General features: G+C 32.7%; 58 protein-coding genes and 1 pseudogene (1 of these 59 running past the window's edge). 4 read left to right on the top strand and 55 right to left on the bottom strand.

What is annotated here, in order from left to right:
- Positions 1–33, bottom strand: the 5' portion of a protein-coding gene (locus tag BUB36_RS03150; RefSeq protein WP_165613015.1) for a hypothetical protein. 444 nt of this gene lie to the left of the window's left edge; the window shows 33 of its 477 coding nt (coding positions 1–33); its start codon is at positions 31–33; its stop codon lies beyond the left edge, outside the window.
- 378 nt (positions 34–411) lie between these two features.
- Between BUB36_RS03150 and BUB36_RS03145 the strand changes: the two genes are divergently transcribed.
- Together BUB36_RS03145 and yyaC are read left to right on the top strand one after the other, a co-directional pair.
- A complete protein-coding gene (locus BUB36_RS03145) occupies positions 412–585 on the top strand; it encodes an aspartyl-phosphate phosphatase Spo0E family protein (protein ID WP_084111636.1) in 174 nt (57 codons plus the stop codon).
- A gap of 127 nt (positions 586–712) precedes the next feature.
- Positions 713–1,252: a spore protease YyaC gene (yyaC, locus tag BUB36_RS03140; protein ID WP_242655708.1), complete on the top strand. Its 540-nt coding sequence runs from the start codon at positions 713–715 to the stop codon at positions 1,250–1,252.
- Between the two features lie 69 nt (positions 1,253–1,321).
- Here yyaC and BUB36_RS03135 read toward each other — a convergent pair whose 3' ends face one another.
- The 24 genes from BUB36_RS03135 to BUB36_RS03020 all read right to left on the bottom strand — a co-directional run bounded on the left by BUB36_RS03135 (position 1,322) and on the right by BUB36_RS03020 (position 24,170).
- A complete protein-coding gene (locus BUB36_RS03135) occupies positions 1,322–2,488 on the bottom strand; it encodes a hypothetical protein (RefSeq protein WP_073146935.1) in 1,167 nt (388 codons plus the stop codon).
- Positions 2,489–2,585: 97 nt separating this feature from the next.
- Entirely contained in the window at positions 2,586–4,310 is a 1,725-nt protein-coding gene (locus tag BUB36_RS03130) for a phospho-sugar mutase (protein ID WP_106406466.1), read from the bottom strand.
- A gap of 27 nt (positions 4,311–4,337) precedes the next feature.
- Positions 4,338–5,558, bottom strand: coding sequence for a patatin-like phospholipase family protein (locus BUB36_RS03125; protein WP_073146934.1), 1,221 nt, complete (start codon positions 5,556–5,558; stop codon positions 4,338–4,340).
- A 233-nt stretch (positions 5,559–5,791) separates the two neighbouring features.
- Entirely contained in the window at positions 5,792–6,217 is a 426-nt protein-coding gene (fabZ, locus tag BUB36_RS03120; RefSeq protein ID WP_073146933.1) for a 3-hydroxyacyl-ACP dehydratase FabZ, read from the bottom strand.
- Positions 6,218–6,454: 237 nt separating this feature from the next.
- Entirely contained in the window at positions 6,455–6,817 is a 363-nt protein-coding gene (locus tag BUB36_RS03115) for a rod-binding protein (protein ID WP_084111634.1), read from the bottom strand.
- Positions 6,818–6,861: 44 nt separating this feature from the next.
- Complete coding sequence (flgG, locus tag BUB36_RS03110; protein WP_073146932.1) at positions 6,862–7,653, bottom strand: flagellar basal-body rod protein FlgG; 792 nt, start codon at positions 7,651–7,653, stop codon at positions 6,862–6,864.
- An 86-nt stretch (positions 7,654–7,739) separates the two neighbouring features.
- The gene (locus tag BUB36_RS03105) at positions 7,740–8,813 is read right to left on the bottom strand and encodes a flagellar hook-basal body protein (protein WP_073146931.1); all 1,074 of its coding nucleotides are present in this window, start codon (positions 8,811–8,813) and stop codon (positions 7,740–7,742) included.
- Positions 8,814–9,188: 375 nt separating this feature from the next.
- Entirely contained in the window at positions 9,189–10,217 is a 1,029-nt protein-coding gene (mreB, locus tag BUB36_RS03100) for a rod shape-determining protein (RefSeq protein WP_073146930.1), read from the bottom strand.
- Between the two features lie 502 nt (positions 10,218–10,719).
- Positions 10,720–10,974 carry a sporulation transcriptional regulator SpoIIID gene (gene spoIIID / locus BUB36_RS03095; RefSeq protein WP_073146929.1) on the bottom strand — a complete coding sequence of 85 codons (255 nt, stop codon included), beginning with the start codon at positions 10,972–10,974 and terminating at the stop codon, positions 10,720–10,722.
- 104 nt (positions 10,975–11,078) lie between these two features.
- The gene (locus tag BUB36_RS03090; protein WP_073146928.1) at positions 11,079–11,966 is read right to left on the bottom strand and encodes a M23 family metallopeptidase; all 888 of its coding nucleotides are present in this window, start codon (positions 11,964–11,966) and stop codon (positions 11,079–11,081) included.
- A gap of 197 nt (positions 11,967–12,163) precedes the next feature.
- Positions 12,164–13,144, bottom strand: a complete 981-nt coding sequence (spoIID, locus tag BUB36_RS03085; RefSeq protein WP_073147056.1) for a stage II sporulation protein D — start codon at positions 13,142–13,144, stop codon at positions 12,164–12,166.
- A gap of 299 nt (positions 13,145–13,443) precedes the next feature.
- Positions 13,444–14,697: a UDP-N-acetylglucosamine 1-carboxyvinyltransferase gene (gene murA / locus BUB36_RS03080; RefSeq protein WP_073146927.1), complete on the bottom strand. Its 1,254-nt coding sequence runs from the start codon at positions 14,695–14,697 to the stop codon at positions 13,444–13,446.
- Between the two features lie 441 nt (positions 14,698–15,138).
- On the bottom strand, positions 15,139–15,876 hold the full coding sequence (locus BUB36_RS03075; protein ID WP_073146926.1) for a YwmB family TATA-box binding protein: 738 nt from the start codon (positions 15,874–15,876) through the stop codon (positions 15,139–15,141).
- 219 nt (positions 15,877–16,095) lie between these two features.
- On the bottom strand, positions 16,096–16,500 hold the full coding sequence (locus tag BUB36_RS03070) for a F0F1 ATP synthase subunit epsilon (protein ID WP_073146925.1): 405 nt from the start codon (positions 16,498–16,500) through the stop codon (positions 16,096–16,098).
- 105 nt (positions 16,501–16,605) lie between these two features.
- On the bottom strand, positions 16,606–17,997 hold the full coding sequence (gene atpD / locus BUB36_RS03065; protein ID WP_073146924.1) for a F0F1 ATP synthase subunit beta: 1,392 nt from the start codon (positions 17,995–17,997) through the stop codon (positions 16,606–16,608).
- Positions 17,998–18,107: 110 nt separating this feature from the next.
- Complete coding sequence (atpG, locus tag BUB36_RS03060) at positions 18,108–18,971, bottom strand: ATP synthase F1 subunit gamma (protein ID WP_073146923.1); 864 nt, start codon at positions 18,969–18,971, stop codon at positions 18,108–18,110.
- A gap of 169 nt (positions 18,972–19,140) precedes the next feature.
- Positions 19,141–20,667, bottom strand: a complete 1,527-nt coding sequence (gene atpA / locus BUB36_RS03055) for a F0F1 ATP synthase subunit alpha (protein ID WP_073146922.1) — start codon at positions 20,665–20,667, stop codon at positions 19,141–19,143.
- 20 nt (positions 20,668–20,687) lie between these two features.
- Entirely contained in the window at positions 20,688–21,230 is a 543-nt protein-coding gene (locus BUB36_RS03050) for a F0F1 ATP synthase subunit delta (RefSeq protein WP_073146921.1), read from the bottom strand.
- A complete protein-coding gene (gene atpF, locus BUB36_RS03045; protein ID WP_073146920.1) occupies positions 21,218–21,730 on the bottom strand; it encodes a F0F1 ATP synthase subunit B in 513 nt (170 codons plus the stop codon). Before atpF ends, BUB36_RS03050 begins: the two co-directional genes overlap by 13 nt.
- 85 nt (positions 21,731–21,815) lie before the next feature.
- The gene (gene atpE / locus BUB36_RS03040) at positions 21,816–22,064 is read right to left on the bottom strand and encodes an ATP synthase F0 subunit C (RefSeq protein WP_073146919.1); all 249 of its coding nucleotides are present in this window, start codon (positions 22,062–22,064) and stop codon (positions 21,816–21,818) included.
- Between the two features lie 117 nt (positions 22,065–22,181).
- The gene (gene atpE / locus BUB36_RS03035; protein ID WP_073146918.1) at positions 22,182–22,721 is read right to left on the bottom strand and encodes an ATP synthase F0 subunit C; all 540 of its coding nucleotides are present in this window, start codon (positions 22,719–22,721) and stop codon (positions 22,182–22,184) included.
- A gap of 111 nt (positions 22,722–22,832) precedes the next feature.
- Positions 22,833–23,531, bottom strand: coding sequence for a F0F1 ATP synthase subunit A (atpB, locus tag BUB36_RS03030; protein WP_073146917.1), 699 nt, complete (start codon positions 23,529–23,531; stop codon positions 22,833–22,835).
- Complete coding sequence (locus BUB36_RS03025; protein ID WP_084111628.1) at positions 23,528–23,938, bottom strand: ATP synthase subunit I; 411 nt, start codon at positions 23,936–23,938, stop codon at positions 23,528–23,530. The genes atpB and BUB36_RS03025 overlap by 4 nt, the downstream gene beginning before the upstream one ends.
- Before the next feature lie 7 nt (positions 23,939–23,945).
- A complete protein-coding gene (locus tag BUB36_RS03020) occupies positions 23,946–24,170 on the bottom strand; it encodes an AtpZ/AtpI family protein (protein ID WP_073146916.1) in 225 nt (74 codons plus the stop codon).
- Between the two features lie 444 nt (positions 24,171–24,614).
- Here BUB36_RS03020 and BUB36_RS03015 point away from each other — a divergent pair.
- Positions 24,615–25,350, top strand: a pseudogene (locus BUB36_RS03015) (hypothetical protein); the annotation flags it as partial.
- Positions 25,351–25,692: 342 nt separating this feature from the next.
- Here the strand turns inward: BUB36_RS03015 and wecB are convergent.
- The 16 genes from wecB to glpX all read right to left on the bottom strand — a co-directional run bounded on the left by wecB (position 25,693) and on the right by glpX (position 41,313).
- Positions 25,693–26,805 carry a non-hydrolyzing UDP-N-acetylglucosamine 2-epimerase gene (wecB, locus tag BUB36_RS03010; protein WP_334292990.1) on the bottom strand — a complete coding sequence of 371 codons (1,113 nt, stop codon included), beginning with the start codon at positions 26,803–26,805 and terminating at the stop codon, positions 25,693–25,695.
- 167 nt (positions 26,806–26,972) lie between these two features.
- Entirely contained in the window at positions 26,973–28,073 is a 1,101-nt protein-coding gene (locus BUB36_RS03005) for an MraY family glycosyltransferase (protein ID WP_073146914.1), read from the bottom strand.
- 311 nt (positions 28,074–28,384) lie between these two features.
- Positions 28,385–28,873, bottom strand: coding sequence for a deoxycytidylate deaminase (locus tag BUB36_RS03000; protein WP_073146913.1), 489 nt, complete (start codon positions 28,871–28,873; stop codon positions 28,385–28,387).
- Between the two features lie 320 nt (positions 28,874–29,193).
- Positions 29,194–29,823, bottom strand: coding sequence for a uracil phosphoribosyltransferase (upp, locus tag BUB36_RS02995; protein ID WP_073146912.1), 630 nt, complete (start codon positions 29,821–29,823; stop codon positions 29,194–29,196).
- A gap of 19 nt (positions 29,824–29,842) precedes the next feature.
- Positions 29,843–30,292, bottom strand: coding sequence for a ribose 5-phosphate isomerase B (gene rpiB / locus BUB36_RS02990; RefSeq protein ID WP_073147052.1), 450 nt, complete (start codon positions 30,290–30,292; stop codon positions 29,843–29,845).
- A 73-nt stretch (positions 30,293–30,365) separates the two neighbouring features.
- On the bottom strand, positions 30,366–30,827 hold the full coding sequence (locus BUB36_RS02985; RefSeq protein ID WP_073146911.1) for a low molecular weight protein arginine phosphatase: 462 nt from the start codon (positions 30,825–30,827) through the stop codon (positions 30,366–30,368).
- Between the two features lie 280 nt (positions 30,828–31,107).
- Positions 31,108–32,163 carry an L-threonylcarbamoyladenylate synthase gene (locus BUB36_RS02980; protein ID WP_073146910.1) on the bottom strand — a complete coding sequence of 352 codons (1,056 nt, stop codon included), beginning with the start codon at positions 32,161–32,163 and terminating at the stop codon, positions 31,108–31,110.
- 201 nt (positions 32,164–32,364) lie between these two features.
- The gene (locus BUB36_RS02975) at positions 32,365–33,099 is read right to left on the bottom strand and encodes a ZIP family metal transporter (protein WP_242655707.1); all 735 of its coding nucleotides are present in this window, start codon (positions 33,097–33,099) and stop codon (positions 32,365–32,367) included.
- A 180-nt stretch (positions 33,100–33,279) separates the two neighbouring features.
- Positions 33,280–34,416 (bottom strand): cation:proton antiporter, encoded by a 1,137-nt coding sequence (locus BUB36_RS02970; RefSeq protein WP_073146908.1) that lies wholly within the window; start codon positions 34,414–34,416, stop codon positions 33,280–33,282.
- A gap of 300 nt (positions 34,417–34,716) precedes the next feature.
- On the bottom strand, positions 34,717–35,784 hold the full coding sequence (prfA, locus tag BUB36_RS02965; RefSeq protein WP_073146907.1) for a peptide chain release factor 1: 1,068 nt from the start codon (positions 35,782–35,784) through the stop codon (positions 34,717–34,719).
- 99 nt (positions 35,785–35,883) lie between these two features.
- A complete protein-coding gene (gene prmC / locus BUB36_RS02960) occupies positions 35,884–36,747 on the bottom strand; it encodes a peptide chain release factor N(5)-glutamine methyltransferase (protein ID WP_084111626.1) in 864 nt (287 codons plus the stop codon).
- Positions 36,744–37,700 (bottom strand): DUF1385 domain-containing protein, encoded by a 957-nt coding sequence (locus BUB36_RS02955; protein WP_073146906.1) that lies wholly within the window; start codon positions 37,698–37,700, stop codon positions 36,744–36,746. The genes prmC and BUB36_RS02955 overlap by 4 nt, the downstream gene beginning before the upstream one ends.
- 158 nt (positions 37,701–37,858) lie before the next feature.
- Entirely contained in the window at positions 37,859–38,437 is a 579-nt protein-coding gene (locus tag BUB36_RS02950) for a thymidine kinase (RefSeq protein WP_073146905.1), read from the bottom strand.
- 117 nt (positions 38,438–38,554) lie between these two features.
- Positions 38,555–38,755 (bottom strand): 50S ribosomal protein L31, encoded by a 201-nt coding sequence (gene rpmE, locus BUB36_RS02945; protein ID WP_073146904.1) that lies wholly within the window; start codon positions 38,753–38,755, stop codon positions 38,555–38,557.
- Between the two features lie 159 nt (positions 38,756–38,914).
- Positions 38,915–40,264 carry a transcription termination factor Rho gene (rho, locus tag BUB36_RS02940; RefSeq protein ID WP_073146903.1) on the bottom strand — a complete coding sequence of 450 codons (1,350 nt, stop codon included), beginning with the start codon at positions 40,262–40,264 and terminating at the stop codon, positions 38,915–38,917.
- Positions 40,265–40,344: 80 nt separating this feature from the next.
- Positions 40,345–41,313 (bottom strand): class II fructose-bisphosphatase, encoded by a 969-nt coding sequence (gene glpX / locus BUB36_RS02935; protein ID WP_073146902.1) that lies wholly within the window; start codon positions 41,311–41,313, stop codon positions 40,345–40,347.
- Positions 41,314–42,118: 805 nt separating this feature from the next.
- On the opposite strand from glpX, the gene BUB36_RS02930 reads away from it, so the two are divergent.
- Positions 42,119–43,882: a stalk domain-containing protein gene (locus BUB36_RS02930; RefSeq protein ID WP_073146901.1), complete on the top strand. Its 1,764-nt coding sequence runs from the start codon at positions 42,119–42,121 to the stop codon at positions 43,880–43,882.
- A 66-nt stretch (positions 43,883–43,948) separates the two neighbouring features.
- Here the strand turns inward: BUB36_RS02930 and fsa are convergent, their stop codons facing one another.
- The 14 genes from fsa to BUB36_RS02860 all read right to left on the bottom strand — a co-directional run.
- Positions 43,949–44,593, bottom strand: coding sequence for a fructose-6-phosphate aldolase (fsa, locus tag BUB36_RS02925; RefSeq protein WP_073146900.1), 645 nt, complete (start codon positions 44,591–44,593; stop codon positions 43,949–43,951).
- A gap of 27 nt (positions 44,594–44,620) precedes the next feature.
- Positions 44,621–45,439, bottom strand: a complete 819-nt coding sequence (kce, locus tag BUB36_RS02920; RefSeq protein WP_073146899.1) for a 3-keto-5-aminohexanoate cleavage enzyme — start codon at positions 45,437–45,439, stop codon at positions 44,621–44,623.
- A gap of 83 nt (positions 45,440–45,522) precedes the next feature.
- The gene (gene kal / locus BUB36_RS02915) at positions 45,523–45,906 is read right to left on the bottom strand and encodes a 3-aminobutyryl-CoA ammonia lyase (protein WP_073146898.1); all 384 of its coding nucleotides are present in this window, start codon (positions 45,904–45,906) and stop codon (positions 45,523–45,525) included.
- Positions 45,907–46,009: 103 nt separating this feature from the next.
- On the bottom strand, positions 46,010–47,881 hold the full coding sequence (locus BUB36_RS02910; RefSeq protein ID WP_073146897.1) for an S-layer homology domain-containing protein: 1,872 nt from the start codon (positions 47,879–47,881) through the stop codon (positions 46,010–46,012).
- A 155-nt stretch (positions 47,882–48,036) separates the two neighbouring features.
- Positions 48,037–48,645, bottom strand: a complete 609-nt coding sequence (locus tag BUB36_RS02905) for a V-type ATP synthase subunit D (protein WP_073146896.1) — start codon at positions 48,643–48,645, stop codon at positions 48,037–48,039.
- Positions 48,646–48,660: 15 nt separating this feature from the next.
- Complete coding sequence (locus BUB36_RS02900) at positions 48,661–50,031, bottom strand: V-type ATP synthase subunit B (protein ID WP_073147047.1); 1,371 nt, start codon at positions 50,029–50,031, stop codon at positions 48,661–48,663.
- 75 nt (positions 50,032–50,106) lie between these two features.
- The gene (locus BUB36_RS02895) at positions 50,107–51,876 is read right to left on the bottom strand and encodes a V-type ATP synthase subunit A (RefSeq protein WP_073146895.1); all 1,770 of its coding nucleotides are present in this window, start codon (positions 51,874–51,876) and stop codon (positions 50,107–50,109) included.
- A 76-nt stretch (positions 51,877–51,952) separates the two neighbouring features.
- Positions 51,953–52,576 (bottom strand): V-type ATP synthase subunit E, encoded by a 624-nt coding sequence (locus BUB36_RS02890; protein ID WP_073146894.1) that lies wholly within the window; start codon positions 52,574–52,576, stop codon positions 51,953–51,955.
- A 10-nt stretch (positions 52,577–52,586) separates the two neighbouring features.
- A complete protein-coding gene (locus BUB36_RS02885; RefSeq protein ID WP_073146893.1) occupies positions 52,587–52,892 on the bottom strand; it encodes a V-type ATP synthase subunit F in 306 nt (101 codons plus the stop codon).
- 9 nt (positions 52,893–52,901) lie between these two features.
- Positions 52,902–53,324: an ATP synthase subunit C gene (locus BUB36_RS02880; RefSeq protein WP_073146892.1), complete on the bottom strand. Its 423-nt coding sequence runs from the start codon at positions 53,322–53,324 to the stop codon at positions 52,902–52,904.
- Positions 53,325–53,471: 147 nt separating this feature from the next.
- The gene (locus BUB36_RS02875) at positions 53,472–55,442 is read right to left on the bottom strand and encodes a V-type ATP synthase subunit I (protein ID WP_073146891.1); all 1,971 of its coding nucleotides are present in this window, start codon (positions 55,440–55,442) and stop codon (positions 53,472–53,474) included.
- Between the two features lie 14 nt (positions 55,443–55,456).
- A complete protein-coding gene (locus BUB36_RS02870; RefSeq protein WP_073146890.1) occupies positions 55,457–56,503 on the bottom strand; it encodes a V-type ATPase subunit in 1,047 nt (348 codons plus the stop codon).
- 216 nt (positions 56,504–56,719) lie between these two features.
- Positions 56,720–57,034 (bottom strand): hypothetical protein, encoded by a 315-nt coding sequence (locus BUB36_RS02865; RefSeq protein ID WP_073146889.1) that lies wholly within the window; start codon positions 57,032–57,034, stop codon positions 56,720–56,722.
- 234 nt (positions 57,035–57,268) lie between these two features.
- Positions 57,269–57,671: ABC transporter permease (locus tag BUB36_RS02860; RefSeq protein ID WP_131821203.1), on the bottom strand; the 403-nt coding region annotated here is incomplete at its 5' end.

The following is a 57,671-nucleotide window of genomic DNA, read 5'->3' as shown; positions in this document are numbered from 1 at the left end:
TACTTTAATAATTTCACCTCCATCTATATACATATTTAAGTATATAATCCATGCTTTTAATATTGTTTTCAAAAATAAATATTTTTATTCCTTAAAAAAAGCTTAACTTGTATTGAATTTTGTTGAATTTTGCAATATATTGTCATATAATTTAATTAATGATCTTATTCTTAACAATTATAGATATAGATATTCCAATAAAACAGTTAATTTATACACATCAAAAATCCTTAAAAACTCTGGATATTTTGATATGTATAAATTAAGTTTTACTATGGGAAATCTATAGATATTCCAGTAAAACAGTTAATTTATACACATCAAAAATCCTTAAAAACTCTGGATATTTTGATATGTATAAATTAAGTTTTACTATGGGAAATCTATATAAGCAAGAAAAGAGGTCTTTTTATGAAAGATACAAATAACTTAAGCGATAAAATTGAAAAACTTAGGAAAGAAATTTCAGAAACAATAGAGAATAATTTACATAACATTACCATTGATGAGATTATTGATAAGAGCAATGAACTCAATAGGTTAATTGTTGAATATCATAAACAAGCCTATAAAACAAAACCTTAAATACTATTTTAAATCGAGTATAAACTTTAAAATCTAAGGTTTAATACTTTATTTTATATTTTTTGAAATCATAATAATTAAAAATATAACCTCTTCATATATATCATATGAGGGGGTGTTTTTTCTTTTGATAATTGGAAAAATTAATCCAATAAGGGAAATTAAAATTAACTTTCAAGATAAATATGCAGTTAAACTCCTATCAGAAAATTTATCCAAGAGATTTAAACACAATACTATAATAGTATGTATTGGTACCGACAGATGTATTGGTGATGCTTTAGGTCCTTTGGTAGGAACATTTTTAACAAAAGCCAACTTTATATATCCCGTTTATGGCACATTAAAAAATCCCATTCATGCAGTCAATCTAAATGAGGAAATCACAAAAATTAATAATATACATAGGAATTCAAATATCATTGCCATCGATGCCTGCCTAGGAGATAAAAAATACATAGGTAGCATACAAATAAGACATAGTCCAATTTCTCCTGGAAGGGGTGTAGGCAAGAATCTTCCCTCGGTAGGAGATATTTCCATAGTAGGTATTGTAGATAAATTTAGTATTGATGATTTCTTTCCAATTCATAATATTAGGCTTAGCTTAGTAATGGAAATGGCTGAGGTTATCGTTAAAAGTCTTATACAAGCTACTAATCTTTAGCTAGTAGCTTGTATGCTCCTTTAGTCATAGAAGATAAAGGCATGTGATGACGTTTTTTAGTTCCAAGTACTACACATTATTTAAAAAATCAAAAAAATCTTCATATCCACTGTGGACAAATTCATATAGCAGGGGATTATCTGTCTTAAACTCACCTTCTATTTCAAGTAATCCTTGAAAAACTCTGCCACTAAAATATTTTTTTAGCTTTACTAAATTTTCCTTTGAAAAAGTACTTACAGCTAATTGGTTTTCAGTGGTAACAAAATATACTGCAAATATATCTCCATTTAAATAATATACGGGATTCTTAACATGGTCATTATTTGGATTAAATTCAGTATATAAAAACCCAGTTTGATGGATATTTTGTGTAGCTTTAGGCTTATCTGCATCTAAAATCTCTACAAGCTCAATAAACTCCTTAGTTGAATATATAAGAATATATTCTGGCTTTTTAAGCTGGAAAGCAGCTTCTATAGGTGATATTTTCATCTTATCATTTATTTCTGCATAGGCAACCTTAAGACCATCCTGTGTTTGCTTTACTCCAATATTACAGATTATCAACTGATATCCTTTATCTAAATCTATTAATGCTTTTACACTATAGTAGTTTATACTACCATTACTATAGGATTTCTTGATAATATTTTTAATTAATGTGAGGGATTTATCAGTTGGATTAAACTTCTTTGCATTATCATCTAAGCACAGAAATTTTTGTCCCTTTTTATCTGCTCCTACAGCCCTCATCATAAAATAATTAATTAACTGATAATCATTTACTATTTTTTCACACATCTTGTTCCATAATTTTTCTTCATCAATATTGGGCTGAGACTTTAATAGGAATTCAAACTCTTCTACACCTTGACATAGGCTTTCGTTATTTTTAACATTCACCTTAAAACTCTCAATTAACAAATATATACTCTCTTTCTTCGAAATTCTTACAAATTTTCCTCCAAGCCCACCCATCATTTTTGATGTAATAATATCTATATCTTCTTGAGTTCCATCTACAAGACTTTCAAATCCATCAATCCCATATTCTTCAAAGTCTAAATGAAAGAACTGAGTATAGCTTTTTCCATCTTCAGTCTCCCAAAAAATCTTCATACCTACTACACCCATAAGTCTAGTATTTGTAACAAAGCTCCTTTTAAATCTATATCTAGGTATGGCGGGTTTTCCTCCGCCCCCTTTTATAACCTTAAATCTATCCCTTTTCATTTGATTACTCCTTATTTTTCATTATCTACTTCACTATATTCTAACATAAATCCTCTAGAATATGTAAAGTATTTTAGGGTAATATTTGCAAGGATAATCACTCTATCTCATCTATTCGCCTAAGTATATGTTTTTTTATTTTATTTAGCTTTTTTTCAGCCTGTTCCTTATTTTCTCCTATCGCAGAAAAATATATCTTTATCTTTGGTTCAGTACCTGAAGGTCTAATGGCTATCCATGAACCGTCTTCTAGTGTAAAATGTAATACGTTTGATTTTGGTAAATCCAGTGCTTCTTCTCTACCATTATCTACAAACTTAGCCCTTCCTATTAAGTAATCTCTTATAATATGAATCTTTATTTCTCCTATTTGCAGTTGTTGATTGTTCCTTAGGTTATCCATTATCCTGCCTATTTTTTCTAACCCTTCTTTACCCTTTAAAACCATGGATTTCAAGTCTTCTCTATAATATCCAAATTTTTCATATAAATGTTCAAGTCCATCTAATAAGGTCATCCCCTTTAGTTTATAATATGCCGCCATTTCAGCAATCAATAGAGAAGAAATAACTGCATCCTTATCCCTTACAGAAGTTCCTGTCAGATATCCATAGCTTTCTTCATATCCAAATAGGAAATTCCTATCTCCATTTTCCTCAAACTCTTTAATTTTTTCTCCTATAAATTTAAAACCTGTTAGGGTATTTATAGTCTCTACACCATAGCTCTCAGCTATTCTGCTTCCAAGCTCTGAAGTCACTATAGTCTTTATAATAACACTATTTTTAGGAATACTTTCCATAGAAGATAGTATATAATCCGTAAGCAATGCCCCAGTTTGGTTACCAGTTAAAACTTCATATTTGCCTTCTTTATTCTTAACAACTACTCCTACTCTATCACAATCGGGATCTGTCCCTATAATAATATCTGCATGAACCTTTTCTGCAAGTTCAATAGCCATATTAAAAGCATCATGCTGCTCTGGATTTGGTGACTCTACAGTTGAAAAATTACTATCGGGCACTTCTTGTTCCTTAACAGGAAAGAAATTCTTAAATCCTGCTTCAGTAAGAACCTTCTTTACAATCATGGCTCCTGTTCCATGTAGAGGAGTATAAACTATCTTAAAGTCCTTCGTTTTTTCTATAACATCTTTTCTTAAAGCTAAAGATTTAACCATATCTATATATTTCCTATCTATCTCTTCTCCAATAATATATAATAAGTCCTTATCCTTGGCTTCTTGCTCATTTATATAATTTACTTGGCTATAATCCTGAATTTTTCTAATTTCTTCTATAACCTTCTTTGCATATTTAGGAACAAGTTGTCCTCCGTCTTCACCATATACCTTATATCCATTATATTCTGGAGGATTATGGCTGGCAGTAATGACTATCCCCCCTGCCGCTTTAAGCTCTCTCACTGAAAATGACAGCTCAGGAGTAGTCCTTAGGGATTCAAAAACATATGCTTTTATACCATTGCCCCCTAACACAAGGGCAGCTTCCCTTGCAAACTCAGGTGACTTATATCTAGAATCAAATGCAATAACTACACCTTTTTTCTTAGCATTATCTATTTCCTTCAATAAATAATTAGATAACCCTTGGGTAGCCTTTCTAACGATATATTTATTGATTCTATTTGTTCCAGCACCAATAATGCCTCTAAGACCACCCGTTCCAAATTCTAACTCTTTATAAAATCTTTCTTCTATCTCCTTTTCATTATCATATATACACCAGAGTTCTTTTTTTGTTTCCTCATCAAAATATGGATTGTTAAGCCATTCCTCATATTTCTTCATGTATTCCACATTTATTCCTCCCGCATCTATTCTATCTTATAAACTTTCTTTAGCAACTAAATTGTTAAATAGTACATCTGTAATCTCATCTAATATATCATCTTTTACAGTTTTCATTAACAAGTCACTTTGTTTAAAGAGTCTAGGAATCATTTTAGACACATTTCCTCTATAGGGCCTATACTTACTTAAAACTTCATCTTCAAAATTTTCAAAATTATATAATCTGAACTTCTCTATCCTATATCTTTCAGCTATTCTTTCATAGATGGCTAAAATAATATCTTCATATCCGCCATCTCTGCCTATGTTTAAAAGCTCACCCAGCCTTGGAATTATGGCTTCAAACAACATTCTCCTATAGGGCATATGCTCAATGCCTAAGATTTTCCCTAGCTTTAATACCTTGCTTTCTTCAAGATTCATAAAATAATTTATAAAATAATCCTCGTCATTTTTAGGCTCAATATAGTATTTATTACCCTTTAATTTATTAAAGGTCTTTAAGGTATCAAAATACCCAAGCTTCAAATTTTTTCTTGCCCTCTCTGTCGTAAAATCTAAAGTCATACCAAGGTCATCGGAGGGAGTTATATATGTAATATTAATATCCCTTTTTCTAACCCTTCTTGTTCTTCCAATACCATAAAGTCTAACAGCTATCAAATCCCTATAACCTTTAGAAACCAACAACCTAATAGGCAAATTATCATAAAATCCTCCATCTAAATAGAGCTTTCCACCTAACTTTTCCATTTTAAAGATTGGGAGATAAGCACTTGCAATCAAATAATCTATCAATTTTCCATTAGGAATATCTTCAATATAAAGCTCTAAAGGTCTTAACTCTGTTAAAGAAACCGTTACTATACCAAAATCCTTTTTAGAAGCCCTAATAATGTCTTCCTTTATAAATTCCTTTAAAAGTTTCCTAAGGGGAGTTATATCCAGTCCCTTTTCATTTAATATGTTTTTCAACTCACCTAATATATAGTGTAAATTATCTGGAGTTATATCAAATTTCAAAAGCTTTTCTAAGACCTTCTCATCTATATTTATTACCCTTGAAGGTGACATGTTATACCAAATATCATAACATCTTTCAAATTCATCTTGGGCAATTATTGCACCATTTAATGCTCCAACCGATGTACCAGATATTCCTTTTATATCTACTCCAAGCTCCTTTAATGCCTTCCAAGCTCCTATTTGAAATGCACCCTTTGCCCCTCCACCTTCCAATACCAGCCCGTACATAGGCTCACCTCTTTCTCCTATCTCCTTTTGTTCTCTGTATCATTATATGCTTTTTTCAAATTAAATGCTAAAACATTCCTATAGAATACTAATGAAAAAGCTAGTTCTTTCATTTAGCTTATAGGATATAATAGGGACAAACACATAAGCACACTTAAACTGCGATGTGCTATATATATCAGTCCCCAAGTACCATTTGTTTAGTAATTTCTCCCTATGCCTTTATACATCCCTTAATCTACCAATGCAAATTTAATCGTCCCCTTACAAGCTACTTCATCATCCACATAGGCCACAGCTTCTCCTTTACCTATACCTCTTCTTAAGGTTACCATTTCTACTTCCATTCTAAGGGTATCACCAGGGACTACTTGCCTTCTAAATTTTACATTATCTATACCAGTAAACATTGCTATCTTTCCTTTATATTCTTCCATGGATAATACTGCTACTGCTCCTACCTGTGCCATTGCTTCTACCATAAGCACACCAGGCATTACAGGTTTTCCTGGAAAGTGTCCTTGAAAAAATGGTTCATTTGCAGTTACATTTTTTATTCCTACTGCTCTTTTTCCTGGTTCCATTTCCATAATTTTATCTACCAATAAAAATGGATATCTATGGGGAATTATTTCTTGAATCTTTACATTATCTAGCATTGTCTTCACTCCTTTTTTATTACACACAATTTATTTTATCCTACACATAAAATTATATCAAGGATAAAGGCATCTGACGACGCATTTTAGTTGCAAATTCCATGTTACAAGTACTAGAATCTTTCTAGTAGATTTTAAAAAAATAGAGTTAAGTACCTCTTAGTTTTGGTATTAACTCTATTTTTTTAGACCTTCAAATTTAAGTTTTAATTATACAGCTCCACATTTAGATATGCTCTAACTATTATCTTCTTCATCACCAAAATTTTTAGATAATTGTTCATACATTATTTGAGCCAATCCTATACCTTGACCCTTAGATACTTCCTTCGCTATCTCTTCATCAAGCATTCCCTCAAAGGTTTCTCTTGCATGACTTTTTTCTACCAATCCACCATCTATTACTGTTTTACGCATATTTTCCATAAGTATTTTAATATATATTGACTCAAACTGCTTACACGCCGATGATAATTTTTCATTGTCACCAGAATTTTTAGCGTTTTCTAGGATTTGTTTGAAGGCTTCAGTATCATCTTGAATTCTTTTAGTTTTTACATGATTCATATTGTTAGTCAACATGTTATTAGTTATTTTCACTGGTTTATCCTCCTTATTAATAAGGCTGTCAGCTAGCAGTTACTTTACCGTCTCAAATTATTGGCCATTTGCAACATTTCATCGGATGTTTGTATTGATTTGGAATTAACTTCATAGGCTCTTTGAGCTGTAATTAATTTTATCATTTCTTCTACAACTTGGACATTTGAGGTTTCCAGAAAGCCTTGCAAAACTTCACCTGCATCTCCTTGGAAGGATTCCACATACTGTCCAGAAGCTGTTGTCTCCTTAAATAAATTTTTACCTATACTCTCAAGCCCTGCAGGATTAGGAAATTTTACAATCTGAAGCACTGCTATTTCTTCTATCTCTTCTGTATCCGTTCTTTTTACGCTCACAACACCATCTGGGCTAACAAATATATCTGATATATCTCTACCCAACTCTATATCCCCTATGTCGGATTGAACAAAATATCCATCAGCAGTGGCTATTCGTGCTTCTCCATCCTCTATACTAAGCTTAAAACTACCATCCCTTGTAAAAAACAGATTATCATTATTGTCACGGACTACAAAGAATCCCTGACCATTTATAGCAAGGTCTAAGTTATTATTAGTCTGCTCAAAGCTTCCTTCTGTAAATGAGCGTACTGAAGCAGCAGGCATTACTCCATGTCCTACTTCTAGATTGACGGGCTTTCCTTCTCCTTCATTAAAATCTGTTCTCCTTAATTTTTCATACATAAGATCCTTAAATTCTATTCTCTGCTTTTTATATCCAGTTGTATTTACATTTGAAAGATTGTTTGAAATAGTATCAATATTAAGCTGTTGAGCTTTCATACCCGATGCCGCCGTCCAAAGTGCTCTCATACTTATTCCTCCCACATGATTTGGTTATTTATGCTGAATTGGCATATAGTCCTAATGTCATGATCTTTTTCTAATTCTTAATTTTTTTAGACTTTCCCTACTTCATTTACTGCTTTTCCTATGGTTTCATCGTATGCCTTTATTATTTTTTGGCTAGATTCATAGCCTCTGTATAGGGTCATCATTTCAATCATTTCTTTTATTGAATCTACGTTTGATTTTTCCAACTGCCCTTGAAATACTTGCCCATCAAATATCCCATTTTCGACTTCTATACCATCTTCTATTTTATAAAGCCCTCCTTCTATTTTCCTTAAATCCCTAATATTTTTTATATTTACAATATCTAATCTATCTACTACTTCTCCATCCACCATAATCTCACCTTGTGGTGTTATGGATATTTCTTCCCCATCTATTATAATATCACCATATGATCCTTGAACCTTATGTCCTTCAGAAGTGATTAATTCTTTATTTGCATTAAGCTTAAAGGACCCATCTCTAGTATATCTAGTTCCTTCATCTGTTTCTATCTTAAAAAAACCACTTCCTTTAATAGCCAAATCCAATGGATTACCAGTTCTAATCATATGCCCCTGCGTAAAATCTGTCTCTACTCTTTCAAGCTTAACACCAGAATTCATTGTCCCTATCACAGATGGATGTGTAAAGGTTATTAGGCTATCCCTAAGCTCTCCATCAACAAAAACTCTTCCCCCCTCATCTATGTTTACCTGTCCATTCCCAATATATATAGGTCCATTATTTCCTAATATTTGATACCCATATCCACTTTCTATCTTCCCTTCACCATTTCTATAGAAGGTTCTTAAAAAGCCATCCTCTCCAACAGTAAATCTAGCCTTATTATGAAAGCTTATTCCAGTAGGAGTCTGCACCCTCATATATCCAGTTTTAGACTTTACTTCAAAGTAATTATCTTCATTTTTTACTTCTACTTTATGTTGTTTTCTTAAATTTCCAGGTGTTATAGATCCGTCCATCTTACTTATTAATGCATCTTCAAAGGATTCTATAATTACCAAATCCTTTTTAAATGCCGTTGTATTTATATTTGAAATATTGTTACTTACAATATCTATTTTTTTGTTATTTGTTATAAGAGATGATGATGCCATATATAATCCACGAAACATAGCCTTCCTCCTCATGATTAGTTGCTAGCTATTAATCCTTATCTATTTATCGGCAAATCTTTATGATTTCTTTAATTTATATGCCAAGATAGCAAATAAAAATTTCTATTCCCCAATATACATTAGAAAGTATTAATATTTCATTGAACAAAGGCGCCCGTAGGGTGCGTTTTGAGTTCCAAGTTGCAAGTATTAGGGTATTTCTAATAAGTTTTAAAAGGAAACAATTCGCACCAATATTTTACTGGTAATAGTTTGTATTTCATCTCTGTTACTTGAATTTACTTAAATTTAAACATGCAATTTTTTGCAAAAAAGCTTAAGTTCATATGCAATGAAAAAGCCACCAATCCAAGGATTAGCAGCTCTTAATATTTATCTTCTAGTTCTTTTATTTCTCCTATTTGTCATCATACTTTTTTCAAGGATATCAAGATGATTTAATGACATCCCTGTACCAGTTGCAACGCATGATACTGGATCTTCTGCTATATATGTGGGAATACCTGTTCTATGTTCTATAAGCTTATTAAGTCCATTTAGCAATGCTCCTCCACCTGTCATTACTATACCTCTTGTACTAATGTCCGATGCTAATTCTGGAGGGGTTCTCTCTAACACAGAATGAACTGCATCTGCTATAGCATTTACAGGCTCGTTAAGGGCTTCTAGCATATCCTCAGTAGTAACTGTTATTGTTCTAGGAAGCCCAGTAATCAAGTCTCTACCTCTACAATCCATTTTTATTGCTTCTGTTTTTCGATAAGCACTGCCAATATTTATTTTCAATTCTTCAGCAGTTCTCTCACCTATAAGAATATTCTTAGTTTTTCTCATATATTTAATAATAGACTCATCGAATTTATCTCCAGCCATTTTTATTGACTCACTAACAACTATCCCTCCCAAGGATATCACAGCTATATCAGAGGTTCCTCCCCCTATATCTAAGACCATATTCCCGTCAGGCTTAGTTATATCTAGCCCTGCACCTATAGCAGCTGCAATTGGTTCTTCAATAAGATAGGTTTTACCTCCTCCAGCTTCAGTTGTGGCATCTATAACCGCTCTCTTTTCTACTTCTGTGACACCACTTGGAACGCAAACTATAATTTTAGGTTTAATAAAAAACTTTCTTCCACAAGTTTTATTTATAAAATATCTAAGCATTCTTTCAGTAACTTCATAATCTGAAATAACTCCGTCTCTAAGGGGTCTTATAGCTACTATATTTCCAGGTGTTCTTCCAAGCATCTGTCTTGCTTCTGACCCCACAGCAAGAATTTCATCTGTATTCCTATCTATAGCTACCACTGATGGCTCTTGAAGAACTATTCCCTTGCCCTTGATATAAACTAATACACTGGCTGTTCCTAAATCAATACCTATTTCTGTCCCAAACATTTTTTCACACCTTTCATTTCTATATGGCTATTATCTACTGGTTGCCGTTCTCGTTAAAGCAAAATCAACATGGGCTTAATTTTATAGCTTGTCCAATAGATACAATATAATAAATCTATTACATAGATTAATAGTTTGTTTAATTTCAAGACATAATTATGGTTTAGTATGCTCAAATTTGTTTAAAAATGTCAAATTATCTACATAAAAATAAAATTCTATATTTTTATGTAAAATCCTTTATATTTTTTATAATACATATGAAATTATATTAGAATTTATTATTATTTTTTATGAGTTAGTTTCTGTATTCTATACCTATTTATAACATAATGCAAGCATATTTACAATGGTAAAATGCAATAATAAAAATTATTAATAATAAAATAATAAATTTGTAAGTTTTTGTAAAATATACTGGTGATATTTGACTTTGAAAATTTCACAAAAATAGTAATAAAACAGGGTCACAACCCTGTTCTTATCTTATTGTTGCTTTATGTTATTTTATAATTCCACTGTATTTCATCTTAGTTGCTTTGCCACCTCTAATATGTCTTTCAGCTTTATTCTGTTCAAGTATTATTTTTACTCTTCTAGCCAAAAGAGGGTTTATCTTAGGGAGTCGTTCGGTGACATCCTTATGTACTGTACTTTTGCTTACTCCAAAGACTTTAGCTGTTTGTCTAACTGTAGATTTTTGGCTGATTATATGCTCAGCTATTTCAACAGCCCTTTCCTCAATATAGTCCTTCACTGATGTACCCCCTTTAAAAAATAGTTTGTTACATAATATGCAGTGAAAGAGCTATATAGAACAACAAACGATAAACTTATTGCTCAATTCTTATTTACCTATATTTATTCCTCTGCCAGATATTTCATTGGGTCCACGTTTTCTCCATTAAGCAATACTTCAAAATGAAGATGCGGACCTTCTGCCGATTCGAATATTGATGATGTTCCTACTCCACTTATTGTTTGCCCCTTAGTAACCTTATCTCCTAAATTCACCATTAAATCGGTGCATAAATTACTATATCTAGTTAGCAATCCATTTCCATGGTCGATTGAGATAGTCATTCCTAATCTTGAATCCGTTAATACTTCTACCACCTCACCAGCCAATACTGCTTTTACAGGTGTATTCATCTCTGCTAGTATATCTATTCCATGATGAGTAGTATAATGGTCTAAAGTTGCAGAATATGTCAATGTCTCAACGGCATAACCCATTCCCAATTCTCCTTGAGCTGGCCAAATCATCCTTATGGCTTCAGCATTTGATGGCACTATGGTTTCTTTTACATCATTAGCTTTAGCTTCTAATTTAGGTGTTTGTTTCTCAACTAGAATTTTCCCCTTATTTTTTTCAGTCTTTTCATCTAGATCAATTTCTTCTTGATTAATATTTTCTTTGATATCTTCATTTTTAGATATTGATGCTCTATCTGGTTCACTTTCTTCGTCTATTATAATAATGTCATTAGTCTGATTTTCTATTTCTTTTTGGGTTATATCCCCTGTTTCCGATTCTACTATATTCATTTTATAATTGGGCGGTGTTTCATCCTCTGCTATTCTATCAACATTGGACTTTGCTACCCAAACTGCTACAGTACCAACTATACAAACACATAAAAACATAATAATATAAAAGCCTTCTTTATCTAGTAATACTTTAAGTCCTTTATTCTTTGATTCTCTATTGCTGTTATTATTTTTCTTAAACATTTTTCTAAAATTCATAACGTCCACCTCCATTTTGTATTATTACCAAAATGTTGATGGACGATACACAAAAATTACTTCGTTTTTTAAGTTAGATTTAAAATCTTAAATATAGAATTTACATAGTCAAACTTAATTTATACATGTACAAATACGCAACGTTTCTAGGCGTTTTGGACATGTACAACTCAAATTCCTATACTATCTCCCTTTAATCACCTATATTCCTTTATCTCCACCCCCTGATAATAATGCTTTAATATATCTTCAAATGTATATCCTTTCTTTGCCATTCCATTTGCACCATATTGACTCATCCCAACACCATGCCCATATCCCTTTGTTTTAAATATCATCTTGTCTCCCAATATGGTTATCTTAAAATTTGCAGATTTTAATCCAAAAAGTTCTCTAATATTTCTTCCTGATAAAATATCATTTCCTATCCTTATTTTCAATATCCTTCCACCTTCACTTCTTTCCAATACTTTTAAAGAATCCAAAATATTATCCTTATTTAAATTGCATTTTTTGTATGAATTATTTATTTTTGTTATAAATTCGTTGACAGAGATTACAACTTCATCTTCTAAATGTCTAGAGTTTTCTTCATAGGGACTTTCTACACTCCTTAGATATGGTGCCATTGTTGTAAATACATCTTCTGAATTTTCCGTTCTTCCTCCACTTGTAGAATGATATAGGGGGTCAATGAGCTTATCATCATAGGTTATTACTAATCCTCTTGTCTCTTCTACCGCCTGTTCAATCTTTGGCCAGTAATTTTTTATCCAATCCTTTGACTTTATTTTTTCAAGCTGCTGTAGGCTTTTATATACTTGACAATGAACATCATTACAAACCTCAGCTCCTAGGTGTGCAGGATTTCCTTTGTCTCCATATTTTATTTTTTGATGGATTGCCTTTGTTCTTGCTGCTACTGCTTGAGCTTTTAAAGCATCTATTTCAAAAGATCCTGGCATTTCACCAGCAACAACTCCCTTTACATACTCCTCTAGCTCAATTTCTTCAATTCTCTTTGTTTCCTTTACATAAACTCGTATCATCATCTCTTTAGCCATAGGTTCTTCTTTTTGTCTATTGGGTGGAGCTATGTCACAACTAAATATCAACACCATTGGTAATATGATTGTTACTACTATTATTCCAATTATCAAATACAAAATTCTCCTCATGCCTTCTCCCCCTTTGTCCATATAACGCTCCTTACATTTTATGTTGTTAGAGGATAAAATATGATAAAAATTTAATGGTGTAAATTGTAAAACTAAGGAAAATATCAGCACATATAATTTTTTTAATAATTAAAACCAGTCGAATTACAATAAGGAAAATAATATCATTTTGTCATATTTCCAGGGAAATATGAGAATTGTTTTTCAAAAAAATAATAAAGTGTCAAAATTCATTAATGAATCGTGACACCTTATGTGCTATTTTTTGTTTATATTAGCTACTAAACATTAACTATATATTATTCCATTCTTATAATATTTGCCCCTAAATTTCTTAATTTACTTTCTATTCCTACATATCCTCTATCAATATGATGTATATCACTTATTTCTGTTGTACCTTCAGCAACTAATCCAGCCAATATAAGAGCTGCTCCCGCTCTAAGGTCAGTAGCCCTTACTTGAGCTCCTTCAAGGGATTTAACACCTTGAACTACTGCACTATGACCTTCTATTTTAATATTGGCACCCATTCTATTTAATTCACTAACATGCATAAATCTATTTTCAAATACTGTTTCAATAATAACACTGGTACCATTTGCAATACTTAAAAGTGCCATAAACTGAGACTGCATATCCGTTGGAAATCCAGGATAAGGTAGGGTTTTTAAATCTACAGCCTTAATTCCATTTGAAGCATTTACTCTTATTTGATCACCAGTTTCATGAATCTCAACTCCACATTCCTTAAGCTTAGCTATCATAGGCTTTAAATGGTCTGATAATACATTTTTTATTGTAATGTCGCCACCCGTTATGGCTGCAGCTACCATATATGTACCTGTTTCAATTCTATCAGGTATTACAGTGTGCCTAGCTCCTCCTAATTCTTTAACTCCTTGTATCTTTATAGTATCAGTTCCTGCTCCCTTTACTTTTGCTCCCATACCATTTAGAAAGTTTGCTAGGTCTACTATTTCTGGTTCCTCTGCTGCATTTTGTATTATAGTCTGACCCTCTGCCATGGTAGCAGCCATCATTATATTTTCAGTAGCTCCTACACTAGGAAAATCTAGATATATTTTATCTCCAACTAATTTATCAGCCTGAGCTTCAACATATCCATGTCCCAATTCTATTTTAGCACCCATAGCACTTAGTCCCTTTAAATGCAAATCTATTGGTCTTGCTCCTATAGCACAACCGCCAGGAAGGGATACTCTAGCTTTTCCCATACGTGCTAAAAGTGGTCCTATTACTAAAAATGATGCCCTCATCTTCTTAATCAAGTCGTATGGAGCTTCTGAATTATTTATGAAGCTTGAATTTATCTCTAACGTCCCATCTGGTTGCTTATTAATGCTAGAACCAAGGGATGTCAATACTTCACTTATAACTTCTACATCCTTTAGTGATGGAATATCTTCTAATATAACTTTATCTTGAGCTAACAAGGATGCTGCCATTATAGGCAATACAGAGTTTTTTGCACCACTTATCTTTACAGTTCCCTTTAATGGGTTACTTTTTCGAACAATAATCTTTGGCAATTGTGGTCCTCCTTTTATTGAATTGTATATAGTACATGTTGAAATATTCTCTTTATTATAGATTCCCAATAGTAAAACTTAATTTATACATATCAAAATATCCAAAGCTTTTAATGACTTTTGATGTGTATAAATTAACTGCTTTACTGGAATATCTATATAGATTTATGTTACATTATAAAGTTTTTTCCCCTAATATATCATTCTAGTTTGTAGCTACCAAGTAATAGTATATGTCCTTTAAATAGTAGAATACGTAAAAAATCCTTACTTCTATATAATTCTAAGTGAAACATTTAAAAATCTTACATATTAAATCAAAATGCTCCATCATATTACTTCTACATTAATTGAATTATTCCTTCCTAAATTCAAAAACAATTAATATTAACTTAATTTACCAGTTTTAATCTTTAAATATAGATCCACGCTAAACAAAGCTTAATATTCTAAAACGATGAGGGGTGTCCCAATCAATATATCTGTTCTGTTTTCATAGCTATTATATCTACTAGCAATGTTTATATTTGCTTTTCTTCCACAATAGCTTATATGTTTTTTAATATTTGGTGTATATCCTGTTATACTAATCACTTTATCTTCACTTATACCTTCAACCTTTTTTGCTCCAATTATATTGAGCAGCTTATTAATATTTTCCTGAAGCTCTTTATTAGATACGAGACCGTTATAATAACCTGAAAGATTAATATTTAAATTGACTTTCCCATAGCTGCTTAATATATATCTAATTTTACTACATAATTCTTCTAAATCATATTGTTCTTTTGTCTCAATCACATCTACAACTATACTACTTTCTCTTAAGTCTACACTTCTAGAACTTTGCACAATAACGGTAACATATTCCCCTTCTTCAATAATCCCTCTAGCATTAATAAAGCAATAATTTTCATCATTTTCTTTTTTTAAGTTAATTTCTTTAATATTAAGCTTTTCTGAAATATCATTGCATATTTTAGTGACATTGTCAATAGTCTTGAATTCATCTTTAATTATTACATAACTATTAATATTTACATGGTCAAATACAGCTCCTGATTCAGTAAAGATCGTCTCCACAGCTACTTCTGGTTTTAAATTTTCATTAGTATTCCCAAATACAATGGATACACTAAATAGTAAAATACAAATATAAATAAATAATTTCTTATACATTTACCCTCACCTCACATAGCTTATGCCCACTGCTTATTTGCACAAATGATAAAAGGAAGAGATATAGCTTCAAAATATGCAAAGGGGGACTTAAAATCATATTTTGAACTATTCTCTATCCTCTTTCATTAAAAGTATTGACATTTTAGGTTTCTTATATACATCTTTTTAAAGTTTGTTTTCAAAAAAACATCCCGAAGTAAATACTTCGGGATGTTTTTATTCACCTTTTGAAACTCTTAATCTATTTAAAGCCTTATTAAGTGCTATTTGGGCCCTTAGAACATCAATTTCTTTTGAATCATGCTTTAGCCTTTCCTGAGCCCTTTTCATAGCAGCTTCTGCTCTTTTAATATCTATTTCCTCAGGCCATTCTGCCGCATCGGTAACAATTATGGCTTTATCTTCATCGGTACTTATAAAGCCTCCAGCACATGTAGCCTTCAGCAATTTACCATCTTTTTTTATTTTTATTACTCCTACAGACAAAGGTGATACCATAGGAACATGGTCACTAAGAATACCAGCATATCCTTCCGTTGTTTTAGCAATAACCATATCTACCTCATCTTCAAAAAACTTTCTATCAGGAGTAACTATTTCAAGCTGGAAAGTCGATGCCATTCGTTCACCTCCAAAACAGTTCCAAGTTCAAGGTTCTAAGTTTTTCAGTCTTTCTTTTGGGTCTTTAAATCTTGTAACTTAGAACTTGCTCTTAAGTCTTTCACCTTAAGATTGTTTTGCCTTTTCTACTGCTTCCTCTATCGTACCTACATAAAGGAAAGCCGATTCTGGAAGGTCATCATGCTTACCTTCTAAAATTTCTTTAAATCCTCTTATGGTTTCCTTAATAGGTACGTATTTTCCTGGAGTTCCAGTAAATTGTTCCGCAACATGGAATGGTTGAGACAAGAATCTTTGAATCTTCCTAGCTCTAGAAACAACTAATTTATCGTCATCAGAAAGCTCATCCATACCAAGTATAGCAATTATATCTTGAAGCTCTTTATATCTTTGAAGTATCTCTTGAACTCGACGAGCTACTCTATAATGCTCTTCTCCAACTATATCTGGTGCTAAGATTCTTGATGTAGAATCCAATGGATCAACAGCTGGATATATACCAAGATTAGATATATCCCTTGATAAAACCGTAGTAGCATCAAGGTGTGTAAAGGTTGTTGCAGGAGCAGGGTCAGTTAAGTCATCGGCAGGTACATATACAGCTTGAACCGATGTGATAGATCCCTTCTTAGTGGACGTGATTCTTTCTTGTAATGCTCCCATATCGGTTGCAAGTGTAGGTTGATAACCAACAGCACTAGGCATACGTCCAAGTAAAGCTGAAACCTCTGAACCTGCTTGTGTAAATCTAAATATGTTGTCGATAAATAATAATACGTCTCTTCCTTCGGTATCTCTAAAGTATTCCGCCATAGTAAGTCCAGTAAGACCAATACGCATCCTTGCTCCAGGCGGCTCATTCATTTGCCCAAATACCATTGTTGTCTTATCTATAACACCAGATTCCACCATCTCATGGTAAAGGTCATTACCTTCCCTTGTTCTTTCACCAACTCCTGCGAAAACGGAAAGTCCACCGTGCTCTTTTGCTATATTGTTGATAAGTTCTTGGATAAGAACTGTCTTACCAACACCTGCACCACCAAAAAGACCTATCTTACCACCTTTAGCATAGGGTGCTATAAGGTCAACTACCTTAATGCCCGTTTCAAGTATCTCCGTTGAAGTTTCCTGTTCCTCAAAGGATGGAGCTGGTCTATGGATAGGACTTTTTTCCACTCCCTCTGGAGTAGGTTTAGCATCTATAGCTTCACCAAGTACATTAAAAATACGACCTAAGGTTTTTTTACCTACAGGAACTGAAATAGGTGCCCCTGTATCAATAGCATCTATACCTCTTACTAAGCCATCTGTTGAAGACATAGCAACACATCTTACTATATTGTCGCCAATATGCTGAGCAACTTCAACTATTAGCTTTTTATTATTATAATTAATCTCTATGGCATTCAAAATATTAGGTAGATTTTCATCTTCAAACCTAACGTCTACAACTGGTCCTATAATCTGTACTACCTTTCCAACGTTTTGGGCCATAATGATTTCACATCCTTTCGTATCAGTTCAAAGTTCCAAATTCAAAGTTCCAAGAACCTTGGTTATTCTCTTAGATCTTTTTCTTAAAACTTATCACTTAGAACCAGTAACTACTTAAGTGCCTCGGCACCACCAACGATTTCCGTAATTTCTTGAGTGATAGCAGCTTGTCGTGCTTGATTAAATGATAATACCAAGTTGCTAATCATCTCCTCCGCATTGTCAGTAGCATTTTCCATTGCTATTCTTCTTGCAGCCTGCTCACTAGTTGCTGATTCAACTAATGCTCCATATAAAGTACTTTCTACATATTTAGGTATTAAATAATCTAATACAGCACCTGGAGAAGGTTCATAAGAAATATACTTAAACTCTCTATCCTCAGCTTTCTCATCCTCTTGTTTGGAAACTGGTAAAAGCCTAAGCATTTTAGGAACCTGAGATATGGTGCTTACAAATTCAGTATAAATAAGCTTTATCTCATCTATCTTACCTTCTTTATACAAATTCAATGCTAATCTACTAATATTTTTTGCATCAGTGTACTCTGGCTTTTCAGATATATTTAAATATTCCTCTACTATCTCGTATCCTCTTTTTGCAAAATAATTCTTTGCTTTATGTCCAATAACTACAAAGCTTGCCTTATCTTTATCCTTTATATCCTCTAAAGTCTTTTTTATGGCGTTTATATTATATCCTCCACATAATCCTCTATCTCCAGTAATAACTATATATAAACTTTTGTTAATTTCACGCTCTCTAACATATTTATGATCAATATTTGTAGCGTTTCTTAATATATCTTGTATAGCTGAATTAACAGTCTCAAAATATGGTTTTACCTTTTCAAGTCTGTCTCTAGTTTTCTTTAACTTTGCAGTAGATACAAGCTCCATAGCCTTTGTTATCTGTTTTGTACTATTTACACTTTTTATCTTACGCTTTATATCACGCATTCCCATTCCTGCCATCTACCTTCACCTCCTACGGCAAGGGTTAAACAAAGATGCCTTCGACACTTTGTTAGATTTAGATTCCATTTTGGGTCAATCCTTTTAAGTATAGGTTAAGGTTAAGAATCAGGGGCAAACTATACAGTAAAAACCAAAGATTCTAATTCTAAACCTAATTACTATAATTTTATGCTCTATCCTTTTCTTTTTCTAAAAATAGCTTATTAAATTCTTCTATTGCCGCCTTAAGCCTATTTTCAGTTTCTTCTTCAAGTTTACCAGTTTCTTTTATAGTAGTTCCAACCTCTGGGTGATTGTTTCGCATAAATTCTAATAACTCTTCTTCATAGCGTCCAAGAGCTTCTACTTCAATATCCTTTAAATATTTATTAACTGCTGCATAAATAATCATAACCTGGTCTTCTACTCTAATAGGCTTATATTGAGGCTGCTTAAGTATTTCCATAAGCCTTTGCCCTTGGTCAAGTCTTTCTCTAGTGTCTTTATCAAGTTCGGAACCAAACTGTGCAAATGCAGCTAGTTCTCTATATTGTGCAAGCTCAAGCTTGATTTTACCTGCAACCTTTTTCATAGCCTTTATCTGCGCATCTCCACCAACACGGGATACAGATATACCTGCGTTAACAGCTGGTCTTTGACCAGAGTAAAACAATTCGGACTCTAGATATATCTGACCATCAGTAATAGATATAACGTTTGTAGGTATATATGCAGAAACGTCACCTGCTTGGGTCTCGATAACTGGCAGTGCAGTCAATGAACCTCCACCCAATTCATCACTTAGCTTTGCAGCCCTCTCAAGAAGTCTACTATGCAAATAAAATACGTCACCAGGATAAGCCTCACGTCCTGGAGGACGACGAAGCAACAATGACATAGCACGATATGCAACGGCATGCTTAGATAAATCGTCATATATAATCAATACATCTTTTCCTTGGTACATAAACTCTTCTCCAATGGCACAACCAGCATAAGGAGCTATATATTGAAGTGGAGCTGGTTCACTGGCAGAAGCAGAAACAATTATTGTATAATCCATAGCTCCATGTTCTTCTAATGTTTTAACCATTTGAGCTACAGTTGATTTTTTTTGTCCTATGGCAACGTATATACAGATTACATTTTCCTCTTTTTGATTTATTATTGTATCTATACCAATTGCAGTTTTACCAGTCTGTTTATCACCAATAATAAGTTCTCTTTGTCCTCTACCTATAGGTATCATTGAGTCAATTGCCTTTATACCAGTTTGAAGCGGTTGATGAACTGATTTTCTATCGATAACACCAGGAGCTTCAGATTCTATAGGCCTAAACTTCTCAGATTTTATTGGACCTTTGCCATCTATGGGCTGACCTAGGGCATTAACTACTCTGCCTATCATAGCTTCTCCTACAGGAACCTCAACTATTCTTTCAGTACGTTTTACTGTATCCCCTTCTTTTATATGTTCATCGGAGCCAAGCAAAACAGCACCAACATTATCTTCCTCTAGATTAAGAGCCATGCCGTAAACTTCACCTGGAAACTCTAAAAGCTCGCCAGCCATACATTTTTCAAGTCCATGGATTCTTGCAATACCGTCACCAACCTGAATTATTGTACCTACATCCTTTGCTTCAAGCTTACTCTCATATCTTTTAATCTGTGCTTTAATAACAGAACTTATTTCTTCAGGTCTAAGATTCATGGTCTTTTCACCCCTATCTCTTACACTATAATTTGTGATAGACTTTCGGTCATCTTTTCCAGTCTGCTCTTTATCGTTCCATCTATAACCTTATCGCCTATCTTAACTAAAATTCCACCTATAACATCGTTATCTATCTCATTTGAAAGTTTAACAGTTTTTCCTGTTAATGTAGATAACTTATTTTGAAGTATCAATTTATCCTTATCCTTTAAAGGAATAGCTGTTATTGCTACAGCATTAACTATGCCCTTATGTTCATTTACTAATTTCTCATATTCTAATTCTATCTGTTTTATAGCATAGCCTCTTCTTTTATCAATAATTATTTTTAAAAAATTATTCATTTCTTTACTTAACTTATCACCAAATATTTCTTTAATAACATCTTTTTTTTCATTGGCCTTTACCAATGGAGTCTTAAAAAATTCAAATAATTCTGGATGTATTTTAAATGTCTTATTAACAAAGTTTATCTCATCAAGAAATAGATCAACCTTATTTTCCTCTAATGCCACTTCAAACAAGGCTTCTGAGTAAGTTTTGGACACTAATTTTGCCATCTTGCTTCCCCTACCTCATCTATAAACTTTCTTACTAGGGTATTATGCTTATTCTCATCGATGCCTTCTTCTATAACTTTAGAAGCTGCAAGCATAGCTATAGAAGCTATATCATCTTTAAGGGCATTTATAGCCTTCTTTCTTTCCCTTTCTATTTCAAGATTTGCTCTTTGTTTTATTTCCTCTGCTTCTTTATGTGCCGCCTTAATAATCTCGTTGGCTCTTTCTTCAGCCCTCTTGGCAGCCTCTTTAACTATCTGTCTTCCTTCTTCCTCAGAAGCTTCTAGCTTCTTAATATACTCTGCTTTATATTTTTCCGCTTCTTCATTCTTTGCCTGAGCTTCATTTATAGAACCTTCTATCTCAGCCCTTCTTTTTTCCATAAACTCTGAAACTGGTTTGAAGAGAAGCTTTTTAAGAATAAAGAAAAGAATAATAGTATTTACTATCTGAAAGACAAAACTCCAATTAAGCTCCACTAACCCAAGCTTTAATCCCATTTAGACGCCTCCTTTACAAACCCAATATAATTAAGGAATCTCAAAACAGGAGATGGCTTTCCATCTCCCCCAATCCTACAGCATTTTAGAAAAATGGGTTAGCAAATAATAAAATTAGTGCTACTATTAATCCATAAATACCAGTAGTCTCTGCTACCGCTGCACCAAGAAGCATAGTTCTAACGATATCTCCTTGAGCTTCTGGCTGTCTTCCAACACCTTCTGCACCTTTACCAGCTGCATAACCCTGTCCAATACCAGGTCCAATACCAGCTATCATAGCTAAACCTGCCCCAATTGCTGAACACGCTTTTATTAAATCTACACCATTCATTTTACATCCTCCTTCTCATATACACTCTAAATTTAATATTTATAAGTCATAATACCATAATAATATTAATTTTACAGCTATTTAACCTACCTAAAGAACTATACACATCCCTTAAAGCTACCTAATGAAAGGATTGGCAAACATTAATACCAATGCAATTATTAAGGCATAGATACCTGTGGTCTGTGCTACAGCCTGTCCTAAAAACATTGTTCTAACAACAGCTGAATGTAATTTAGGTCTTCTTCCTACTGCTTCAGTAGCCTTTCCTGCTGCATAGCCTTGCCCGATTCCAGGACCAATACCAGCTATCATGGAAAAGCCTGCTCCAATTGCTGAGGCTGCTAAGATTATGGAAGCTCCCTGTACATTAACTATTGGATTTCCATATAAGAGTATAATAGCTACAACCAAAGCCAAAATACCCGATGTCTCTGCTACTGCAGCACCTAAAAGCATAACCATGGTAGATTGCTTAGATCCCTTAGGATTAAGTCCTACAGCTTCGGCACCCTTCCCAGCTGCATAACCTTGACCTACTCCAGGGCCAATACCAGCTATCATGGCAAGACCTGCCCCAATAGCTGAGGCAGCATAGATTAAGGTTTCTTTGTCAAAGCTTAACAGCCAGTCAAAGAACTGTTCAACAAAGTTCATGCTGCACTCCTCCTTCGTGATTTGGCACTGTTTTAAGAAGATTTTATAGAGTTTAGCTATAAAATCCAACACCCAAACACTTAAAATGTATTATCTTACTATTTAAAACTTTTAATCCATAGCCATTGATATAAATACCATCGTCAGCATAGTAAATATAAAAGATTGAAGTAATCCTGCAAATAAATCAAAATAAATATGCAATACCGCAGGAATACCCGCTTGAAGTATTGGTATTCCAATACCCAAAGAACTACTAATAAAACCAAGGGCATTATATAATAGAACCATTATAATAACTCCACCTACTATATTACCAAACAGACGAAATGCTAAAGATATGGGATTAGCAAGCTCCCCAATGATATTTAGGGGCAATAAAAAGGGCATAGGCTCTAAATAACCCTTTAAATAGCTTTTTATTCCATTTGATTTGACTGCATTATAATGAACCATAACAAAGGTCATTATTGCAAGCCCCAATGTTGTATTAACATCGGCGGTAGGTGGTCTTAAACCAAACAAACCAGAAATATTTGCTATTCCTATAAAAAGTAAGAGAGTTCCCATATAGGGTGCAAAATTAATCTTATCTTCACCCATGGTTTGTTTTGTCAAGTTGTATATCGATTCTACCAACACTTCTACTACATTTTGAAATTTATTAGGGACCTTATCAAATTTTTTACTGGCAAAATAAGCAAAAATGGTAAGCAAAAGCATTATAAACCATGTTACTGTCACTGTCTGACTAATTACTATCCCACCTGGTAATTCTATAACTTTATAAGGTCCAAATCCACCATTCATTTGTTGTCCTCCCTTCTCTTGAAAATTCTTTTGTAATATTCCTTACTATCAAACAAATGTATTGAAAATATTGAAAACTTCACTAAAAGCAAGCCTATGATTGTAGCTAATCCATTCAAATAATCAGCTTTTAGCGAAATGGCTATAACAACTGCAGTGGTCAGATATCTTAACATGTACCTTGAGGAGGCATAGCCTTGAGCCTTTCCTGGATTCATAGTAACTGCTCTCTCAAGGGTTTTCCCAAGATGTAGAAAATTAAGTATACCAATTAGTCCACCAAAAACATAACCAAGAATCCATGTCTTTGGGTTTTGTGAAGTGAAAAAAGCTAATAAAATTAAAACTGTCATTGTGATTAATACTCTTTTTATAATTGCTTTTTCTAATTCATAGGACGTAGTCAATTATGTATCACTTCCTTTTATTTAATAGCCTCATCATAACTTTATAAAGATTCAAAAACGAAGAAGCAACTCCCAAGGCTATAAATATTAATAAAAATAAATTACCTGTACCTAATTTTTCATCTATATAATGTCCAAGTAAAACAGATATTACTATGGGTATAATCATCATTAAGCCAATCTGAGTCACAAAAGCTAAGTTCTCATAAATTTTATATTTTCCATTTTTCATATTATCTATTATCTCCTAGTCGATATTAAAAAATTAGTCTTAATTCACAATGCTATGTGAGCAATTTTAATTTTTGTATTTTATTCAAATTTTTTTAATATCAATAAAAATTAACCCCATATTAAATTTTATAATACAATGAATATTTAGACAAGCATAATAAAAATTTTTTATCTAGGTTTGTTAAAATTTATTCAAATCATGATTAAAATATAATCAGATTCTTGTATGCTATTTTTATTATTCGACAGATGATTTCGTTTTCCTGCTTTTTGTATATAGACTTTTTTGTTATTTCATCTAAAATTTTCAATATCATCCTTAAAATATTTGATAGTAACTTAACTCGTTGTACTAGTTAAAATTTACAAATAGAAAAACCCCAGCAAATTATGTTAACCTATCATTAATAACTACTAAGAAATTAAGATAGGAGGAAAACATATGCTGGAGCTTCATAAGAAATATTCTATCAAAGAAATAGATTATTTAAAAGACTTTATTATTGTCAGTTATGTCATAATTAATGATATTTACCAAAACATTACCCCAACATATATTAAAGAACGTAGAAATATCAATGATTGTATACTAAGTGATAGTAAAATAATTACCATCAGTATTGTTGGCGAATTGTTAACCATTGATTCCGAGAAAGCTTGGTTTGGGTTTTCCAGAAAGAATTTTAGAGACTTATTTCCTAAATTTTGTGATAGAAGCCGATTTAATAGAACCCGTAGAGCATTACACTCAGTAATAGATGAAATTCGAAAAGAAATTACATCTATACTTGGTTACACCAATAATCCATATAGGATTATTAATAGTATTCCAATATCAGTGTGTAAATTCGGTAGAGCTAGGTTTCACAAAACATTTAGAGGATATGGTGCAAACTATGTATAGTAAATGCCCCTCTAAAAAGGAAACTTATTTTGGCTATAAACTTCATTTACTTGTATAGAATTTACATAGTAAAACTTAATTTATACATGTACAAATATGCAATGCTTCTGGGCATTTTGGACATGTATAAATTAAAGTCTTTACTTAAATTTCTATAAGTCTTGATGGATTTATAACTGATTTTGTCCTTACTTAAACAAGTATTGATGACAGAAAAGTAGTATGGGATTTACTAGAATCCTATCAATCAATAACTGTATTAGGAGATAAAGGAATTAATATTTGGATAATTAATCCAATTATTTAATTTTAATACTAGTATGAGGGTTTTTTTGACTTGTTTTATTACCATAATATTCCTTATGCTAAAAATTTAAAGTATCACAAAGAGTTAATTTAAGTTTTACTATGGAAAATCTATATTATAAAAATTTATAATTTTTTATATCTATTTATGTATATTTTTATAAAATTAGTTGACAATAGTAATAAATAGAAAAGAGAGAAGATTCAAATATGATTTTGGTCCCCCTTTACATATTGAATTAGTCTCTCTTTTCTTTTTTATAATCAATCCCCATCCATTAACTATTAATTATTCACTATCGATTACCAATTACAACTTATTTGTGCCAAAATATCCCTTTATCCCTTTGACTATTCTATGACTTGCCTTCCCATCACCATATGGATTCACAGCATTTGCCATTTTCCTATATTCCTTGTCATTCCTTATCAGCTCATCTGTAAGCTTGAATATATTTTCACTTTCAATACCTGCTATTTTAACAGTTCCTGCTAATACCGCTTCTGGTCTTTCTGTTTCTGTTCTCAAGACCAATACTGGCTTGCCCAAAGCAGGTGCTTCTTCCTGTATTCCTCCTGAATCCGTTAAAATGATATGGGCTTTATTCATTAAGTTTGCAAAGGGTTGATAATCCAAGGGTTCTATTAGATGAACCCCATCAGTATTTCCCAATATGCTAAATGCTATTTGTCTAACTTTTGGATTTAGATGAACAGGAAAAACCACTTCCACATTTTCATGGGTCATGACCACCTCTTTAATTGCTCTGAATATATTTTCCATTGGCCTTCCAAGATTTTCTCTTCTATGGGAAGTAAGGAGTATAACTTTTTTATTCTTATAGTCAATTTTATTAAGAATGTCTATTTCAAATTTATAGTCTTCATTAACAACCTTCAATAAAGCATCAATAACTGTATTACCTGTTATTATAATATTATCTCTCTTTATACCTTCTCTTAATAGATTTTCTTCATTACCCTTTGTAGGAGCAAAGTGAAGATGGGCAAGTCTTCCCGTAAGACTTCTATTAATTTCTTCTGGATAAGGTGAATACATATTTCCACTTCTAAGACCTGCTTCGACATGTCCAATCTTTACTTGTCCATAAAATCCAGCCAATGCCCCTGCAAAGGTAGTTGTAGTATCTCCATGAACCAATATCATATCAGGCTTTTGGAATTTGATAATTTTTTCCAATCCAATAAGAGCCTTACATGTTATCTCACTGAGAGTTTGTCCAGATTTCATTATATTCAGATCGTAATTTGGAAAAATATCAAAAAGCTTTAGAACTTGATCAAGCATCTCTCTATGTTGTGCTGTAACGCATACAATAGATTCTATTCCTTCAGCTTGTTCTAATTCTTTTACCACAGGTGCCATCTTTATAGCTTCTGGTCGTGTTCCAAAAATAGACATTATTTTAAGTGGTTTAAAATCCTTCTGTCTCCTCTTCAATTTATTCATCCTTTCGCTAGTTTATAGCTCATTGATAGCATCTCAATAATAAGGAAATATTAAAACCCCACGATAAAAACTAGCCTGACAGGTTAAAATATTAATTAAAAGCCAGGAAATCCTGGCTTTTAATTCTTGATTTTCAATTCCTCATTATTCGAAGCTTTATGCTTTTGCATCCATGTTTGATTTATAGGCACCGCTACCATAGCTGCTGTAATTACCAACATAATAGCACTATTAACATACTTTTGTTTTAATAAAAGGGCAGCACTAACTCCTAAGAAAGAACTTATCATATAAAGGGTCAATACAGCTCTTTTTTGACCCATTCCAATAGACAGAAGTATATGGTGTAAATGCCCTTTATCGGCTTGCATAATGGGTCTTCCATTAAAGGCCCTTCTTAATATCGCAAAGGTAGTATCAAATATAGGAAGTCCCAACGCAAAGACAGGAACAACCATGGCAAGGGCAGTAGCTCCCTTTATAAATCCATTAATAGATATAGCTGCTAATATATATCCTAAAAATAGGGATCCTGTATCTCCCATGAAAATCTTGGCAGGGTTAAAGTTAAAAGGTAAAAAACCTATACAACTTCCAGCAAGTGCTAAGGTCAAAATCATAGTGTTATGGCTGTTAGACAGCTCTGGTTTAGCATAAGCAACATATGCTAATGTCAATGCTGCAATAGCTGATATTCCTGCTGCTAATCCATCTAATCCATCAATCAAATTTACAGTATTAGTAATACCTACAACCCAAAATATGGTTATTGGTATACTCAAAATACTAAGCTTGATTGTTTCATTACCTAGAAATGAAATTGTATCAGATTTAAGGAAATTTGTTATATACTCAATTTTTATACCAAACCCAATAATTACAACAGCTGCAATTATCTGTACCAATAATTTTACCCTAGCTGATAATGGTTTTATATCATCAATAAGTCCCATTACCACCATAATAGATGCTCCTACAAGCATCCCTACTATTTCTTTATTTATCTCTAATAAATTAATTTTTAATAATGCAAGTATGCTTATTAAAAATCCTAAAAAAATAGCCAAGCCACCTAATCTTGGAATAGGTTTTTTATGTACTCTTCTATCATCCTTTGGCACATCTATAGCGCCTAGCTTATAAGCTAATTTTTTAACTATAGGAGTTGATAAAAAGCTTACTGCTGCCCCAAAAACCGCAGGCAAAATGAACTTAGTCATAATTCACACTCCTTAATATAGCTACTAGCTATTGCTACCAGCTTAATATTACATTCAAGCCTATTTAGATACATTCAATATCTAAATAGTACAAGCTACCTCACCAAATAATTTTATACCAAATTACTTTTAATGTAAACAGAATTTCATATTTGTAATAAAAAATTAAAGCTTATATATGTCATAAATCTATTCTTTCATAAATATATATTATTTAATCTAACTAATATAATATATTTTCTATGTAGCTTGACATATACCTGCAAAAACCGAAAAATTTATCAATAAACCTATCTTCCTTTAAAATAGGTCTAATATCCCATGGACTCTGTTAAAGAATCATCATTATCTATCCAATCCTGTACATAAACAATTCTAAATTCTTCATTGGTATCTCTTATAATAACTTTCTCAATTCCTGAATTAATTATTAATCTTTTACACATAGTACAAGAATTTGCATGCTTTACTAACGCTCCATTCTCCATTTCCTTACCTACCAAATATAAAGTTGCATCTATCATATCACGTCTACTGGCAGATATTATACTATTTGCTTCGGCATGGACGCTCCGACATTTTTCATAGTTTTGACCCCTTGGTATATTTAATTTTTGCCTTACACAATATCCTATATCACAACAATTTTCCCTTCCCCTAGGGGCTCCACTATATCCAGTAGATATTATTTCATCATTTTTTACTATAACCGCCCCATAATTTCTCCTAAGGCAAGTCCCTCTTTCAAGAACACTCTCAGCTATATCTAAATAATAATTATGCTTATTTCTTCTTTTCATTTAACCCTACCCCTTTTTTCTTTACTTGTTCAGCTATTATTTTTACTTCTCTATATTATTATAACAAAAAAGCCACAGATAAATTTAATAAACAATTTAATTCTATCTGTGAGCATTAATATAGATTTCCCATAATAAAATTTAATTTGCACAGCAACAAAGGCGCCCTTAGGGCGCATTTTAGTTAAAAGTTCCAAGTTTTAAAATTATTCTTTTAAATTTAAAAACCTTAATTCCTCATTTTAAAATTTTAGTGTCAATAGTTTGAACTCATTTTCTGTTACTTGAATTTGCTTAAATTCCTATTTATAGCCCCTTATCTATTTAGTCCCAAACAATCTATCTCCTGCATCTCCTAATCCTGGTACTATATATGCATGCTCGTTTAAGCACTCATCTACAGCTGCTGCATATATATCAATTTCTGCATGTTCCTTATGGACAGCTTCAATTCCCTCTGGAGCAGCTATTAGACATACTAACTTAATATTAGTAGCACCTCTTTCTTTGATAAACCTTATAGCAGCCTTTGCTGAGCCTCCCGTAGCCAACATAGGATCTACGATTATAAGTTCTCTCTCATGTACATCAGTAGGTAATTTACAATAATATTCTACTGGTTCTAAAGTTTCTGGATCTCTATATAATCCAACATGCCCTACCTTTGCTGCTGGAAGCAAATTTAAAAATCCATCTACCATTCCAAGCCCTGCCCTTAATATGGGAACAATAGCTAATTTTCTACCTGCAATAACCTTTGCTGTAGTCTTACAAACTGGTGTCTCTATTTCAACCTCTTCTAGTGGTAAATCCCTTGTTACTTCATATGCCATTAGCATTGAAACTTCCTTAACTAGTTCCTTAAATTCCTTTGTTCCTGTATTTTTGTCTCTAATCAATGTCAATTTATGCTGCAATAATGGATGATCCATAACAAAAACCTTCTTCACTATAAACAACTCCTTTTAATTACTTACTATATTTTTTTTCTATATCTCCAATTTTTCCTACCCTTCTTTCATGTCTTCCACCTTCAAATTCTTTGTCAAGCCATACATCTACAATTTTTAGGGCTAATCCTTGCCCAATAATTCTTTCCCCCAAGGCTAATACATTGGCATTGTTATGGGCTCTTGACATCTCTGCTGAAAAAGTATCTGATACAACGGCACATCTTATACCTGGTACCTTATTAGCTGATATTGATATGCCTATGCCTGTACCACAACATACTATTCCTCTATCATACTCTCCTGCTTTGACTGCTTCAGCCACCTTCATGCCAAATTCAGGATAATCAACTGATTCGATTCCGTTAGTTCCAAAGTCCTTATATTCAATACTCTTTTCCTCTAAATGCTTTTTAATGGCTTCCTTTAAGTTATAACCGCCATGATCACTTCCTATAGCTATTTTCAATTTCAGTACCTCCTTTTTTAAAAGCACAAACCCTATATACATTCTATATAATTTGCCATATTCCTTTATTTTTTTATTTGTAATATTTTTCAATTATTTCTTTTAATGCTTTTTCTATTTCATCGGCACATGCTTTATATATACGGATATCCTGACCATAGGGATCAGATATATCTATAACATCTGCATTTCCATGGGCAAATTCCTTAAGTGTATAAACTTTTTCTTTAGCTTCTGGTAACCCATTAATAATTTGCATTTTATGATTTTTTGTCATAGTTAAGATTACATCAGCTTCTTCAACCATTTCTTTGGTAAGGGGCTTTGATGTATGACTTGTTAAATCAATATCCTTTTCTTTTAAGGCTTCAATGGCATTTTTAGAAGCTTTCCGTCCCTCTATAGCCCAAGTCCCTGCTGATAACACCTTTATATCCTTATGTCCATCTACCTCTTTAATAAATTCCTTAAACATAGCCTCTGCCATGCTACTCCTACAAGTATTCCCAGTACATACAAATAAAATAGTTTTCACTAGTATTCCTCCCTATGCTGCTTTATGGTAGACAAAGGCGTCTTGCGACGCATTTTAGTTGCAAGTTTCAAGTTGCAAGTTTTAGGGTCTTTCTAATAGGTTTTAAAAGAAAACAATTTGCACCAATATTTTACTGGCAATAGTTTTAATTTTCCTTCTAGCCCTTTATTTTACTCTGTTTTAGCTACGCAATTTTTTGCAAAAAAGTTTGAGTTCCTTAGCAACAAGATTAAGATTGTTCAATGCCAGTCATTCTCAAAGTTATTCTCACCTATGGCTACTATACCCTTAAAACATTATAGCCTGCAGCCTTTATTAGTCTATTCATTATGGCTTGTCCTAGTCCCTTCTCCTCAAAGGTTTCTGACAATATTATATCAACATTTTTTTTATCAAATTCCCTTAAAGTTTTAAAAAGATTGGCAGCTACTGATTCTAATTTAGACCTGCTTCCAACTGATATAATAGTTCCACCTTCATATTTATCCTTTGTTTCATCTGTAGCCATAATTCCAACTTTATATCCTTCGTTCTCTTTATTTGCTCTTATTTTTTTTATATTATTAATTACATCATTCAATTTACCACTTATTAATATCACATCTGCATTGGGAGAATAATGGGTATACTTCATTCCAGGCGATTTAGGAACTATTTCAATTCCTTCAGATTTTTGCAGTGCTGGATCAACATCCACCCTTCCAACAACCTTTTCCAGTTCTTCCTTTGTAACTCCTCCTGGTCGCAAAATCATAGGAATATCAGAGGTAATATCTAATACCGTTGACTCCACTCCTACAGTAGTATCCCCTCCACATATTATAGCATCAACTCTTCCCTTCAAGTCATCTATTACATGTTGTCCTTTTGTAGGGCTGGGTTTACCCGATAAATTGGCACTTGGTGCAGCTACTGGAACTTCTGCTAATTCTATTAAAAGTCTAGCAATGGGATGGGCAGGAATTCTAATGGCTACGGTATCTAATCCCCCTGTAACAATTTTAGGTACTATAGAAGACTTTTTAAATATTAGTGTTAATGGTCCAGGCCAAAATTTATCAATTAACTCCTTTGATTTTTGAGGTAAATCCGTAATAAGATCATTTATGTCTTCAGCTTTAGCTATATGTATTATAAGTGGATTATCAGATGGTCTTCCCTTAGCTTCAAATATTTTTTTTACAGCCTTCTCATCTAAGGCATTTGCCCCTAATCCATAAACGGTTTCAGTAGGAAATATAACTGTTCCTCCATTTTTTAATATTTCAGCACCATACATCAGCTGCTCAATATCTATATCTTTTTTGTCAATATTAATTATTCTAGTTTGTATCATCTATTATCAGTCCTTTTTTAAATTAAAGCTCCACGTTAATTACCTCTTAAATCCAAGTTTTTCTGTTTCTCCTATATATTATACATAAAAATCTAAATGAGGTTAAGGGAAAATTAAGATTTAGATTGAGATTAAGAATTATGGTCAAAGCTCTTGGGTTCTATCTTTATCTTTGTCTTTATCTCAATCTTAGTCTCAATCCTACTTTGTAATAAGCAGCCCTATAAGAAAGCCAAATATTAGTCCAATGGTAGACGTTCTGCCTATGTGTATTTTTTTAGAATTAGGTATGAGTTCACCACAGGTTATGTAAAGCATTGTTCCTCCTGAAAAAGCTAAGCAAAATGCTATAAACACCTCTGATATTTCACCTAAAACCGAACCTATAAGAGCGCCTATTCCCATGGGAAGTCCAACTAGCCATGTATACAGCACAGCCTTAAATTTTGACATCCCTCCTACCCTCATGGGGGCAGCCATGGATATACCTTCTGGTATATTATGCAGGGCTATCACAATAGCTATTCCCATTCCAAGCTCCTTCGTTGCCATAAATCCAGACCCTATGGCAAGTCCCTCTGGAAAATTATGCAAGGCTACTCCCAATCCTATTAAAGCTCCCATTTTTACAAAGCTTTTTTTATGATGATATTTATTACCTTTATGTTTATGTATAATCTCATCAAAAATTATAATCATGATCACTCCCATTGCTATACCTATTGAGCTTATATATAAATTTCCTCGCTGAAAGGCTTCTGGCAAGAGATCAAAACAAACTATGGCAAGCATTATACCTGCTGAAAAGCCTAAAATAAAACTCAAAAGTCTATTGCTTGGCTTACCCAAACCAATGGCCAAGATTCCTCCTACTCCAGTTCCTATAACCCCCACAAAAAAACCTATAAATGTTATATAAAAAATGTTGTTCATCATATCCACATCCCGTATCTTAATTATTGTACTATATAATTTATATGAATAATAGAATTAGGAAATACATGTTAAATATGGGACACAAGGGGACGGTTCTTCTGTGTCGTTAAAAACGACACAGAAGAACCGTCCCCTTGTGTCCCCCGTGTCCCCTGTGTCCCCTTGTGTCCCCTGTGTTGCTTATCTAGCAAAGCTCCATTTAAGCATTGAAGGAGTTATAAGTGTTGTTATCAATACCATCATTATTACAGCTGCTAATTGCTGCCTGCTTATTACTTCTATAGCTACACCTAGATTTGCTATTATTATAGCTACCTCTGCTCTTGGAACCATACCAATACCTATTTGTAATGCTTCTTTACCTCCAAAGCCTGATATCTTAGCTCCAAATCCACAACCTATAACCTTTCCTAATGTACCTAAAATAACAAGAATTATTCCTACTCCAAAGGCATTTATTGCAGATTGAATATCTACCCCTAAACCTATAGCTACAAAAAATACAGGTGTAAACATGATTGAGGAAATCCTACTGACTTCATGGGATAGCTTGTGTCTGCAACTAGTCATGGAAAATACTACTCCAGCAAAGTATGCACCTGTTATAGCTGCTACACCCAGTTCTTCAGAAAAATATGCAAGTATAAAACAGAATATTATTGCGTAAACAACTATGGTATCTTCAGTATTTATCTTATTTGAAAGCTTTGATATCATCTTAATTACTATATATCCAACTATAAATGTCATAATAAAAAATACAACTATCTTTCCTATAACAAGAAAAAGACTACTATTGGTGCCTGGTTTTACTAAACCAATGACTATTGTTAATAAAATAATACCCACAACATCATCTATAATTGCTGCTCCTAATATTCCTATTCCTTGCTTGCTCCTCATCTGACCTATTTCTCTCAAGGTCTGCACTGATATGCTTACACTTGTAGCTGTTGCTATTACTCCCATAAATAGGCTTGCTAGTAAATCATTTGTAACAAGATATATACCTCCAGATACTAATAAAAATGGTGTAAGAACCCCTCCAAAGGCTATAATAGATGAGGATTTGCCAGAAGCCTTAAGTTCATTGACATCGGTTTCAAGTCCAGCAATAAACATAAGGAAGATTACTCCAATTTCTGCAAGATGACTGATAGTTTCTGTTTTTTCTATAATTCCCATTCCTAAAACAAGCCCTGCTAATATTTGCCCTAACACAGCAGGCTGCTTAAATCTTTTACTTATAATTCCACCTATGTTAGCTGCTAAAAGTATTATGGCTATATGAAGTAAAAATGATAATTTAGACTCCATTTTAAAAACTCCCTTCAAATTAATTTTATTTAAAGAAACTAATTAGAAAGGAGTATTTACGTTTTTATTATACTACATCTAAGCATTTTGACACCTTCTTTTCATTTTCAGTTAATAGTTCATTTTTTTAGTATACTCCTCTTAATTACATTTTTCAAGAAAGTTTTAAAATTTTAAAAATTTTCAATTGTATTTTAACGATTTTTTAATAACCTCCAACTTTTTTAGGGCAAAGGAGCCTAATTATAAGTTTTAGTGGCAAATATAAAGCGCCCTTTTATATTTAGGCGCTTTTTATCTTTAACTTAATTTCTTTAATTTTTCAGCTTGATCTGTAGTTATTAAGGCATCTATTACTTCATCAATCTCTCCATCTAAAAATTGATTAAGTTTGTATAGTGTTAGATTTATTCTATGGTCTGTTACACGACTTTGAGGATAATTATAGGTTCTAATTTTTTCACTTCTCTCACCTGTACCAACCTGGCTCTTTCTTGCCTCTGCTATTTCCGCATTTTGTTCAGCTATAATAGTATCGTAAAGCCTTGCCTTTAAAACCTTCATAGCCTTTTCTTTATTCTTTAATTGTGATTTTTCATCTTGACAGGTAACAACCATGCCAGTTGGCAAATGGGTAATTCTTACCGCTGAATCCGTAGTATTGACACTTTGCCCTCCATTACCAGAAGATCTAAATACATCAATTCTTAAATCATTTTGATTGATTTGTATTTCTACATCATCTACTTCTGGAAGCACTGCAACAGTAGCAGTAGACGTGTGGATTCTTCCACCTGATTCAGTAGATGGTATCCTTTGAACCCTATGAACACCACTTTCATACTTAAGCCTTGAATAAGCTCCATTACCCTTTATCATAAATATAACTTCCTTGATTCCACCTACTCCTGTTTCATTAATGCTCATCATTTCAATTTTCCAACGATTTCTTTCAGCATATCTAGAATATAGTCTTAATAATTCTGCAGCAAATAAGCCAGCTTCATCTCCCCCAGCTCCTGCTCTTATTTCTACTATAACATTCTTTTCATCGTTTGGATCCTTCGGTATAAGAAGTATCTTTAATTCATCTTCTAAAGATTCTACCTGATCCTCTAGTTCATCTAGTTCCATTTTAGCCATTTCTCTTAACTCTTCATCTTTACTTTCTTTTAAAATTTCCTTACTTTCTTCAATACCTGCTTTAACTTTCTTATACTCCCTATATTTATCTACAATAGGTTTTAAAGAAGCATGTTCTTTAATTAATTTTTGCCACGTAGGCTGATCATTAATTATCTCTGGATCAGATATTTTTGTACCTAAATCCTCAAATTTTTCTTCTATAAAATTCAACTTATCAAACATAATATCACCCCATATCAAAGTTCTAAGTTCCAAGTTTCAAGTTCCAAGTTTCTGGTCAACCTTTTGGGTCTTTAAGATAAATTAAAACAACCCTAAAGCTTAGAACTTTATTCCTGCGCTTACTACTCTTTCAATTCCTGATAAATCCTTAGTTATCTCAATATCTACATATCCCTTTTTCTCCTTCATTAACTCAATAACCCTCCTTGCTTGGTCATGACCTACTTCTAAAGCTATTAATCCACCACTCCTTACATACTTTGGAGCTGTATTTATTATTTCTCTATAAAAGTCTAATCCATCTTCTCCACCGTCTAATGCAAGCTTTGGTTCAAACTTAGATACTTCTATTTGAAGATTTTCTATGTCAGCGGTAGGTATATATGGAGGATTAGATACTAAAATATCTATTTGCCCTTCTACACCTATATCATTCAAAGGCTTAAATAAACTTCCATTTAAAAAAGTTATTCTAGATAACACCCCATGGCTTTCAGCATTTTTCGCAGCTATATCCAATGCTTTTTTTGATATATCTATCGAGTAAACATGGGAGCCTTCCATATACTTTGCTAAACTAATGGTTATGGCACCGCTTCCAGTACCTATATCTACAATATTATATTTATCATCCTTATCTATACTGTTTAATACCTTTTCTACTAAAATTTCAGTATCTGGTCTTGGAATTAGCACACCTTCCTCTACATGAAAATCAAGTCCCATAAACTCTTGCTTACCTATTATATATTGTACTGGCACTCCACAGAGCCTTTTTTTAATCATTTCATTATATTCATAGACCTCTTCCTTAGTCAATATTCTTTCTTTGTGCATTATAAGGTATAACTTATCCACCTTTAACACATGACAAAGTATAACTTGTGCATCCAATAATGGTGTAGCAGTTTTATTTTCTAATTTATCCCTTGCTTCTTGTAAAGCTTTATGAATAGTTATCATATGTCTAAATCACAGTCCTCTTCTACAATTACGTTTTTTAAAGCTACAATAGCTACCTCCAATTGCTTATCATCAGGCTCTTTAGTGGTAAGTTTTTGGAGCATTAGCCCTGGGTAACTTAGCATACATACTAGCCTTGATTTGCTCTTTCCCGCTATCTTTATAATCTCATAAGAAATCCCTGCAACCAGAGGAAGCAATACTAGCTTAGTAAGAACTCTTTGTACTGGACTTTCCCATCCTATAAAAGAAAACAATACTATACTAATAACCATTACAAAAACCAAAAAACTAGTCCCACACCTTGGATGGAGGGTTGTAAACTCTCTAGCATTCTCTACAGTCAATGGTTTTCCACTCTCATAGCAAAAGATCACTTTATGCTCTGCACCATGATATTCAAAAACTCTTCTTATTTCCTTTAATCTTGATATAATTATAATATATCCAATGAACATAAAAATTTTCAAAATCCCTTCAAACCCACTAAGTACTACCTGATTTTCAAATTTAGTTTTCAAAAAATTAATTAAAAAGGTAGGTATAAACATAAAGATTACCAATGCCATTGCTATAGCCAATGCAACAGAAAAATAAGTGATTATATCATCTGCTTTATCCCCAAATTTTTCTTCAAGCCATTTTTCAAATTTACCTTTTTCCTCTTCTGTATCTATTTCTTCAAAAACTTCTGCCGAATAGGTTATGGCCCTTACTCCTACTATCATTGAATTAAAGAAAGCTATTACTCCCCTGATAATAGGTATTTTATAAAGTGGAGATTTTTCTATTTTGCTTACTGGCTCCTTCTTGACTATTATCTCACCATCGGATTTTCTAACAGCCATGGCAATCTCATCGTACCCCTTCATCATCACACCTTCAATCAAAGCCTGACCGCCCACAGATTGAGGCTGGGATTTTTTGTCGGTTTCTTTATGATTTATCTTCATATTATCTCCTTCTTCAATACATATTAATCCATCATTTCATTATACAATAATTTTGATATCTAAGCAATGATTTACAGAATATTATAAATGCCATGTTATTAGATCAACCTGTTATGCTAATTTCTACCCAAGGAGATTTTAAAAATAATAAATTATTTTTAATCCCTAGGCACCTCATGATGTAGCCTACATCTTGCCTCATAACTTTCGGTGGCACCAATTAGGACTATGGGATCAGAGTATTTGGCTGGTTTTCCATTTATTAACCTTTGGGTTCTATGGGCTGGATTCCCACAGGTCATGCATACAGCACTTAGCTTGTCCACAAATTCTGCAATGGCCATTAGCTTAGGTGTTGGTCCAAAGGGTTCTCCACGAAAATCCATATCAAGCCCTGCTGCTATTATCCTCATTCCTTTATCGGCTAAATCTCGTATTATACCAACGATTTCTTCTTCAAAAAATTGAACTTCATCTACACCGATAACCTGAGTGTCTTCATTTATGTATTTATATATATCCTGTGGTTTGCATATATCTATAGCCTTTATTTTTGACCCGTTATGGGATACAACATTTTTTTTGCAATATCTGTCATCTATGGAAGGCTTAAACACTACTACATTTTGTTTTGCTATCTCGGCCCTTTTAAGTCTTCTTATGAGTTCTTCACTCTTTCCACTATACATTGGTCCTACTACAACTTCTATCCATCCATGGTGATTAGGTCCATACATATCTTACTGCCCCCTTCTTTAAATGACGGGTAAAAAATTACATATTGCCCGCTTTTAACAATATAAAATAAGGTTAGAGAAATTCATCTCTAACCTTAAAATTCTTTTAAAATTTTATTATTTAATACCATATTTTTTCTTGAACTTCTCTGCTCTTCCACCACGCTCTACAGTTTTTTGGTTTCCTGTATAAAATGGATGGCATTCAGAACAAATTTCTAATCTAATTTCGTCCTTAACTGACTTAGTTTCAAATGTATTACCGCAAGCACATCTTACTGTACATTTGTCGTATTTTGGATGGATTCCTTCCTTCATGGGTTTCACCTCTTTCGTTAGTTTTCTCTATATATTAATAATATTCTATGCAAATGTCAATAACAATGACCTTTGATGATATTTATGCCTTATTCAACCACTATATTTTATCATATCTTAATTAAATATTCAAGGCACACTTTAAACTTATTTAAAAAATTATAATATCTTCTTTCTCACCATCTCAATGAATTCTTCATTATTCCTTGTAGCTATCAGTTGATTAATTATTGCTTCTGTAACCTCATATGATGGGTTGTTGCTCATTGCCCTTCTTATATTCCATATTGTCTCAAGTTCTTTTTGGCTAAGAAGTAGCTCTTCTCTTCTAGTTCCAGATTTTTTGATATCTACTGCTGGAAAAATTCTCTTTTCTGATAGCTTTCTATCTAGATGAAGTTCCATATTACCTGTTCCCTTAAATTCTTCAAAAATCACATCATCCATCCTACTGCCAGTGTCTATCAATGCAGTGGCTAGAATAGTTAAACTTCCACCTTCCTCTATGTTTCTAGCAGCTCCAAAAAACCTTTTGGGCTTATGTAAAGCAGCTGGATCAAGCCCTCCAGATAATGTTCTACCAGTGGCAGGTATTGTAAGGTTATATGCCCTTGCAAGTCTTGTTATACTATCAAGAAGAATTACCACATCTTTTTTCTGCTCAACAAGCCTCTGAGCTCTATCTAATACCATTTCAGCAACCTTTATATGATGATTTGGAAGTTCATCAAAGGTAGAGTATATTACCTCAGCATCTATAGAGCGTTTCATATCTGTAACTTCTTCTGGTCTTTCATCAATTAAAAGAACTATAACTTCTGACTTGGGATAATTTAAAGATATGCTTTTGGCAATTTTTTGAAGTAAAATAGTTTTTCCTGCCTTAGGAGGAGCAACTATTAGCCCTCTTTGTCCTTTACCAATAGGAGCAATAAAATCAATGAGTCTCATTGAAAGGTCCGATGAATTAGCTTCTAAAGTTATTCTTTCATTGGGATAAATTGGGGTGAGATTTTCAAAATTAGGTCTTTTAGCAGCAATTTCAGGAGGATCACCATTTACTTTCTGAACATATAAAAGAGCCCTGAACTTTTCACTGCTTTTAGCAGGTCTAGTAATACCAGAAATCTTATCTCCTGTTTTTAAATTAAACTTTCTTATCTGAGAAGGAGAAACATAGACATCTAATTCACTGGACAGAAAATTATGAAACCTTAAAAATCCAAATCCCCCATCTGGCATTATTTCTAAAACACCTTCCACCACATCTGCTTCATTATTTCTCTTAATCTCATCGTTAATCTTTTCTGGCAGCTTTTCCCTAGAAATACTTTTATCTATCTTCAATTGGTTATTACTTTGAGTATCTTCGTTTTCTTTATTTGAATTTTCTAAAATAATATTTATAAGTTCATTTTTTTTCAATTTCGAAAAACCCTTTATATTTAAGGTTTTAGCAATTTCTCTCAGTTCTGAGAGCCTTTTATTTTCCAATTGTACTGAATCCAAGTCTGCACCTCCGTGTTATTTAAATTGAGATTAAGATTGAGCTTAATACTCAATCTTAATATTAATCTTTATCTTAAAACCTATTTTGCATATTTAGGTTTCTTTTCCATATTATGAATGGCTTCAATAAATCTAATTGTTCCCGTTTCAGATCTCATTACCACAGAATGAGTTAAACATTTATTATGAGAAAGATACTTTACTCCCTTTAACAAATCTCCATCTGAAACACCTGTTGCTGCAAAATATACTTCATCGCCTTTAACCAAATCATCTAATAAAAATACCTTATCCGTCTGAACTCCCATTTTTTTACATCTTTCTATCTCTTCATCACTCATCGGTGATAACTTACCCTGCATTTCTCCACCTAAGCATTTTAAAGCTGCAGCAGCTATAACTCCCTCAGGTGCTCCACCTTTACCAATAAGAACATCTACACCTGTATGCTCAAAGCAGGTAGCAATTGCAGCAGCAACGTCACCGTCTCTAAACAATTGTATTCTACAGCCCAGTTCCCTACATTCCTTAATTATATCATTATGTCTATCTCTATCTAACATTGTCACTGTAAGCTCTGTAATGTCTTTATCAAGAGCTTTTGCTATATTAAACATATTTTCCTTTACTGATGCATTTAGATCTATAACTCCCTTTGCCTTTGGTCCTACAGCTAACTTATACATATAGGTATCTGGAGCCTTCAAAAGACATCCTCTAGGTGCCATAGCGATTACAGATATCGCATTTGCCAATCCCTTTGCAACAGAATTTGTACCATCTAGTGGATCAACGGCTATATCAACCTTTAACGAATCATTTTGACACATACCAATTCTCTCACCAATATAAAGCATAGGAGCTTCATCTAATTCACCTTCACCAATTACAACAATTCCATCGATGTCCATAGTGTCAAACATTTTTCTCATACTATCTACTGCACCTTGATCTGCTAAATTCTTATCACCACGTCCCATATATTTTGCACATCCTAATGCAGCAGCCTCTGTAACTCTAACTAAATTAATAGCCAAATTCCTATCCATAAACTAATTTTCCCCCTCAATGTGATTTAATGCTAACAAAACAAAGCTTGGAATTCATGCTTTTATTTCTTAATCCAGTCAATAAATGGTATTTTAATTGATACTTTTAAAATACTAATTAAAGCGAATTGTATAATTATCTTTTGTCTGTAAAAACTATCTGTTATATATGATTTTAAGTTCCCTAAAGCTATACCATATATTTTATGCAATTTTGCCACGTTTAAATTACTCCATTCCCTTATGTTTTTAGTTACAATATTTATAATATCAAATTTTTATAAAATATCTAGGGAAATATAGATTTTTTATAATTTCAGACAATTAAACTTTAGTTTTTATTACCTTTAAGAAGGGTATAATCTATATTTGGAGCAGGTACTAAGATTTATTCGTAATAATTATAACATACTTTAATTATAAATGCGACAAAACTAAAAACAATAATAGGAAATCTATTCTATATAGGAATTTAAGTAAAGACTTTATATCAGAAAATTTTCTTTATATATTTAATTATTACAGTTTCATTACACATATTATACATTTATTTTAAATATTTTTATAAAAAGGTATCCAGTCAAGCAGTTGTGATATATTTATATTTAGAAAGAAAAAATGAGGCTAATTGTCCTTTTCACTTACATATGCAGAGTTTCAATCAAATCTTAATTTGTCCATATCAAAGTATCAGTAGCTTTTGAAGATTTTTGATGTGGATAAGCTAAAATTTTGACTGGAATCTCTATATAGGAATTTAAGTAAAAACTTTAGAATTGAAATGATGAACTATGGAGGTGCTTTCATGACAAAAAAACTGTTTATATTAATGTCTGTCTTCGTATTTTTAAGCTTTATCAATATAAATGTATATGCTACTAATCCTACTGAAAAAACAAAGGAAATAACGGTTAAATTAAATGAAAAAATTTTGGAATTTGACACTGAGCCTATAATTGTAAATGATAGAACCATGGTTCCTATGAGAGCCATATTCGAAAATCTAGGTGCTCAAGTTGAATGGTATGATAAGCAAAAAACAGTTACTGGATATAGAAGATATAAAAACAATGTATCTGATATGTTCATTAAGCTTAAAATCGGAGATACCACAGCATATAGAAATGGTAACAGCTTTCATTTGGATTCTCCTCCGATTATAAGAAATGATAGAACCTTAGTTCCTGTTAGATTTATTGCAGAAAGCTTTGGTATTGATGTTAAGTGGGATGCTGAAACTAGGACTGTATTATTAATTTCTGATGATGATGTAAAAAAACCTGAATTGATAGATGATATCTCATATATACCTAAATATTTTGATTCTGGTATTAATCTTATGATACCTGAATTTTGGAACACTTCTGATAGTTCCAATAAATTCGGATATAAGGACGAAGAAGATAATATCCAAATGATTGTCGATATTAAAGAATTTAAAGAACCAATGACTTTAGATGAATTTACCGAAAAAAGTAAAGCTGCTATTTTAGAAACCTATAAAGATAGGGTTGTATTTACTGGAAGTGACAAATTAAGCATTAACAATATTGATATAAATGTAATATATTTAAAAAATTCTTCAATAACTCCTGAAATTAATCAGGTTTTATACTATTTTACTTCTTCAAAATATAGTTATAGTATAACATTTTCATATTATTCCCAGTCTAATGATAGTCAGCTTTTAAATATAATATCAAATATAATTCACACAATTGAAATTGATGGTGTTATCAATACCGAAAACGAACATTATATAGAATACAAAGACTTTTTTAATTATGGAATAAATTTAAACACAAAAATTTCCTCAAGCATGGAAGTCCAAAGCCAGTTTGACTTTAAAGGTACTTTAAGTGAAGAAACGGATTTAGAATATTTTATTGTTGAAGTTTCTAAAGGAGATGAAAAATGCAAGTTTAAAATACCTATTTCAAATAATAAATTTGATTCAAAAATCTATACTCCCTTTGGTCTAGGTAACCATAATGTAACTATAATAGCTCCTAAACCTCAAGAAAATTCTAAAATAATGCAGTTTAACATAATAAATTCTAATAGTCAGGATATAAGATATCTTATACCTAGTCTTTTAGTTGAAAAGAACGACAATGAAATAATTAATTTAGCTAAGGAAATCACTAAAGATATCAATAAATACCTTCCTAAATATGATGAATCAAAAGCAATATTTAAATGGATCTATGAAAACATAGAATATGATGAATTACTAAATTCTCATCCTAGAAGTGCAAAGAAAGTTTTGACCGATAAAAAAGGAACAAATGAAGAAATATCATATTTATATGCTGCTTTACTTAGAGCCTCTAATATACCTTCTAAGATAGTCAAGGGTAAGATTGATAACGATAACTTCCATGTATGGAATGAAATAAAGATTAATGGTAGATGGATTATTGCTGATGCTACTTGGGGAAGTGGATATACTAATGATAATAATAATGATATAACTGGTATAACTAAAAAACTTGATATGAATTATTTCAATCCCAACAGAAAGGATTATGAAAATAAATTTATAGAAATAACTACACTTAAGTATTAAAATAAGGATAGAGTCTAGCACTTTGAGCTTGTAACTAAAATGCGCCCTGAGGGCGCATTTGTCATATTATTTATTTAATTTTTCCCAATCCTTGTTAAATTTTTCTATTCCTATATCTGTTAATGGATGCTTTAGCATCTGTTTGAATACTTTGTATGGAATTGTTGATATATGTGCTCCCTGTAGTGCTGCTTCTGTTACATGCATTGGATGTCTTATGCTTGCTGCAATTATTTCTGTATCTATTCCATGTATCTCAAAGACTTGAGCTACTTCACTAATAAGTGTCATTCCTGCATTTCCTATATCGTCCATCCTTCCAACAAATGGACTTACAAAGGTTGCTCCAGCCCTAGCTGCAAGTAAAGCTTGATTTGCTGAAAATATTAATGTGCAATTTGTTTTGATACCCTTCTTGCTTAAAATCTTTATCGCCTTTAATCCCTCTTCTGTCATAGGAATCTTTATAACAATATTTTCATGCATACCAGCTAAAACTTCTCCATCCTTTACCATATCCTCTGCCTTCTCTGCAACTACCTCTGCACTTATAGGTCCATCTACTATACTAACTATTTCATTTATTACTTCCTTTAAGTCTCGTCCTTCCTTTGCTATGAGTGATGGATTTGTAGTAGCTCCTGCCAATACTCCCCAATCACTTATTTCCCTTATTTCATCAATATTTGCAGTATCAATAAAAAGCTTCATTTACAACCTCCTCTACAATATTCTTATCTATTTTTTACTTATTCCTAATATTTTTCTTGCCTCATCGGGAGTTGCTACTTCTCTTCCCATTTCTTTAGCTATTCTTACTATTCTTGCTACCAGCTGAGCATTTGAATCAGCTAATACTCCCTTTGAGTAATAAATATTATCTTCAAATCCTACCCTTACATTACCACCGAGAATCACAGCCATAACTGCAAGGGGAAGTTCATCTTTACCTATTCCTGCAACTGTCCAAGTTGACCCAGGAGGTATACTTCTTATCATATGCATCAAATCCTCTGGTGTTCCAGGACAAGCTCCTGGCACACCTAAAACGAAGTCAAAATGAAGTGGAGGAGCAATAAGACCTTTTTTTACTAATCTTAAGGCATTATTTATCATCCCTCTTTCAAACACTTCTATTTCAGGCTTTACCCCAAGCTCCTTCATTCTCTTGGCAAACTTTTCAATATATTCCTGAGAGTTCATAAAAACATCGGACCCAAAATTACAAGTTCCACAACTTAAGGTAGCCATTTCTGGAGCAAGTTCAACAGGTTGCAGTCTTTCGTCTGCTGAGTGCCATACAGCACCTCCAGTTGAAGGCTGAACTATTATATCGCATCTTTCTTCGATTTTTTCCTTGATTTCCTTATAAACCTCATAGGCTTGAGTAGGCTTTCCTTCATCATCTCTGGCATGCACATGTACTATGGAAGCCCCTGCTTTATAGCACTCATAAGCAGCCTCGGCTATTTCATCGGGTGTCACAGGAAGATTAGGCTGTAGTTCCTTAGTAACCTCGGCACCAGTCAATGCAGCAGTAATTATCAGTTTTTCCATAATAACATCCTTTCCCCTTCATTCTAAATTTATCAGTATGATTGTGAGTTTTAATTTTTTTAAATCCACTCTAAAACTTAGAACTACTTCCTCTGTTTATCCTTAGGAACTACGCAAGTTCCTACTGCACGACATACAACTATAGGTTCTTCTAATACATCACATGCTGATTCATTGATATCTGGTCTTGGAACTATTACCTTTCTAGCTTCAAACTTCATTTTTCTTGAAGAATTTCCGATTTTGGTTATTTCTCCCACCGCTTCAATATAGTCTCCTGCATAAACAGGTGCAGTGAATTCCACACTTTCATAACCAGCAAACAATCCTTCATCACCATCATTTCTGATTAATAATTCAGTAGCAACATCACCGAATAATTGAAGCATCTTTGCCCCATCAACTAAATTTCCTCCATAATGGGCATCATGCATGCTCATCCTCATTCTAATCATTACTTTTTCCATTAATTCATACCCCCAAAAACTTATATTTGAATAAATTGCATAATCATTTTCCTAAAAAATTAATTGGTGCATATGGCTTTAAATTATGCAATTTTTTCCCTAGTTAATTTTCTTTTACTATAATTATTTTATCAGCCTTAAAGTCAAAAACCTTATCTTCTCCTTCACAGTAAACAAATATTTCATCACCTTTATCAAGATGCCTAAACTTTCTAGTTTTACCGCTTACAGTAATTATTTCTACGTCATCTGCTAAAATTGAATAATACTTTGTCTCATTGTTTTCTTTAACCTTAATTTTTATCGCTTCATAGTCATCATATATCTCTATTATTGTACCATTTAGAGTATCGCTGGTTTCAACCTCTTCTGCGTCGATTTCCTTTACAACATCACTTTCTATTTCCAACTCAACCTTATAATCTATCTTCAAATCATAGATTTCAGCATCTTCATCATCGATCTCTATATCTACATCGGGTGCAAGAGTATATGTTTTCTCATTTCCATCATCATCTAAAATTGTAATCTTATTTACGTTACCTAGAATTATTTCAGTTATTACACCCTCAGCATCACCATCAATACTAGTAGATTCTATCTTAACCACCTTACCATATTCGGTAGTTATCGCAACTACATCACCCTTTACTAGACTTGTTAAGGATTTTTTTCTATTATTTTTTCTAACTTCTGCATCCTCATCTACTTCAAACTCGTATATCTTCTGAGAAGAAGTTTTTATTTTTATCTTAAGGGATTCTTCGAAATAAACACCGCTTTCAAGTATCCCTTCATAAACCCTAGTCTTAGATTTAGCTTCTATTTCCTTTACAATCTCCCCATCAACCACAAGGGATATAATATCTCCCCTTTCAAGGTCTGAAGGCTTAGCTTCTACATCATTAAGCTTCATTTTTACATCGTCATAAACCTTATATATTCTCCTTCTACTGCTATCCTCTTTATCCTTAACAGTTAATAAATAATAACCTCCCATATCAACTATATTATGCACTTCTCCTTGGGAATCTGACGATAATCCCATATCAACCTCAGCCTTCACTACAACTTCATCTTTATCAAGATATAACTTTATATTATCTTTTTCGTCAAGATCATTGAAATATGATTTTTTGCCATCGATTAATATCTGTGTATCATTATTGAATTTATAGATATTTTTATTACCATTACTATTTTCCACTACTATGGAGTTATTATCATCTACTATGAGTATAATTTTCCCCTCTTCAGTTTTCAATTCCTTCTCACTTTCTGGCTTTACCTCTATGTCGCATAATATATCATAGGCTATTGAAAACATTTTAGCAGCTGTAGCCCTCATAATAGGCTTGTTTGGATTAAAGTTGCGATTTTCGTCACCCTTTATGATATCCTTTCTTACTAGTAGGTCTATATATGGAGCATCCGTTGTAGAAATAAACTCTCTATCATTAAAATCAAGATATATGATATTTTTGCTAAGTTCTTCCTTTAAATAGTAATTTAATGCTTTACCCAAATATACAGATGCTTCTGATCTTTTGATATTTTCTAAAGTTCCATCAGCCTTGAAAAAACCCCTAAGCTCATATGTATTAACTATTTTCTTTTCAAGTGCAAAAGCCACTGCTTCTTTTGCCCAATTTGGTATATTGTATTGTGATAGAGCCATATTATGTTTAGCTACTAAACTGCTTAAATTTACACCCTCTAATTTGCCCGCAGCCTTTACTGTTCTAAAAATCATAACGATTGTTGACAGCTTGCTAACATTTTCTGAAGGTCTAAAGGTTGCATCATGATATCCAGTTACTATGCCTTTTTTTTCCATCTTTTCTATATAATCCTTTGCCCAATGTCCATCTCCCACATCAGTAAAACTTTGAAGTGCCAATACTCCTATAGTATTTGATAGAAGCAGTACAGATAAGGTTACTAGTACAACTAATATTTTGTTTGTTTTTTTCATTTGCTTTACCCCCTATATAGTTTGTGTAGTAAGAATTTTTTATTTAGGATTAGAAAAATTTAAACTTCTTAAATATAATAGTATTCTATATAAAAAAAAGAAATCCTTTATTTATAAGGAAATTATACAATTTATAAGGTTTTTATGCAATTTTATTATATCCTTTTTTTGACCTTTTTTAATCTAAAAAAATCTTCCCTTTCCTTCTCCTCTAAAGCTTCCGAAATCGATTTAACCCGACTCCTATATTTAGGTATTTGTATCTTTTCTAGGGCATTTGCCCTTTTCTGGGTTTTTTTTATCTCCATAGCTAGCTTATATACCGAATTCTCTATTTCAGATAATTCATAAATAAGATATTTTACCTCCCTAAATTTTGTTACAGCTATATCCATTGCTGGATTTGTCCTGAAAAATCCATAATAGGGCTGTAGGACTTTTTTCTCAAATTTTACTGTAGGAATCTCAACTCCCATAATACTCTTTAAAAGTATTTCGTATTCCTCCACCTTTGGAATAGACATAGAAACCTCTTCAACATTATTAACTCCCATGGTTATATTAACTACCTGAAGAGCCCTATAAGCATCCTCAAAGGTATCGGCTATTCTATTTTGTACATCCTTTACCTTATCAATAAGCCCAATCATTTCCCTCACAAGGACACTTCTCTTCTTATCTAGCAGATTATATCCCTTCTCAGAAAAATCCAGAAGACTTTTTGCCTTTATTAAATTTGCTTTAGTGGGAGTAATATTTTCCATATAAGGTCATTCCTTTCATGAATTATAATATTCTTCAATCATCTCTGGACTTAATCTGTCTAATTCTTCCTTGGGTAAAATGCCCAATATCTCCCAAGCTAGATTTAAGCTTTCTTCTATATTTCTATTTTCATCGAAATTTTGGGTTATAAATCTGCCTTCGAAGGCCTTTCCGAATTCCATATATTTTTTATCTATCTCAGATAAATCATCTTCTCCGATTATTTGAGCTAAAGCTCTAACCTCTTGAACCCTTGAGTAGGATGCAAAAAGCTGGTTAGATACCTCGGGATGGTCCTTCCTTGTAAAGCCTTCTCCTATTCCATCCTTCATAAGCCTTGAAAGGGACGGCAATATATTTACTGGAGGATAAATATTATTTTGATAAAGCTCCCTACCTAAAACTATTTGCCCCTCAGTAATGTAACCTGTCAAATCTGGTACAGGATGAGTTATATCATCATTTGGCATTGTAAGAATAGGTAGTAGTGTTATAGATCCTTTATTACCCTTCATCATTCCTGCTCTCTCGTATAGAGAGGCTAAATCAGAATAAAGATAGCCTGGATAGCCCTTTCTACTGGGAACCTCTTCTCTGGCAGAAGAAATCTCCCTTAGTGCTTCACAATAGCTAGTTATATCCGTCATTATTACAAGTATGTGCATTCCTTCTTCAAAGGCAAGATACTCAGCTGCAGTCAAGGCACATCTTGGAGTAATCGTTCTTTCTACTATAGGATCATCGGCAAGGTTTATGTACATAGCTACCCTTTCTATTGCTCCCGATTCTTCAAAATTCCTTTTGAAATAATTTGCATCATCATGTTTTACCCCTATTGCAGCAAATACTATACCAAACTCTTCATTGCTGCTTGAACTGATTCTTGCTTGCTTTACTATTTGTGCCGCCAATTCGTTATGGGGCATACCACTTCCAGAAAATATAGGAAGCTTTTGCCCTCTAATTAAAGTAGCAAGACAGTCTATTGATGAAATTCCAGTTTGTATATAATTTCGTGGATATTCTCTAGCTACTGGATTGATAGGTCTTCCATTGACATTATATTTTTTATTACTATAAATTTCTCCACCATTATCAATTGGGATACCTATACCATTAAATGTTCTGCCAAGTATCTCCTTCGAAAGGGATATTTCAAAGGGCTTCCCTGTAAACCTTATAGATGCATTTCTTGTTGATAATTCAGATGTCCCCTCAAAGACCTGGGCAACAACCTTATCCTTTTCTATTTTTATTACCTTTCCCTTTCTTTTTTCTCCTGCCATATCTATATCTATAATCTCTCCATAGGATGCGTCCTCAACCTCTGAGAGCATTATCAATGGTCCCTCTATCTTATCCAATTTTAAATATTCCTTCTTCATAAAATCACGTCCCAATATCCAATAATATACACTATTCAACCTACAACCTTCAACATTTGAACATTCAACGTTTCTTTATTGTTCATACTTCTCCAGCAAATCATCATAATACTGATCAATTTCCTCTTTCAGCCTTTGTATTCCACTTAAATTATCGTTTGGAATGGTGTATTTTAGCTTAGTTACATCATTGAAAATTTTTCTATCCTTTATTTGAGAGATAGGTATTCCCTTCTTTATTCCTTCAAATGCCCTCTTATACAAATGATCAATAAGCTTTAGCATCTTATACTGCTTTACAATAGGCACATAGGTATCTATCTTATGAAAGGCATTTTGCTGTAGAAAGCCTATTTTTATGACCTTTGATATTTCCAGTATAAGCCTTTGGTCATCGGGAAGCACATCTTCACCAACAAGCTGTACAATCTCCTGAAGCTTATTCTCCTTGTGAAGTATCTCCATGAATTTATTTCTAATATCTATGACATCCTCACTGATATTTTCCCTATACCAATGCTGCAGTATTTTTATATATCCACTATAGCTTGAAAGCCAATTAATGGCAGGATAATGTCTTGCATAAGCTAGTTTTCTGTCTAATCCTAAAAAAGCATTTACATATCTTTTAGTATTTTCAGTAACAGGCTCAGAAAAATCTCCTCCTGCAGGTGATACAGCTCCTATGATAGTTACCGATGCCTCTTCATCATTTAAGGTTTTTACATAGCCCGCCCTCTCGTAAAACTCTGCAAGCCTTGAAGGTAAATAAGCAGGATATCCTTCCTCCGCTGGCATTTCTTCCAATCTACCAGATATCTCCCTTAGTGCCTCAGCCCATCTAGAGGTTGAATCCGCCATAACCGCAACATGATATCCCATATCTCTAAAATACTCTGCCATTGTTATTCCTGTATATATACTGGCTTCTCTGGCAGCCACAGGCATATTAGAGGTATTTGCTATTAGAATAGTTCTTTCCATTATGGGCTTGTTTGTCTTAGGATCGATAAGCTTTGGAAAATCCTCTAAAACTTCGGTCATTTCATTCCCACGTTCACCGCAGCCTATATAAACAATAATATCTGCATCGGACCATTTTGCCAGCTGATGCTGAGTCATGGTCTTACCCGTTCCAAAGCCCCCAGGTATAGCTGCAGTTCCTCCCTTGGCAATCGGAAAAAATATATCTAAAATCCTTTGTCCAGTTATAAGAGGAATGTCTATAGGCAGTCTTTCATTAACTGGTCTTGGGGTTCTTACTGCCCATTCTTGATACATTTTCAAATTATGCTCATTACCACTTTCATCTTCTAAAATTACTAGAATCTCTTCAATATTGTATTTACCTTGATCTATAATCCATTTTACCCTTCCCCTTACTCCTGGAGGCACAAGCAGTCTATGAATTATAAGGGAGGTCTCTTGAACCTCTCCAAAAACATCACCCTCATTTAATACCTCACCTTCCCTGACAAGGATTTTAGCTTCCCATTTTTTCTCTTCATCTATTGAAATAAGCCCTATTCCTTCGTCTATAAAACTTCCAGAAATATCATTTATCTTCTTTAGAGGTCTTTCTATGCCATCGAATATATTTCCTATCATTCCTGGCCCTAGTTTTAAGGATAAAGGCTTACCCGTTGATATTACCCTTTCTCCAGTCTTCAAGCCTTCAGTTTCCTCATAAACCTGTATTGTGCCTTCATCCCCCTCTATGGAAATAACTTCCCCTATGAGTTTTTTATTTCCTACCATTACCATCTCTCTCATCTTGAAATCCGCCATATTTCCAGCTCTAACAACAGGTCCATTTATAAAAACTATTGTTCCGTGTCTAACCAATTAAATCACCTCGTGACACTAGCTTTCTTGTCATTTTTTAAGGTCAAGATTGATATTAAGCCTTTCAACCTACAACCTATTTCCCCAATTCATCATACAACATTTGTCCTATTAACTCCTTATTATCATATATCTGGGTTTTAATGCAGCAGTCTATTTTTATAGTCTTTTCTTGATCCATGCCTATAACCCCGCCTATTAAGCTTGAATCAAGTTCTTCAAGCTTTACTTTTTCAATATCAAAGCCCTTCTCCTTTAATATATCTGTTATATTTCTATCATACCTCCTTCTATCCCTCTCTGTAAAAAATAGTATTATAGAATTTTTATTCTCTAGGTTCTTAAGTATTGCGTAAAGATTATTTTTTAAATAATCTTTATAATCATCTTCATATGTAAACTGAAGAGCCTTTGCTTCTATATTTTTTATAAGCTTCTCTAATAACTCTTCTTTTTTACCTAAAACAATCCTCTTGCCTTCAACCTTAGCCTTTGATATCAACCGATTTTTCTCTATTTTACCTCTATTTACTATATTTTCAATAGTTTTATGGCATTTCTTATCTATTTCTAACCTATATTCTTTAATTATTTTATTGTTTTTTTCTTCTATTTCCCTCTTTTTTTCTTCGTACTCCCTTTGCACCTTTTCCAATACTAATTTTGTAAAAACATCGAGTTTCTCCTCCACTGTTATCATAATTAACACCTCATATTTTAATTCCAATCGATTCTTTTATATATTTCGATATATAGTCCTCTCTTTTTTGAGGATCTCTATTAGGGATCACAGTAATTAATGGATAGTCCCTTTCTAATTTCACCTTCATAATTTCCTCTTCTGCCATGGATAATATTTTTTCTGTGATAATTACTATTCCTATATCCCTATGCTCCAATAGCTTTTTGAATTCTTCTAAAATTTCTTCCTTCGTATGGGCAATTACTCCTTCAATCCCTGCTAGTCTCATGCCTATAAGTGTTTCTTGATTATCACTTATCAAATACGATTTCATAATATCACCCTATAGCCTACCCAGTATCAATATAGAAATAATTAGTCCATATATAGCTATACCTTCAGCAAGTCCAACAAATATCAATGTTTTACCAAGTATTTTAGGGTCCTCTGATACTGCTCCCAATGCAGAAGATCCAACGGCTCCAACTGCATATCCCGCACCGATGGTTGCAAGGCCAGTACAAAGGGCTGCAGCTATAAATCCAAGACCCGATGGACTTCCTACACTATTTGGTGAAGCCAAAGCTATATTGGGTATCAAGATTATAAGGGCTATAAGCATTAATGGAATAAAGGTAAACAAATTATATCTTAAAGCCTTTTTAAGCTTAGCCCTTGACGCATCATAATTCATATACATCATCATCATTCCTGAAGCTATTGTTAACACAACAATAATTATTGAAGAAATTAGTATATATCTCATAATAAAACCTCCTAAGTATCTTTTTAGCAGACCCATTAGGCCAAGGTTGAGATTAAGAAGGCTAGGGTCAAATCTTTATGGTCTTGGACAATAGCTGATACTAAAATCCCCATAGAATGACCCAAGTTCTCAATCTTAGTCTTAATCTTAATCTAAACTATCAACCAGCTTTATGGGCTTAAACTCTATTCCTTCTCCTCTATAATACTTACTAAAAAGCTCATAGTATTGAAGTCTAAGACCTTGTATAAATACTATTAAGCCTTCTAGGCATATTATAATGATATTACCTATGAGAAAAATAATTATACTCCCCGTAAAATTATTCATTATCTTCGCCATGGTTTGAAAGGCTATGAATAATCCAACGTGATTAAGGGCAAAGGCTCCTACCCTTATGAATGAAATAGTATTGCTCATCATGCTAAGGAGAGTCTCAAATATATCAAATCCACTTTCTATATAATAGCTTGATACATCTTCATGGTATAAGGGTCTTTTCTTGAGTATTAGATTAGCTAAAGGCTCCCTTACCACAATAAATATTAGGGAAATCAATAATATTACATACAACAGACTCAAAGGAACTATTTCCCTTTCCATAACAGCATTACCTACAATTCCTAAAAGGCATAAATAGAATATCAAGCCATTTAAACCATTTCTGCCAAATAAACCTTCCTTCATATCTCTTTGCTTTATTCTATTGACGATACTGTATCCAAAGCTTGTTATGAGCATTATAATCCCTATAGCTACAGAGCCCATCAGCATAAAATTTATATGCTCTATAGGGTGTACCATTAAGGCTGGAATAACATGCTCAAACCCAAATATGCTCCCATATAAAAATCCAAATATAGTTGAACTAAGTCCTAGCCTTGTAAGTATTCCTCCATAAAAGCTTTTTCTATTTTTCTTACTTAAATACAAGCCAGCTAAAAACAATATCATGCCTTGCCCAACATCTCCAAACATAGCTCCAAATAAAAGCATATAGGTTAAGCTCAAAAACATCGTAGGGTCTAATTCGTCATAGGACGGTATCCCATACATCTTGACTAAGGCTTCAAATGGACGAGTTAATTTATTGTTTTTTAGTTTAGTAGGTGGAATTATATACTTATGAACCTCCGAGACGTCCTTAAACATAATCAATACTTTATGCCCATATTTCTTAAACCTATTTTCAATCCTTTTTTTCTCCCTAGAAGGTACCCATCCTGAAAGATAAAAATAATTGTTGGTGCATGCTGTTTCTTTTTTTATATCTGCTACTTCTTCCTCCAATCTCAATCGACTATACTGTCTTTCTATGATAACTCCATATTTTTCCTTAAATTGTTTTAGCTTATTATCTATGCTTTCTAGTTTTGATCTATTTTCCTTTACTTTATCTTCGATATTTATAACTATCTCCTCAGGAGTTCCTAAAAATTCTTTAGGAATATCCAGTTCATGAAAATTTACTGAATGTAATATTCTATTTGTCTCAGTTTCCAGATCCCTTGGGCTAATAACTAAATATACCTCACCTAGGGTATTACTGCCTATATGTAAAACAATAGCCGATATATTCTCATAATTTTTCTTAAGTCTATTTATGTTCTCCTTTGACAATATTCCTATTTTAAAGCTGAAAAAATTAAGATTATTTAAAATACTTAGGTCTACCTTTGTTCTTTTCAAATGGTGTATATGACTGTCAAATTCCTGTATTTTATTTAATTCCTCAGTATATAAAGATTTTTCTTCATAGACTCTTTTAATTTCCCAATAGATATCCTCTATTTCCTTTATTGAAGCCTTAAAGTCATAGCTACCTTCAATATATTCCTCTTTAATAGTCTTTTCTAACTCTAAGCAATCCATTAAATCATTAATCTTCTTAGATATATCCCTGTAATCTTTATCCTCCATATAGGGCCTTATGACGCACATATCCACAAGTTCTTCCAAATTTTCCTCCAATACATTCAGTGTGAAATTACTTTCATTTATTTCATTTAAAGCATTTACAATGTGGACATTTTCAAGCAAAATTATATCCCTCGAAATATTATTTATTTCTTCTATAGGAGCCACTAGATTAAGCATTTCCATTTTCTCTACCGCCATCACTACACCTCCCTTCAAAGCTTCCTAACCAAGTATTTTTTAGCTGCTTCTTTTTCTATGCCATAACGTACTGCTTCAACTATAGAAATTATATCCCTCATTTCAAACTCCAAAAGATGTATATATACAACAGACTCTATTATATTCATTTTTTCTTTTCTTTTATAATCAAGGAATAAAAAGTATAAATACCTCTCTATACGTCTTTCCATAAAAATTTCAAGGGTCTTTTTATTATCAAATAAAAAGCCATATTTCCAGTCTATCATCATATTTATAAGTTCTTTCTCGTTTTTTGTATAACAAAGCTCCTTTATTCTTCTATAATTTAGGTAATAACCTTTGTGCAGAGTATAGTTGATAAGCTCCTCAGGAGAAAGTCTATAGAACTTAAGTCCTCTATATATCCACTGTAGATTCATAAGATCTATATTTTTTCCAAGAAGCTCTCTTAAAATATCCCTATCCCTTTTATCTAATTTTTCTACCACATCTGTAAGAAGCTTAAAATATAACCTGTCCAATGACATTTCCATATAAAACAGTCTTTTCTCTGGTACTTCCCTTGTATATGATTTCAATACATTATGATAAATTGTATTTTTAAGATTATTTATCAATTCCTCTAAGTTTTTTGATGAGCTTAGGGCTTCATAATCTATAGTACTATAAATCCCTGAATAAACTATTAAATCCTTAACATGCCTAAGGCTTTCCTCCCTATCAACAGCCCTTAAAAATATTTTTAAATCCTCTATTTCATACCTTAAAAAAAGTGTTTTAAAAAGCCTTCTATACTCATCTGTAAAGAAATGTATAAGCTTTTCATATTGCTTGACTATATACTTTTTAAGTAGCAGCTCCAGCTGGTCCCTTTTTATAGACGCTGTATTAACGTTTTCCAAAACTTTATTATATGCTGTTTTATCCTTTAGGTAATTTGCTATATCACCTACATTTTTCATAAATATCAATTTATTATAGTCCTCTTGGGTCAATAACCTTCCTTCTAAAGACCTTATCTTTGTATTTATAGCAGCAAATCTTCTTACACTTCCCATGGCTTCACATCCTTTGTGGATACTTGATGGTCGAGGCTGAGGTTGAGACTAAGATTAAGACTGAGATTGAGATTTAGGGTTTGGGATTTGGGTCATTCGTTTTGGTCGGTTTATGATGATTGAAGTCATCTCTATAAAGTCAAAAGTAGATTGATGTGCTGTGATTGATTGAATAGGCGTTATTGCAATGATTGGTTTGATGTCATGCTTTATGTATTAGTTATTTTCAAAAATTTTTGTGAAGATTTCCTTTTCTAATTTTTTATGTATTCTTGTATAGCTTTTTTCAAGCTTCTCACATTCCTTCTCAGCTATTAATTTAATTTCATTGCTCTTATGCTGTCCCTGCTTTATAAGCTTTTCATACTCTTTTTGTCCTAATGCTTTTGCCTTTTCTAATTCTTTCTTTTCTATTTCAGACAGCTTTTTATTTAATCTTTTTCCGTTTTCGTCTATCATTTTTTCTGTTTTATGCTTTATATCTAGTGCTTTTTTATCAATATCTACTATTTTATTGATTATATTTTCCATAAACATTCACCTCTTTTATAGTTGCAAATTACACGTTCCAAGTTTTAGAATCATTCTTAATGACTACCTTAACACCTGTCTCCTCCCATCAAACATTTTTAGAATTTTTTGAATATATTTATATTATATATTAATATTTAAAATCCTGTTAAATTTTTTCAAATTTTTTTATATTTTTTAGCTTATTCCATATATGATATAAGCTGCTAACCATAAGGTAGCAGCTAAACTTTCCTAGTTTGCACATTCCTCTTGTTTATATCTCTTTTTTAATATAAATATGGCTATAGGCATCCATATCAATGTATATATCAGCATTTCCATAATATTTCCTTTTACAACCTCAAAGCTGAGTCCTTTTACTATAACCTCATCAAAGGGTCTTACAAAATATATTAGGGGCCACAGCATCTTTATTCCAGTAATCAGGGGAGCTGGAAGCTGATCCATTGTCCACAGATAACCGCTAGTGGCAAAGGTAGGCAGAGACAGCATAAAGGATATCTGAGCAAACTTCAATCTATCCTTTACCAGAGCTGCCAATATAATTGCTGGACAACTAATGGCAAGTATAAATATCAATGCCATTAAAAATGCCACCTGCATGTTTCCCTTAATGGGGATATTGAAAAAACTA

The sequence above is a fragment of the Paramaledivibacter caminithermalis DSM 15212 genome (assembly GCF_900142245.1).
GTDB lineage: Bacteria > Bacillota > Clostridia > Peptostreptococcales > Caminicellaceae > Paramaledivibacter > Paramaledivibacter caminithermalis.
The sequence above is the reverse complement of the archived record's forward strand: the minus strand, read 5'-3'. Positions and strand labels throughout refer to the sequence as shown.

Bases quoted from the DNA above. Each gene is read 5' to 3' on its own strand.
- BUB36_RS02865 (WP_073146889.1), bottom strand. From the start codon at position 57,034: ATGGAAAATATAATCAATAAAATAGTAGATATTGATAAAAAAGCACTA.
- BUB36_RS03070 (WP_073146925.1), bottom strand. From the start codon at position 16,500: ATGGCATCGACTTTCCAGCTTGAAATAGTTACTCCTGATAGAAAGTTT.
- BUB36_RS03125 (WP_073146934.1), bottom strand. From the start codon at position 5,558: ATGTACGGGCTGGTATTGGAAGGTGGAGGGGCAAAGGGTGCATTTCAA.
- BUB36_RS03020 (WP_073146916.1), bottom strand. From the start codon at position 24,170: ATGAAAAATGGAAAATATAAAATTTATGAGAACTTAGCTTTTGTGACT.
- atpE (WP_073146918.1), bottom strand. From the start codon at position 22,721: ATGAACTTTGTTGAACAGTTCTTTGACTGGCTGTTAAGCTTTGACAAA.
- BUB36_RS02880 (WP_073146892.1), bottom strand. From the start codon at position 53,324: ATGAGATATATACTAATTTCTTCAATAATTATTGTTGTGTTAACAATA.
- BUB36_RS02955 (WP_073146906.1), bottom strand. From the start codon at position 37,700: ATGAAGATAAATCATAAAGAAACCGACAAAAAATCCCAGCCTCAATCT.
- BUB36_RS02905 (WP_073146896.1), bottom strand. From the start codon at position 48,645: ATGGAAAATATTACTCCCACTAAAGCAAATTTAATAAAGGCAAAAAGT.
- BUB36_RS02980 (WP_073146910.1), bottom strand. From the start codon at position 32,163: ATGATACAAACTAGAATAATTAATATTGACAAAAAAGATATAGATATT.
- BUB36_RS02930 (WP_073146901.1), top strand. From the start codon at position 42,119: ATGACAAAAAAACTGTTTATATTAATGTCTGTCTTCGTATTTTTAAGC.
- BUB36_RS02870 (WP_073146890.1), bottom strand. From the start codon at position 56,503: ATGGGAAGTGTAAGAAGATTTGCTGCTATAAATACAAAGATAAGGTCT.
- fsa (WP_073146900.1), bottom strand. From the start codon at position 44,593: ATGAAGCTTTTTATTGATACTGCAAATATTGATGAAATAAGGGAAATA.
- BUB36_RS03000 (WP_073146913.1), bottom strand. From the start codon at position 28,873: ATGAAAAGAAGAAATAAGCATAATTATTATTTAGATATAGCTGAGAGT.
- BUB36_RS03090 (WP_073146928.1), bottom strand. From the start codon at position 11,966: ATGAATTTTAGAAAAATGTTTAAGAAAAATAATAACAGCAATAGAGAA.
- atpG (WP_073146923.1), bottom strand. From the start codon at position 18,971: ATGGCAGGAATGGGAATGCGTGATATAAAGCGTAAGATAAAAAGTGTA.
- BUB36_RS02975 (WP_242655707.1), bottom strand. From the start codon at position 33,099: ATGATGAACAACATTTTTTATATAACATTTATAGGTTTTTTTGTGGGG.
- prfA (WP_073146907.1), bottom strand. From the start codon at position 35,784: ATGTTTGATAAGTTGAATTTTATAGAAGAAAAATTTGAGGATTTAGGT.
- atpA (WP_073146922.1), bottom strand. From the start codon at position 20,667: ATGAATCTTAGACCTGAAGAAATAAGTTCTGTTATTAAAGCACAGATT.
- BUB36_RS03005 (WP_073146914.1), bottom strand. From the start codon at position 28,073: ATGACTAAGTTCATTTTGCCTGCGGTTTTTGGGGCAGCAGTAAGCTTT.
- BUB36_RS02970 (WP_073146908.1), bottom strand. From the start codon at position 34,416: ATGGAGTCTAAATTATCATTTTTACTTCATATAGCCATAATACTTTTA.
- BUB36_RS03075 (WP_073146926.1), bottom strand. From the start codon at position 15,876: ATGTATAAGAAATTATTTATTTATATTTGTATTTTACTATTTAGTGTA.
- BUB36_RS03145 (WP_084111636.1), top strand. From the start codon at position 412: ATGAAAGATACAAATAACTTAAGCGATAAAATTGAAAAACTTAGGAAA.
- atpF (WP_073146920.1), bottom strand. From the start codon at position 21,730: ATGGGATTAAAGCTTGGGTTAGTGGAGCTTAATTGGAGTTTTGTCTTT.
- BUB36_RS02875 (WP_073146891.1), bottom strand. From the start codon at position 55,442: ATGGCGGTAGAGAAAATGGAAATGCTTAATCTAGTGGCTCCTATAGAA.
- atpD (WP_073146924.1), bottom strand. From the start codon at position 17,997: ATGGCCCAAAACGTTGGAAAGGTAGTACAGATTATAGGACCAGTTGTA.
- kce (WP_073146899.1), bottom strand. From the start codon at position 45,439: ATGGAAAAACTGATAATTACTGCTGCATTGACTGGTGCCGAGGTTACT.
- fabZ (WP_073146933.1), bottom strand. From the start codon at position 6,217: ATGCTAGATAATGTAAAGATTCAAGAAATAATTCCCCATAGATATCCA.
- BUB36_RS02910 (WP_073146897.1), bottom strand. From the start codon at position 47,881: ATGAAAAAAACAAACAAAATATTAGTTGTACTAGTAACCTTATCTGTA.
- BUB36_RS03050 (WP_073146921.1), bottom strand. From the start codon at position 21,230: ATGGCAAAATTAGTGTCCAAAACTTACTCAGAAGCCTTGTTTGAAGTG.
- glpX (WP_073146902.1), bottom strand. From the start codon at position 41,313: ATGGATAGGAATTTGGCTATTAATTTAGTTAGAGTTACAGAGGCTGCT.
- BUB36_RS03135 (WP_073146935.1), bottom strand. From the start codon at position 2,488: ATGAAAAGGGATAGATTTAAGGTTATAAAAGGGGGCGGAGGAAAACCC.
- atpE (WP_073146919.1), bottom strand. From the start codon at position 22,064: ATGAATGGTGTAGATTTAATAAAAGCGTGTTCAGCAATTGGGGCAGGT.
- atpB (WP_073146917.1), bottom strand. From the start codon at position 23,531: ATGAATGGTGGATTTGGACCTTATAAAGTTATAGAATTACCAGGTGGG.
- rpmE (WP_073146904.1), bottom strand. From the start codon at position 38,755: ATGAAGGAAGGAATCCATCCAAAATACGACAAATGTACAGTAAGATGT.
- flgG (WP_073146932.1), bottom strand. From the start codon at position 7,653: ATGAGAGCACTTTGGACGGCGGCATCGGGTATGAAAGCTCAACAGCTT.
- wecB (WP_334292990.1), bottom strand. From the start codon at position 26,805: ATGTCTATTTTTGGAACACGACCAGAAGCTATAAAGATGGCACCTGTG.
- mreB (WP_073146930.1), bottom strand. From the start codon at position 10,217: ATGTTTGGGACAGAAATAGGTATTGATTTAGGAACAGCCAGTGTATTA.
- BUB36_RS03105 (WP_073146931.1), bottom strand. From the start codon at position 8,813: ATGTTTCGTGGATTATATATGGCATCATCATCTCTTATAACAAATAAC.
- BUB36_RS02885 (WP_073146893.1), bottom strand. From the start codon at position 52,892: ATGAAATCGTATTTGATAAGTGATAATCAAGAAACACTTATAGGCATG.
- prmC (WP_084111626.1), bottom strand. From the start codon at position 36,747: ATGATAACTATTCATAAAGCTTTACAAGAAGCAAGGGATAAATTAGAA.
- BUB36_RS02900 (WP_073147047.1), bottom strand. From the start codon at position 50,031: ATGAAGAAGGAATATTTAAAATTGGATAAGATAGAGGGACCATTGATA.
- BUB36_RS02890 (WP_073146894.1), bottom strand. From the start codon at position 52,576: ATGATAACAGTGGAGGAGAAACTCGATGTTTTTACAAAATTAGTATTG.
- spoIID (WP_073147056.1), bottom strand. From the start codon at position 13,144: ATGAGGAGAATTTTGTATTTGATAATTGGAATAATAGTAGTAACAATC.
- kal (WP_073146898.1), bottom strand. From the start codon at position 45,906: ATGGAAAAAGTAATGATTAGAATGAGGATGAGCATGCATGATGCCCAT.
- BUB36_RS02950 (WP_073146905.1), bottom strand. From the start codon at position 38,437: ATGTATGGACCTAATCACCATGGATGGATAGAAGTTGTAGTAGGACCA.